This window comes from Streptococcus infantis (assembly GCF_047463655.1).
Lineage (GTDB): Bacteria > Bacillota > Bacilli > Lactobacillales > Streptococcaceae > Streptococcus > Streptococcus infantis_Z.
In genome coordinates this window covers 1-57,671 of record NZ_JASHDM010000008.1, presented here as the reverse complement: position 1 = coordinate 57,671, position 57,671 = coordinate 1, and the positions used below count along the sequence as shown (strand labels likewise).

Here is a 57,671-nt window from a genome sequence, read left to right as displayed (position 1 = left end):
ACCGCTGCTTCAGAACCATTTACACCACCTGTAAATTCTGGTGCTTGGCTCACAGCTGCTTCTGCTGCGTTAACTCCACCCTTGAATTCTGGAACTTCGTTTACAGCTACTTCTTTTCCTGCCGTTCCAACTACTCCTGTATACTCTGGAAGTTCTACAACTGGCGCTAGTTCATCGCCTGCTGTGCCAAGAACTCCAGTGTATTCTGAAACCTCTACAACTGGTGCTAGTTCATCGCCTGCTGTGCCAAGAACTCCAGTGTATTCTAGAACCTCTACAACTGGTGCTGGTTCATCGCCTGCTGTGCCAAGAACTCCTGTATACTCTGGAAGTTCTACAACTGGCGCTGGTTCATCGCCTGCTGTGTCAAGAACTCCAGTGTATTCTGGAACTTCTACAACTGGTGCTGGTTCATCGCCTGCTGTGCCAAGAACTCCAGTGTATTCCGGAACCTCTACAACTGGGGCTGATTCATCACCTGCTGTACCGATTGGTTCTGTGTACTCTGGAACTTCATGGATTGCGGCTTCAACACCATTTACACCACCTGTGAATTCTGGAAGGTCAACAACTGGTGCTGATTCATCTCCCTTGCTTGATGTTGGAGTTTCAGGTTTAGGTTCTGGAGTTGGTTCTGGATCTGGAGTTGGAGTAGGTGTTTGGTCTTTCAATTGGTCGAGATAATCTGCAAAGAATTCAAGCATTCTATTTGTCAAAAGATGATTATCTGTTGCAAATTTCATGCTGGCAACAACACTTGCTACTTCCTCTTGATTACTCTTATCAGTCAATTTTTGAGCTTTTGCCAAGGCTGCTTCATAAGCTGTAGTATCAAGACCAGTTTCAGCAACTTGTGGACGAGCGAAGATCAATTCTGCAGCAGATTGATATCTATTGCCACCATCTCCGTAAGTTCTTGTTCCTGTTAGGACAATCTTCTTAGCTTTGATAGTCTTGCCAAAGTCGATATCTTTTGGCTTATTGTTATCAGCCCAATTGGTTGCATTGAAGGTATGTTCCTTACCTGTTTCATCCGTTACTACAAGAGTCACATCTCTCAAGTTACCATTTGAACCTGAACCGCGCGGAACATAACGGAAGCCTGTGATTTCAGTTGGTTCCTTCAAGACCATGGTTGCTGGTTTGCCAACATCTCCTCCGCTCCATGATGTATGCCATAGACTTGACACGTTGCCATCAAAGGCATTTTCAAGACCTTCTTGAGCCTGAGCAGGAGCTGTAAGACTTGCAAAGTCATCTGCTACAAGAGCTGTTTTCTTCATCACTAAAGCGTCTTTAAGAGCATTGACCTTAGCAATTTCAGACTTAGCTTCTTCTACACTGATATCATCGTCTGCTTGGCTGAGGTTGAAGACTGCTTCTTTCAAAGCATCCATTGTTTCTTTGGTGTAGTTGGTCATAGCAACAGTTGGAAGATAGTTCTTGACAGCATTTTCTGTCATCATCTTACCAGTCAAGACAATTTCTTCGATTTGCAGTCTGTCCATGATGAAGTCATTGTAGCCACGGAAGTTAGCATTACCACCTGAGTCTCCTCGAGTGTTGCTTGCATTGCCTGTAGAGTAGATACCTACCCATGTATCGCCAGTTTCTGCACCTGTTACTAGGAAGGTTGCACGTTTCGCTTTCTTAGAATCTGTCCAAGTATTTGGCAATTCATGCACTTCCAAATTACCTGCTTGTCCAGATTGGAATTCTCCCTTACCGACTACAAAGGCGTAAGTATTGTCAGATCCAGCTTCATAGTCAAATGTAATACGGTAGGTCTTGCCTGCTTCAAAGCGGAAGTTTTGTGGAATTGTTTGGTAAACCAAGTTACGACGACTTACGAGGCCATTTGTCTTGAGTGACCAATTTCCTTCGATAACATCATCAACTTTCTTGCCGTTCCAATCACGTTGTGTGTATGGTCCATGTTTTTCAGACAAGTGAGTACGGTTATCTTCAACGCCTTCGATACCACCGATAACAAATGGGAAGATACCTTGACCAACATTTTCAAAGTCTTGTTTGAAGATGCCTGTTGCAGTATCGTGACCGTCACCGTACATATTTGATTCATTTTCAAAGGTACGAATTTCATCAAAGTAAGTTGCTTCATCGCCTGCTTCACGACTCAAGGTCAAGGTTACATTTGATACATCTGAACCTGTTGTGAAGAATGCATACATATTTTGGAAGTAACTTGTGTTATCAACTGTTGCATTGCTTCGACGAGTATTGTGAGCATAGGCTTTTACATAGTTAAGTGCTAGTGACTTGTTGGTGTAGTTGGTTACTTCTTTTTCACCAGTATTAACGGTAATACTTGCTTTAGCATTACTACGGTTGTCTACACCGACATACACTGCGTATTTAGTATTTGGTTTCAAGCCAGTCAATTTTTGAGTGAGACTAACTTTTTCTTTATTGCCTTGGATGCGGAGCATTTGGTTTGCACCTTGAGACTTCACGATTTCAGCCTTAGAAGCATCTCCCGAAATCTTCCAATGATCCAAAGATTCACTGTTAAATCCTTGGTCATAGATGTGCATTCCTTCACTCCATGACATTTCTGGATTTGTTTGTTTAGAACGATAGAGAACATATGGCTGATTTGCAGTGAGATCAAGGGTAATCTTACCGTCTTTCACGGCAACTTCTTTTTCCTCAGTCTTACCTTGGTCAGTTAGTTTATAAAGGTAAACCTTACCATTTGCCCAGTCGCTAGGAAGTGTCCAAGTTGTTGCACCTGCTTCAGTATTGAAGTAGTACATTTTTTCCTTGTCACTCTCAAGCTTGTTACCATTTGCATCCCAGTTCCAAGGTGTCAAATAAGCTGAACCATCTTGGATGACACGTCCGTTGAGCGTTACTGTACGTTCACGGTATTGTGGACTGTTGACATCATTGGATTTACGAGTCACCACAACCTTGTTATTTGCAGCATCGACCAACTCGACTTTCATTTCTGGAGTCCATTTATAGGTACTACCATTGTCAGTCATGGTTACTGGTTTACCATTTTCCCATTTGCTAACAGTGAAGTGTTGGAAGTACTTGGTCATAACATCGTGAGCAAATAAGTTAGTTACATAACCATTATAGTCGCTACGACCTTGCCATCCTTCAAAGTCCTTCATGCTGTATCCGCCTAGAAGTGGGTAGTTAGCTGCACCTCCGTAGCTTCTGTAATCACCAACCCAAGCATCTTTTTGGTGGTTACGAATAAAGCGAGTGATGGCACTGTTGATACCTTTATTGGTATAGCCACCATAAGTCAAGTCAGCTGCCCAGTGATGGAAGGTAGAGTCATACTCACCACCATGGCCCCACTCAATTGCAAAGCGCCAACCTTGTTTGTTGATTTCTTTCGCAAGAACGTGAGTTGCCCAAGCACCGTTGTCACCTGATTGGCCGTTACCCCAAACGTCGACATAGATGAAGTCTAGGCCTTCACCCAATTCTTTCTTCAATTCTTCCCAACGTGCTAAACGTCCATGAGCCAAGTCATAAGCTGCATCGATGTTGATACCTTGGTCAAGCCAGTTCCAACCATAGCTATAGCTACCGTCAGCGTTTTTACGAAGAATATTTTCATTGAAGTATTTTGATTCAGGATAAGTTTCTGAAGCGTTGACGTGGATACCGAGATGTGCACCGTATTTCTTAGCTTTCTCAATAAGAGTCTTAAAGTCTTCAACACCACCGATACGTTTACCGATATCTGCGTAGTTCAAGTGACCTGAGTCATGTCCTTCACTTCCGTAACCTTTAAGGAGAACACCCTGACCTAGACCATCTGTATGGAGGTTAATCTTCTTGATACCATCCAAGGTCATAAGGAATGGGTTTTGTGCTTGTGAACCAAAGTTCATGGCGATACGGTAGGCTGTAATATTTTTAACTTTTTCCCAACCTTGAGGGTTGTTCATGATGCTACGGTATGCAATCGCACCATCTTGCCAGTCTACTTTATTATCAGCATTGGCATCTTCTGTGATGACAACTTTAGCACTTGGAAGTTCCTTGGTATATTCTGGGAAGACAATACCATTGTGGGCTTTTTCCCATTGCCATTCAGAGCTATGAATTTCCACATAGTTGGCATTGCCAATCGTATTCTTATAAGCTGTCAAACGTGTCCAGTCATAAGAACCACCACCATAGCTATTTTGCGAGTTACTCCATACACCAGCAGCCAGCTTATCTGTTGAAACAAATCCATACATATAACCTTTAGCTAATTCTTTCATTGGATTTGTTACTTCGATATGGTCATCACCACTGACGTGAGTATTGTTTGACATGGTTGCCCCATCAAACTTCGCTCCTGCTTGATCACTTGAAACAGATACCAAGGCATTTCCTAGGAAGCTGATGGAAGAAAGTAATTTACGTTCGTCATCAATCTTTTGTCCTGGTGTAACTTGGTTATGGTTGACAATCTTAGTCACATCAAAGTGAAGTTGGTTGTCCACCACTTGCAAACGAACGGTCATATCTGCATTGATGAGGTTTTCCTCATCACGGAGTTTCATTTCATACTCGGCAGTCGTTGCATTAATCTTCTTATAAGTAACTTCAGGAGTCACAGCGTGCTTGTTAATCACAACTTGATTAATCGGTTGCACTTGACCTGGAAGCTTGTTGCCATTTAGGACGTACTCTTTAATACGTGGGAAGGCTTGGTCGATGACTGCTTTCAATACTGTAGATTCGATCGTGTCATATTTGACTTTGCTATCGTCTACTGTATCACCTTTTTCTTTTTCAGCAGCCTCTTGGTCGTTTTTCACGCCTTCTTGGTCATCCGTTTTGACATTGACAATGGTTCTCTCACTGCTATAGCTTCCAGCCTTAAGAACGATTTTCTTCTCATCTTTGAGCTTGTCATTTACAGCAGATGGTAAGGTAAGTGTGTCAAAAAGTTTGACATCGTTGTTAGTTGCATTGAGCTGTCCATCTGATTTAAGGCTGATGGTCAAGTGGTTGACAGAACCATTTACTGGAGCTGCAACACGTCCACCTTGGTACCAAAGTCCACTTCCATTTGACTTGTATTCCCAGAACCATCCACCTTGGTCGTAACCTACAAAAACGTTGTTATCAGTGTCTTTGAATTTCATGAAGACACCAAAGCGAGATTTACCTGTTTCAGACTCTTCTTTAAAGGTCAAATCAACTGTGGCATTTCCATTAGCATCGACTGTCAAACCATCTTTTTCAAACAAGGCTGGTTTCTTACCATTGTCATTTTGAGCAGTTGAAGCTAGTTGGTTGTAACGAACTCCATTTTCTTCACGGATTGTTACTGTTCCCTGTTGGTCTTTATTTTCAACCGTTTTCCATTCTGGAGTAACTTCTTTTGATTCAGTCGGTTTATTCTCAGCTAGCTTGTTTTCAACAGGTTTATTTTCTGCTGGCTTGTTCTCAGCAGGTTTATTTTCTGCTGGTGTTTCTTCTTTTGGCTTATCTTCCTTAGGTTTATCCTCTTTTGGTTTTTCTTCCTTGTCCTCAACTTGTTTATCGAGAGCATCTAGACCAGCTGGTTTCGTTGTTTCAATACCCTTGATGTAGTTTTGAATCCACTCTAGCTGAGCAGGTGAGAAGAGAATACCTCCACTACGTTTACCAGATACACCATTTTGGTGAATACCAATCAATTTCCCATTTTCATCGAAAATTCCACCACCGCTGGCACCAGGTTCACTTCCTTGATAGCTAATGCCACGAACACCTTCTCCGTGATTGTTAATAGCTTCAACAGTGGTATTAAGGATTGGATCGAGCTCGCCTTTTGGATAACCAAAAACATGCACCTTATCTCCCACCTTAATTGTAGATGGTTTATCCAAAACTTCAACTGGAGCATTTGCAAGTGGACTGCGAAGTTTGACAATGGCTAAGTCATTTTTATAACCTTTTAGGAAACCTTCACGATCCCAGTGTTTCACATCATTCTTACTGAATTTGACATCCGGTGCCCCTTTGTAAGAAACTGTATAAACATCGTCATCACTTTCAACATTATCAGCTACTTTACGATTATTGCCATCTGGAACATCTTTGATAAAGTTATGAGAAACAGACAAAACGAGATTTTCCCCGATAACGATACCACTACCAAGCCCTGCAGCACTTTTAATTTCGACAGTCGCACCGTAGTTTAATATCCCATTTTTTGTTTTAGCAACATCTTCTGGGACTAGGCTTTTATCTTCTTTTTCTAGTTCTTCTTTTGAGGCAGTGCGGCCATTTTCTTCAGCCTTATCAAGTTTTCCACGTAATTCTTCAGGAAGAGTATCTGAAGCTGCTGAACTTGTTGCAGTTTCTTTTTCTTTTGCCAGCAATTCTTCTTCAGTCTTTGGTCCTTCAGTTACTTCAGGAGAACCCTGATCTTCACCAGGTTTTGGCGCTTCAAAGTCATGCCCATCATCCTCTTTAGCATTGGCAAGAGCTGCCGCCAAATCAGCTGGCATATTCGCTGTTGAACCTGTTTGTCCAGAATCTGCGAGAACAGTGCTAGTTCCAAAGAAAGCTGCACCAATCATAACAGAAGCAACCCCTAATGAAAATTTCCGAATACTATATTTGCAACGTTTTTCAAATAATCCTTTATCCATCGGTTTTTTTGTTCCTTTCAGTTTATCAAGTAAGCGTTTGCATTTTGTTTTAAAAAAATATCCTCCTCAATTTTTAAACACTTCTAGATAAACATATAATTTTTTCTATACCAACTTAATATATCAAAAACAGTTTGAAAAATCAATACTTTAATAGGTAAAACTAGTAAAAGTAAAATCCAATTAGTTGGCAAGTCTGAAACGATTTTCAGATGACCTTATTTCTAAAGAAATCGCTATAAAAAAGGAAACTCTATCTAAAAAGTTAGACCAATTTTGACTAGCTTTTTAATAAAGTTTCCATGCATTTTTATACTATTTTTACGTTTTTTATTGTTGTAAAACCTTTCGTGGCTTCGTTCCCTCTGCAGGTCCGATAACTCCAGCCATCTCTAATTCTTCCATCAAGCGAGTTGCTCGGTTAAAACCAACTGATAAACGACGTTGAATCATGGATGCGCTCGCTTTTTGAGTTTCAATGACCAGAGCCTTAGCTTCTTCAAATAGCGGATCTCCACCTTCGTCTCCTGTGCCAGACTCACCTTCTGTCTCAGAAACCTCACCTGGATCAAAGCTCTCATCGTAGTCTGCATCTGCCTGAGCCTTGATATAGTTTACGATGCGTTCGACATCATCATCCGAGATAAAGGAGCCTTGGAGACGAACTGGGTGGTTTTCATCAATCGGTTTAAAGAGCATGTCACCTCGACCAAGCAGTTTTTCTGCTCCATTTTCATCCAAGATAGTACGAGAATCTGTTCCTGATGAAACTGCGAAAGCGACACGAGATGGGACATTAGCCTTAATCAAACCAGAGATGACGTCAACAGATGGGCGCTGGGTCGCAAGAATCATGTGGATACCAGCAGCACGCGCCTTCTGTCCAAGACGGATAATAGCATCTTCCACTTCCTTACTGGCTACCATCATGAGGTCAGCCAACTCATCGACAATCACAACAATCAAAGGAAGAGGTACTTGTTTGTACTCAGATTGAGCGTTGAATTCCTCCACCTTAGCATTGAAACCAGCAATATTACGAACGCCAATTTTTGCAAAGAGTTCATAGCGATTTTCCATCTCATCCACGACTTTTTGAAGGGCCTTGCTGGCCTTACGAGGATTGGTCACAACTGGAATCAAAAGGTGTGGAATATCATTATAGACTGACAACTCAACCATCTTCGGATCCACCATCATAAACTTGACTTGGTCTGGACGCGCCTTCATGAGAATACTTGCAATGATACCATTGACTGCAACAGATTTACCAGAACCTGTCGAACCAGCCACTAGCAAGTGAGGCATTTTGGCTAGGTCAAAACTACGAGCTGTTCCGTTAACTGCTTTCCCAAGGGGAATTTCTAGCAGATTTTCAGGTTTAGTTTGCGATTGTTCCCAGAGCTCTCGGAAGGAGACTGTCGCAATCTCTGAGTTAGGCACTTCAATCCCGACTAAGGATTTCCCTGGAATTGGAGCTTCGATACGGACATCTTTCGCAGCCAAGGCCAGAGCCAAGTCATCTGCTAGATTAGAAATGCGATTGACCCGCACACCAACGGCTGGCTTGACTTCGTACTTGGTAACGGATGGACCGATTTCAGCACGTTCAACCGTTACCTTGATACCAAAACTTGCAAAGGTTTCTTCCAAAATCTTGATGTTTTCACGAACGATTTTCTTTTCTTTAGACTGATCTTTAGGTTTATCGGGTGCAAAAAGTTGCAAGCTTGGAAGTTTGTACTCTAAAGCTTTTTTAGCAGAAAAATCTACCTCAACATCCTCATCATCTAAGAACTCATCTTCTTCTTGAATGTCAACTTCGCTAGGAACTTCATAGTCTGCTTGAGGGAGAATAATTTCAGGTTCTACCCATTCTTCCTCAGGAAGGGGTGGTAGATCATCAAAATGAACAGGGGGCGCTTCTAAAATCTCGCCAGTTTCCATATCAACAGGAGGTATATCCAACAAGGCTTGCTCTGCTTGTTCTTTTTCTAGTCTTTCCTGTTCCTCCGCTTCCTTACGAGCTTTTTCTTCTTCTCGTTTGATGAAGCGTTCTTGTTTCCTCTGCTCACGTCGCTCCATCCAAAGTGCAAAACGTACTCCAAGAAAATCAGCGACATCATAGACAGACCAGGGACTAACTAGAAGAGCACCGATTAAGATTAAGATGGCTCCAATAAAATAAGTACCAATATTTGAAAAGAGAAAGGCGACTGGAATGTAGAGAGCAACACCTAAAAGTCCTCCTCCAGCAAAGCTAGTCACACGAAAGCCTGTCAAATCTGTCAACACTTGGGCCAAAGTCCCCTTTAAGACAGACTGCTCGATGCCATATTTCCATACTAGATAAGCTTCAAAAATCAGTAATAAACCTGAAAAAATGCAAAGAAAACCTGAGATCAGACCTTCGTGCTTCCGAATCCATTTAAAAAGAAAAAGATAGACCAGAACGACAAAAATGACTAGATAGGCCAGACTTCCTACTAATAGACGAATGAGATTATAAAGGGTGAGTCCCACTGCTCCTAATTTCAGGGCAGCGAACATTAAGCAAAAAGCTATGACTAAGGAAATTAACATCCGTTGGATAGCTTGCTTTCTTTCTAATTCAGCTTTTGACGGTCTCCGTCTTGTTTTACTTGTATTTTTGTTTGCCATTCTTCTATTATACCATATTTCAGAGACATCTAGAGAAATCAAAAAAATGACTGCCCACTTTTGTGTTCAGTCATTTGAATATGTTTGTGATTATTTTTCAGATGGTTTACGAAGATAACCGTATACCACACCACTGACAATTGCTCCTACCAAGACAAAGACAAGGTAAAGAAGAGCATTTGAAGTAAGGGCGATAACGAAGATTCCTCCGTGAGGAGCCATGAGTTTGATATTTGCAAGACCAACGAGTCCACCTGCTACCGCTGAACCAAGGATGAAGCTTGGGATAGCACGAGCTGGGTCTGCTGCACCAAATGGAATCGCACCTTCAGTGATGAATGACAAGCCCATAACGATGTTCGTCAAACCAGAGTTACGTTCTTCTTTAGTAAATTTATCTTTGAAAAGAAGTGTTGCCACAAAGATTGCAAGTGGTGGAACCATTCCTCCAGCCATAACTGCTGCCATGGCTACTGAACCACCTGTTGCCACTGTTGCTGCAAGAGTACCAGTACCAAAGACATAGGCTGCTTTATTGACAGGTCCACCCATATCGACAGCCATCATTCCTCCAAGAACGACTCCAAGAAGGACAGCTGATCCACCTTCAAGACCACCAAGGAAGTTGTTCATACCAGTGTTGATTGCGGCCATTGGGATATTAACAGCTAGCATGACAAAGCCTGTCAAGATTGTTCCAAAAAGTGGCAAGAGAAGGATTGATTTAGCACCTTCAAGTGAGCGAGGAACCTTCACGTATTTCTTAACCAAGAGCACCAAGGCACCTGCGATAAATCCACCAACAAGAGCTCCAAGGAAACCTGATGATACACCTGCAAGAGCTGAAGTTGCTTCACCACCTTGAGCATAAGGGATTTTACCAAAGGCAAAACCTTCTTTGGCAATAGCTCCAGCTACGAAACCTGCTACCAAACCTGGTTTTTCAGCGATTGAGTAAGCAACATATCCTGCAAATACTGGAAGCATCAAACCAAAGGCTGCGCCACCGATTTTCATGAACATAGAAGCGAGTTCATGGTAAGATCCAAGATTTCCAAGACTCTCATTAGGTACACCCATAGCACCATCAATCAAGAAAGCAAGGGCAATCATGATACCACCACCGATAACGAATGGCAACATTTGTGATACACCACTCATCAAGTGTTTGTAGAAGGCACCACCGAGACTTTGTTTTTCATTAGATGCTGTTGAAGCTTGCGCTCCATTAGCAGCACGATATACTTCAGCATTACCAGAAAGAGCCAAGTTGATCAGCTCTTCTGTCTTACGAATACCATCTGCAACTGGACGATTGACCAATGGTTTGCCATCAAAACGATCCATTTCAACTGCTTTATCTGCAGCGATGATAACAGCTTTGGCATTGCGGATATCTTCTGCTGTTAATTTGTTGCCAACACCACTTGCACCGTTGGTTTCAACCTTGATACCAACACCCATTTCCGCAGCCACTTTTTGAAGAGCTTCTTGGGCCATGTATGTGTGGGCAATTCCTGTTGTACAAGCTGTAACTGCTACGATAAAGTCACCAGATTCATTTGCAGGAGCTTGAACTGGTTCTTGAGCTTTTTCTGAAGCTTGGTTAAAGAGTTCAATGACTTGATCAGCTGATGTTACTTGACGAAGTTTATCAGCAAATCCGTCTTTCATCAAATATTGTGACAATTCTGCCAAGGCAGCTAAGTGAGTATCATTGGCACCTTCTGGAGCCGCAATCATAAAGAAGAGGTCAGTTGCTTGTCCATCTAAGCTTTCGTAATCAACACCCTTGTTTGATTTAGCAAAGAGAACAGTCGCTTCTTTGACAGCAGCGTTTTTGCTGTGTGGCATTGCAATACCATCACCCAAACCTGTAGAAGTCAAAGCTTCACGCGCTAAGATTCCTTCTTTAAAAGTTTCAAAATCTGACACATATCCGTGCTCTACCAAGCTATGAACCATTTCTTCGATAGCTGCTGTTTTTTCAGTTGCTTGCAAATCGAGCAACATGACATCTTTTCTCAATAAATCCTGAATTTTCATCTTTTTTCTACCTCAACTTTTTCATAAGTCTCTTTAATAAATGCTGCAGTTGCCAAGTCATCTGAGAATGTCGTTGCTGTTCCACAAGCCACTCCCCATTTGAAGGCTTCTACTGCGTCTTGTGATTTGACAAACTCACCAGTAAATCCAGCAACCATAGAGTCACCAGCACCAACTGAGTTTTTCACTGTTCCCTTGATAGGTTTTGCGAAGTAAGCTCCCTCAGATGTGACAAGAAGTGCACCGTCACCAGCCATAGAGATAATGACGTTTTGAGCACCTTTAGCTAGCAATTCTCGAGCGTATTTCTCTATTTCATCAAGGCTTTCAAGCTTGACTCCAAAGATAGCTCCCAGTTCATGATTATTTGGTTTGACCAAAAGTGGTTGATAATCCAAACTATCAATCAAGGTTTGACCTTCAAAGTCACAGACTACTTGAGCGCCTGTCTGACGCGTCAAAGCAATCAAATCTTTGTAAATAATATTGCCTAGATTTTTAGCACTCGAACCTGCAAAGACAACTGTATCTTCTGCTGTTAAACTTGAAAGAATAGCTTTTAACTCTTCAAGTTGTTCAGCTTCAACAGTAGGACCAGTCCCATTGATTTCTGTTTCTTGATCTGCTTTGATCTTGACATTGATACGCGTATCTTCTGCCACTTGGACAAAGCGTGTTTCAATTTGCTCTTCAGCCAAAGTATCAGTGATAAATTTACCTGTAAAGCCACCGATGAAGCCTGTCGCTGTATTTGGAATATCCAAGCGTTTCAAGACACGGCTAACATTGATACCTTTACCACCAGCAAACTTATCATCACTATCCATACGATTGACACTACCAACTTCCACTTTATCCAGACGGACAATGTAGTCAATAGATGGATTTAGTGTGACTGTATAAATCATACTTCGATAACCTCCGTTTTTTCTTTGATAGCTGGCAAGAGTTCGTGACCCTTGCTTGTAATCACAATAGCTCGTTTTATAGGGGCGACCTTAGCGAAACAAGACTGACCAACCTTAGATGAATCCGCCAAAACATAGGTTTGTTTGGCATTTTCTAGAATAGCACGCTTAACAGCTCCCTCCTCCATATCTGGAGTTGTATAATAACCTTCATCCACACCGTTCATTCCGATAAAGGCACGGTCAAAGTGAAGCTGGTTAATCTGATTAAGCGCGACACCTCCGATACTGGCATCAGTTGTCATCTTGACTCCACCACCGATAATAACTGTCGGGATTTGCTTATCCACTAATTGAACCGCATGGTGAATGGAGTTAGTCACAACAGTAATGTCTTTTCGCTCCAATTCCTTAATGAGAAAGGCTGTTGTACTTCCTGCATCCACAAAGATAACATCTTTTTCTTTGATGAGGGAAGCTGCCTTTTGCGCAATTAATTTTTTCTCTTGAAGGTTTTTGACAGATTTCTCTTGAATGGTTTCTTCTTCTTGCAAGGAGTGAGGCAACTCTGCACCTCCATGCACTCGGCGAAGTTTATTTTCCGATTCCAATTCATCTAAATCGCGTCTAACTGTTGATTCTGAAGTATCTAGCAAGCCTACTAATTTCTCTAAAGTAACGACTTTATGTTTACCCAACTCCTCTAAAATCAACTTTTTTCTCTCAGTTTTTAGCACTTACTCACCTCCTGTTAACGATTACAATAATCATTCTATCACAAAAAATAGCAAAGTCAAGCACTTTTTGTCATTTTCTTTCATTTTCTAACATTTTGCCAATTGTTTGAATTTTATTTGCAAGATACTTGCCTTTATGTTAAACTATCTTAGTAAGTATTGGAAGATTACTCAAGAGGCTTAAGAGGCCGTGTTGGAAACGCGGTAGGCGTGTGAAAGCGTGCGTGGGTTCGAATCCCATGTCTTCCGTTGCTATAGTGTAGCTGCATCTTCATGCAGCTTTTTATAATGGATTTTTCATCTAAGATGAGAATTCCAAAAAATCACCCAAGATTCAACTCTTGGGTGATTTTTTTCTTCAATTTTAATCATCAAAATGATATTTTTTCTACTTCATCTCAGATGCTCTTAAAAAATATCAAATAGCAATTTCACATTGAGAACAGTTAAGATAATGGAAACAATATAACCAAGGATAGTATTCCATTTGGCATTGGTAAATTCTCCCATCAGTGATTTCTTAGAAGTTAGATAAATCAGTGGGAAGATTGAAAATGGAAGAGCAATCGAAAGAAAGACTTGTGAATAAACCAATAACTGATCCAATGTTTTTTCCTGATGACCAAACAAAACTGCTACTATCATGACAGGTAGTAAGGCAAAGAGACGAGTTGCCAAACGAATGAACCATTGAGGTAATCTCATATGCAAGAAACCTTCCATAACGATTTGTCCAGTCAAGGTACCCGTAATTGTCGAATTTTGACCACTGGCTAATAAAGCCAAGGCAAACAAGGTTGATAAGGTCGAGCTAGCTATAGCTCCTGCAATAGTAGAATCCTGCAAGGCATTATACATTTGAGAGAAGGCAGAAATCTCAGATGCATGGCCGAAAAAGAGAGCCGCCCCGAGAATTAATAGAAGGGAGTTAACCACAAAGGCCAAGGATAATTGGAGATTTGAATCCCAGGTCATAAAGCGCACGGCTTTTCGAACATCATTCTTGTCCTTGTGATTGATTTTCCGAGTTTGAGACAAGGAAGAATGCAAATAGAGGTTATGGGGCATCACTGTCGCACCCACGATACCTAACGCCAAGGTTAATTGACTTTCATGCCCTGGCAAAGGACTTTCAAATAAGGTTGCATTCGGTAGATAACCCTCAACGATTCCTTGGAAGCTTGGATGTGACAAAGCTACCAGATAGGTAAAAATTGCTAGAATGGTTAAAATCAGTGTTGTCACAATAGCTTCAATCTTCTTAAAGCCAAATTTCATCAGAAGCAATAAGAGAAAAACATCCAACACGGTCAAGAGAATTGCTATCATAATCGGAATCTTAAAGAGAAGATTGAGAGCAATGGCTGAACCTAGAACTTCTGCCAGATCTGTCGCCATCAAGGCTAATTCTAAAATCACCCATAGACTATAACGAAGCCATTTAGGTGAATGATGAGCCGTTGCTTGAGCCAGGTCCATCTGGGTTACAATACCAAGCTTTCCTGCCATCTGCTGAAGTTGCATGGCAATGAGAGATGAAATCAAGATAACAAACAAGAGACTATACTTATAGGAAGCACCACCGACTACACTGGTAATCCAGTTTCCTGGATCCATATAACCAACTGCGACAAGAGCACCCGGACCTAAAAAGGCCTTTAAATTTTGCCAGAAATGATTGTTATTTGGAGTATCGATAGATTGATTAATCTCAGAGAGTGACACTTTTTTATGAGAAGACATAGATACTTACCTCTTTCTAAACCTACTTTTTCATTATTTTCTATTAGAGAAAAATAAGATTGACTTTAAACTATTAAAACAATGAAAACTATATGAAAAACATTTAGTTTTTTCATTATTTTTCTTAAGGCACCTTAATATTTTTCTTAAGGCACCTTAATTATAACACAAAAAATGAAAACTATATGAAAAACATTTAGTTTTTTCATTATTTTTCTTAAGGCACCTTAATTATAAAAAATATGATAAAAACTTAAGAAAATTCAACAAAATTTTAGGGAAAGTCAGAATAAGTCTACTCATTAACGATAATGATAAATCTATTGATAAACTTTGACATTTAATAGTGAACTGTAACTATTATTTCTAACTCGATTTCTCTATAAAAGAGGAAAAACCAGCGTCTTTTGACGCTGGATAAAAGCTACTTAGATCATTTAACAAGAAACTAAATTGCTTCTGTGACAAAACTTCTACTTTCAAGTACCTTAAGCATAGCATCTGCTGTATCCAAGGCTGTGAAGAGTGGCACACCATGTTCGATAGCTGAACGGCGGATTTGTTCACCATCTTCATCAGCAGTTCGCTTAGTACCAACTGTGTTGATGATAGCTTGGATTTTCCCTTTACGAACATAGCTTGGGATATCATGTTCATCATCACCAATCTTACCAACGAGTTGAGCCTTCAAGCCATGACTTTCAAAGAAAGCTGCTGTTCCTTGAGTCGCAAGGATACCATAACCAATATTTTGGAAACGACGAGCCAAATCCAAAGCTTCTTCCTTGGCATCATCAGCGATAGTAAAGACAACATTTCCAAAGGTTGGCAAGTGAAGATAAGAAGCTTCAAAGGCCTTGTAGAGGGCTTTTTCAAGAGTCGTATCAGAACCCATAACTTCCCCTGTTGACTTCATTTCAGGACCGAGCAAGCTGTCTACTTTCGCTAGCTTGGTAAATGAGAAGACTGGCGCCTTGATATGAACACGACTGCTTTCTGGATAAAGTCCATCCTGATAACCAAGTTCTTCAAGACTTTGACCAAGAATTAACTTAGTTGCTACTTGAGCCATAGGGATATTGGTCACTTTAGAAAGAAATGGAACCGTACGGCTGGCACGTGGATTGACCTCAATAACGTAGACTTTTTCATCCTTGATAACAAACTGGATGTTCATCATTCCAAGGCAGTTAAGACCGATTGCTAGGCGTTTAGTATAGTCTGCGATTGTTTCTTGCACCTTTTGCGACAAGGTTTGTGGTGGGTAAACGGCCATTGAGTCACCTGAGTGGACACCGGCACGTTCGATATGCTCCATGATACCAGGGATAAGGACATTTTCACCGTCTGAAATGGCATCAACTTCACACTCTTTTCCAACGATATAAGAGTCAACAAGGACTGGATGGTCAGGACTAGCCTTAACCGCTGTACGCATGTAAGAACGAAGGTCTTCCTCATTTTCAACAATTTCCATGGCACGTCCACCAAGTACATAAGATGGGCGAACGAGGACTGGGAAGCCAATCTTGCGAGCTGCAAGAACTGCTTCTTCTTCATTTGTAGCCGTTTGTCCTGGTGGTTGTGGAATATCCAAATCTTTGAGGGCTTGTTCAAAGAGGTCACGGTCTTCGGCACGGTCTAGGTCAGCGACCTGTGTACCAAGGATGGTCACACCTGATTTTGCCAATGGCTCCGCAAGGTTGATAGCTGTTTGACCACCGAACTGAACGATAACCCCTTTTGGTTGCTCCAAGTCAATAACATTCATAACATCTTCGAATGTCAATGGTTCAAAGTAAAGCTTGTCAGATACAGAAAAGTCTGTTGAAACGGTCTCTGGGTTTGAGTTCATGATGATGGCCTCATAGCCAGCCGCCTGGATAGCCTTAACAGAGTGAACTGTTGCATAGTCAAACTCAACCCCTTGCCCGATACGGATTGGACCAGAACCTAGAACTAGAACGGATTCCTTATCAGACTTGATAGATTCATTTTCCCAACCATAAGTTGAATAGAAATATGGTGTCTCAGAGTCAAATTCTGCCGCACAAGTATCGACCATCTTATAGACTGGGACAATCTTGTTTTCCAAACGAAGCTGGCGAACTTGGTCAGCTGTCGTTTCCCATAGTTCAGCAACCTTACGATCTGAGAAGCCATTGAGTTTGGCAGTTTTCAAAACTTCTAAATCTTGTGGATGGGCACCCAATTCTTGCTCAATTTCAAAGATATGTAGGAGTTTATCGAGATAAAAGATATCGATTTTTGTAAGCTCTGCAATTTCTTCTGGTGTGTAGCCACGACGAATGGCTTCTGATACATAGAAGAGACGGTCATCTTGAGCCTTGACAACCTTTTCAATCAAGGCATCATCAGAAACTGCTGCAAGCTCAGGCATTTCATTGTGGTGAACGCCAATTTCAAGTGAACGACAAGCTTTCAGAAGTGACTCCTCGATGTTACGACCAATGGCCATAACTTCTCCAGTCGCCTTCATCTGAGTACCAAGACGGCGTTCTCCCTTTTCAAACTTGTCAAATGGGAAACGTGGAATCTTGGCAACGACGTAGTCAAGGGCTGGCTCAAACATGGCATAAGTTGAACCTGTAACTGGGTTGATGACCTCATCTAAGGTCAAACCGACTGCAATCTTAGCAGCCAATTTAGCGATTGGATAACCTGTCGCCTTAGAAGCAAGAGCTGATGAACGAGATACTCGAGGGTTTACTTCGATAACATAGTACTTAAAACTGTGAGGATCGAGAGCCAACTGAACGTTACATCCACCTTCAATCTTGAGTGCGCGGATAATGCTCAAACTAGCATCACGAAGCATTTGGTTTTCATAGTCTGACATGGTTTGCGCAGGGGCAAATACAATGGAATCTCCTGTGTGAATCCCTACAGGGTCAAAGTTTTCCATGTTACAAACAACCAGGGCATTGTCAGCTGAGTCACGCATAACCTCGTACTCGATTTCCTTGAAACCTGCAATAGAACGCTCAATCAAACATTGGGTAACAGGTGACAACTTCAAACCATTTTCAGCAATTTCACGCAATTCTTCCTCGTTGGCACACATACCACCGCCAGTACCACCAAGTGTGAAGGCTGGACGGACGATCACTGGGTAACCAATTGTTGCTGCGAAAGCTACGGCTTCTTCCACTGTATTAACAATTTCTGATTCAGGAATTGGTTGGTTCAGTTCTTCCATCAATTGTTTAAAGAGATCGCGGTCCTCCGCTTGGTCGATGGCAGACAATTTAGTACCGAGAAGTTCTACTCCCAATTCATCAAGAATGCCATTTTTAGACAATTCCATGGCCATGTTAAGCCCTGTTTGCCCACCAAGAGTTGGAAGCAAGGCATCTGGACGTTCTTTACGGAGAATACGAGTTACAAACTCAAGTGTGATTGGCTCAATGTAAACCTTGTCTGCAATTTCCTTATCAGTCATGATAGTCGCAGGGTTTGAGTTCACCAAGACAACCTCATAACCTTCCTCTTTCAAAGACAAGCAAGCCTGAGTCCCAGCATAGTCAAACTCAGCAGCCTGACCAATAATAATCGGACCAGAACCAATCACCATAATTTTTTGAATATCAGTACGTTTAGGCATTTATAAGATATTAAGGGCGTCAAGCGGACAAAGCTAAAATAGGAGTTGTGACGAAGAACTGTCAGTTCTAGGAATAACTATCTTTTTAGCACTGTCCGTAGCCCGTATTCAGTTCAGCAAATACGGCTCACCCTTCTCCTTTCTATTCGTCGCCTCACAGGGCGACATTAAATAAATTCTCCGACGATTTTTTAGCGAAACGATTTTTTTCGATAAAAAATCTAGTGCAGGGAGTTTTTAGTTCGCCTAATAGCGACTAAAAGAAACGACCTGCCTTTCTATTCGTCGCCTCACAGGGCGACATTAAAGAAGATACAAAGGACGAATAGAAAGCGATTAAATTTTAGGAAACCAAGGAAGGATTGACAATCCGAGTTGGGTTCTCTAAATTCCGAGCTTTCCGTCCGTGTTCAGTTGCATAAATTCTCCGACGATTTTTTAGCGAAACGATTTTTTTCGATAAAAAATCTAGTGCAGGGAGTTTTTAGTTCGCCTAATAGCGACTAAAAGAAACGACCTGCCTTTCTATTCGTCGCCTCACTGAGCGACATTAAATAAGATACAAAGGACGAATAGAAAGTGATTGGATTTTAGGAAACCAAGGAAGGATTGACAATCCGAGTTGGGTTCTCTAAATTCCGAGCTTTCCGTCCGTGTTCAGTTACATAAAGTCTCCGACGATTTCACACTCGTCTTTAGTTTGCTTGTTTGAAGGCTTCCATCATCTCGATGAACTCGTCAAATAGATAACTTGCATCGTGCGGACCTGGTGCAGCATCTGGGTGGAATTGCACAGAGAAACCTGGTTGGTATCTGTGACGTACACCTTCAACTGACTTGTCATTGATTTCTTCATGAGTAATCATCAAATGGTCTGGAAAATCTTCACGACTCACTGCATATCCATGGTTTTGACTCGTGAAGTCCACGCGCCCTGTTGCAATTTCACGTACAGCGTGGTTGAATCCACGGTGACCAAATTTCATCTTATAGGTCTTGGCACCATTTGCCATTGCAAAGAGCTGGTGCCCCATACAAATACCAAAGATTGGAATCTTGCCAAGAATACCACGAATCATATCAAGTGCTTCTGGTACATCTTCTGGATTTCCCGGTCCATTTGACAACATAACTCCGTCTGGATTTAAGTGAAGGATTTCCTCTGCTGTTGTAGTATAAGGAACGACCGTTACATTACAATCTCTCTTAGACAACTCTCTTAAGATTGAATGCTTAAGACCAAAGTCAACGAGTACCACGCTCAAACCTACTCCTGGAGCTGGATATGCAGTTTTTGTAGAAACCTGTTTGATATTATCAATTGGTAAAACAGTTGCTTGAAGCTGATCTGTGATGTGATCAATACTATCTCCCACATGTGTCAGAGTCGCTCTCATAGTCCCATGTTTGCGAATGATTTTTGTCAAAGCACGTGTATCAATACCTGAAATACCAGGGATCTTCTTAGACTTCAAAAATTCATCCAGTGTCATCTGGTTTCGCCAGTTGCTGGCTCTACGAGCTTCTTCAAATACTACTACACCTTTACAGGTTGGACTGATAGACTCGTAGTCATCACGGTTAATCCCATAATTTCCAACCAAGGGATAGGTAAAAGTTAGAATTTGCCCATTATAAGACTGATCCGTAATGGATTCTTGATAACCGGTCATCCCAGTATTAAAGACGATTTCACCAGTTACATCAATATCAGCCCCAAAGGCTTTTCCTTCAAAAATTGTTCCATCTTCTAAAACTAGAAGTCGTTTAGTCATAAATTCACCTCTCGTGGATGCTCTCAGGCATCTTTTAACGTTTTGTGTCTTATTTTGCGTTTCTGTAAGTCAATACAGATTCTAAAATTGCCATTCTGACAAAGACACCATTGGTCATTTGTTGAACAATACGTGATTTTGGTGCTTCGACCAAGTGATCAGCAATTTCAACATCGCGATTTACAGGAGCAGGATGCATCAGAATAGCTTTATCTTTCAAGCGATCGTAACGTTCTTGAGTCAAACCATGCTGGGCATGATAACCCTCTTTTGAAAAGACTGTTCCACTTTCATGACGCTCATGCTGAACACGGAGAAACATCATCACATCAACTTGGTCAATGATTTCATCAATGCTTACAAACTGTCCATAGTCTGCAAACTCTTGACTTCTCCATTCCTCAGGTCCAGCAAAGTAGAGTTCTGCTCCTAAGCGTTTTAAGATTTGCATATTGGATTTAGCCACACGCGAATGGTCAAGGTCACCAGCAATGGCTACCTTGAGTCCTTCAAAGTGTCCAAATTCTTCATAAATCGTCATTAAATCAAGCAAGCTCTGGCTAGGATGTTGCCCAGAACCGTCGCCACCATTGATAATCGAAGTCATAATCGTCGGACTATCGATCAACTCTCTGTAGTAATCTACCTCTGGGTGTCGGATGACACAGGCATCTACTCCCAAGGCTGACAAGGTCAAAATTGTATCGTAGAGTGTTTCACCCTTGTTGACTGAACTTGTTTTTACATCGAAGTCCAGTAGGTGAAGGCCCAGTTTAATCTCTGCTACTTCAAAAGATTTGTGGGTACGAGTCGAACTCTCAAAGAAGAGATTAGAGACGATGTGTTGGTCTTCATAAGAAGCCTTTGCTCCATTTTTAAATTCGATCCCTCGTTTAATCAATTTCATGACTTGTTCTACAGTAAGGTCTTCCATTGAGACTACATGTTGAATGGCTTGTTGATTTTCTGACATGGCTAACTCCTTTGGCTATCTAAGCTTCTTCGGTAATAAGAACACGATCTTGTCCATCTAGTTCAGTCATCTCTACGATGATTTCTTCTGAACGACTGGTTGGGATATTTTTCCCTACATAGTCTGGACGAATCGGTAATTCTCTATGCCCGCGGTCAACTAGAACAGCTAAACTCACACGAGAAGGACGACCATGGCTTACGATGTTGTCAATAGCTGCTCGGATAGTCCGACCTGTGTAAAGCACATCGTCCACCAAGATGACCTCACGTTCTGTCACATCAACAGAGATTATAGAAGTATCTTCACCGCTTTTGACATCGTCACGGAATGGTTTGGTGTCTAACTCAACGACTGGCACTGAGATAGATTCCAACTGTTCCAATCGCTCTTGGATACGGTGGGCAATAAAGACACCGCGTGTTTTTATCCCAGCCAGTACAATCTTGTTCAAATCTTTATTTCGCTCGATAATTTCATAGGTAATTCGAGTAATCGCTCGCTTGACGGTCAATTCGTCTACAACTTCTTTTGTCTTCATGACAAACCTCCAAAAAGAAAAGTCTCCTTAAACAAGGAGACTTCAGAATGTATAGTTAAGCTAGCCCTACCAAAACAGCAGAGACTCCACCCTTCTACTTGATTCAGCTCCTTGCCTGCCTCACGGGACAGGATTAAAGGAATATTTGATTGGTACTACTATAACACAAACCAGGAATCGATGCAAGAAAAAACACAAGAAATCAATTTTATAACGAACTAAAATCGTACAACTGTGGATAGTGATCGCATTCTGGATTTTTCGGATGACAGATAGCACGACCAAAGTAAATCATAGCCTGATGGGCTGCAAGCCATTCTTCTGGTGGCAAAACATCCATGACACGTTTTTCGACCTCAAGGGGTGTAGCTGATTTTTTAACAATATCGTGGTGTTTACAGATTCGCTCTACGTGAGTATCTACTGCAAAAGCTGGAATACCGAATCCCACGCTCAAAACTACGTTAGCTGTTTTTCGGCCAACTCCTGCCAAACTCTCTAATTCTTCCCTAGTCTGAGGGACATGACCGTCAAAATCATCCAGTAGTTGCTGAGCACACTTCTTAAGGAACTTAGCTTTATTTCGATAAAGCCCAAGGCGAGAAATATACGAGGCAATCTCACTCTCACTTGCATCTGCCATGGTTTGTGGGGTTGGAAAAGCTGCAAAAAGGCCAGGAGTAGCCTTGTTGACTGCCGCATCTGTCGTCTGAGCAGACAACATAACAGCAACCAGAAGTTCAAAATGATTACGAAAATCTAGACTTGGTTTTGCATCTGGAAAAAGAGCAATGATTTCCTCAATGACATGACGGGCACGTTTCTTGGATAAAACCATCTATTCGTCTCCGTCAAACAGTCCTTGCAAACCTGCAAAAGGACTATTTTCTTCTTTCTTGACTGCCTGTTGGGCTTGATACTCTTCCTCAGACATGATTTGCCAGTCATTTCCAGAAACAAATCCCTGACCAGCTTCTTCCTCAGCTGTTAAGACCTTGATTGGAATATTGAGCAAGATATTATCTGAGACACTTTCAGCCAGGTCGATTTCCCCATTTTCAATCGGTAAAACCAAGTCATCATCTAGAGCTTCTTGGTCCAGTTGATTGGTTGCACCTTCCATAAAGACTTCTGTCACTGGATAAGACTCTTTCAATTCTACCGGTTCCATGCTACGGCTAGAAGCTAAAACGATTGTATAAGACAACTGATAATCTAGGAAAAACATAAGGTCTTCGTACTGAACTTTCCCTACAGCAACAATATCTTTTACATCTATAATTTCTTGATTACGTTTACGTAAGTCTGCCACCAAATCTAAAGTTTGCTCAAAGTGCAAGCCTTCCGGCAACTTACGAATTTCTTGAATATTTAATTTCATACTTCCTCCATAAAGATTTACTCACTTGATTATACCATGAAAGAACCGCAAGCAAGGCAACTAAACTTTCAAAAAATCATTCTCTATTTTTTGATATATTTATTATGACAATTTTATTTTTTGTGCTATACTATAGACATCAATACATGGGCAAAGGAGGACGCTCATATGGAAGATAAAGAACTAATCTTAGAAGCTTATCAACTCATTTCCGAGTTAAACAAAGCTTACCAGACTTGCAAACAAGGATTGCCTGATGATCTGCGCTTGCAGCAAAATATCGACGAGCTACTCAATCAACTTAAAAAGACAGAGAAACTCGATAACTCTATCTTAATTGATCTTGAGAAATTTTACCAACATACCAGTCTCTTGATTGGACTTGGCACCCTTAAACTCAATGAAGAAGCTCGCACAGCTTGGAGAAACTATGACAAATTCCACTACGATCAAGTCAAACACGTACTGACTCTCTATGGACCTGTTTTTGGTTTCTAGAAAGACTTGAATTTTTCATTTCTTTTGACAAAGTGTTCCAAAAGGTATAAAATAAACATAGTAATTTTCGGAGGTAAGGGAGACATGAACAACTAAGTCTATCAAATAAAGAACCTTTATTTAGTAGATCTTGTTCTTGTCTCTTTTTGTGTGCTCTTTTTTCTGCTGCTTTTTCAGCCCTTTTAAAAGAGGATTTTTTGACATAGACAATTGGCTCTACTAGGTAAAGTAGAGCTTTTTGTTATGCAATGTGGACATTCTAGAAAGGGCAATAATATGATAAAAATCAATCATCTGACCATCACACAAAACAAAGATTTACGAGACCTTATTTCCAATTTAAACATTACCATACAAGACGGAGAAAAGGTCGCTATTATTGGAGAAGAAGGTAATGGAAAATCAACCTTACTTCGAACTTTAATGGGAGAAAGATTAGCAGATTTCACTATCAGGGGAGAAATCCAATCTGACCTTCAGTCCCTGGCCTACATTCCCCAACATCTCCCTGAAGAACTGAAGAAAAAATCTCTACAGGACTACTTCTTTTTAGAGTCTGCTAATTTGGACTACAGTATTCTCTATCGTTTAGCTGAGGAATTGCACTTTGATAGCAGTCGTTTTGCTAGTGACCAAGAGATTGGTAGCCTCTCGGGTGGCGAAGCTTTGAAAATTCAGCTCATCCATGAATTATCTAAACCCTTTGACATTCTATTTTTAGATGAACCTTCAAATGACCTAGATCTTGAGACGATTGATTGGCTAAAAAGTCAGATTCAGAAGATGAGGCAAACCGTTATTTTCATTTCTCATGATGAAGACTTCCTCTCTCAAACTGCAGACACCATTATCCACTTGCGACTGGTCAAGCATCGAAAGGAGGCTGAAACTCTAGTTGAACATTTAGACTATGATCGCTATAGTGAACAGAGAAAGGCTATTTTTGCCAGACAAAGCCAGCAAGCTGCCAATGACCAGAGAGCCTACAATAAAACCATGGAAAAACACCGCAGAGTCAAGCAAAATGTCGAAACTGCCTTGCGAAATACTAAAAATGATGTTGCTGGGCGCCTATTAGCCAAAAAGATGAAAAATGTTCTCTCCCAAGAAAAACGTTATGAAAAAGCAGCTCAATCGCTGACCCAAAAGCCACTTGAAGAGGAACAAATCCAACTTTTCTTTTCAGATATAGAGCCATTAGCAGCTTCTAAAGTCTTACTTCGACTGGAAAATGAGACTTTGTCCATTGGTGAGCGTGTTTTGGCTCAGGAGTTACAACTAACTGTCCGTGGCCAAGAAAAAATTGGTATCATAGGCCCAAATGGTATTGGGAAATCAACTCTGTTAGCCAAGTTACATCAACTACTAAGCGCCAAAAGAGAGATTTCGCTTGGTTATATGCCACAAGATTACCACAAAAAACTGCAATTAGAGCTATCCCCAATAGCCTATCTTAGCCAAACTGGACAAAAAGAAGAACTACAGAAAATCCAATCCCACCTAGCCAGTCTCAATTTTAGTTATCCAGAGATGCAGCATCATATTCGCTCTTTATCTGGCGGGCAACAGGGTAAACTCCTGCTTTTGGATTTAGTCCTGTGCAAACCAAACTTTCTCCTCTTAGATGAGCCTACACGAAACTTTTCTCCCACTTCTCAACCCGAAATCAGAAAACTCTTTGCCACTTATCCAGGCGGTCTCGTCACTGTTTCGCATGACAGGCGTTTCTTAAAAGAAGTCTGTAGGAGTATCTATCGTTTGACAAAAAATGGGTTAGAAATAGTTGATTTACAAGATTTATAAATGTAGAAAATAGCAAGAGGTTGGGCAAAAACTAAATTTCAGCAGAAAATGAAATAAATCTTCCCACAATAAAACGCATAGTATCAAGTTTTTCAATACCTGATATGATGCGTTTTTTGATTTTAAAGACTTTTTGCCCAGACTCGTTGGATGTGCTTGATTTGTTCTGAGTTTAAGGGTTTAGTATAGAAGAGTTTTTGAGGAGCTTTGCTATAGAAGATTCTGCTACATACTCTACAAGCCACCTCATGACTGGCTATTATTTAGGTTATATAAGATAAAAATACTTTTTAGTTCTGTTTAAAAATCGGAGCATTCTAATTTGTCGATTATATCAAATACATAAAGAAAAATGCAACTAGATTATTGAGGGCATGCAAGAGAATGGAATTCCAAAGATTGTCGGAAGTCTTATACCTTATACCAAATGCAAATCCCATACCTAAATAGGTGATAAAACTAGAAATCGTATAGGGTCCATGTAGATAAGCAAAGAAAACCGATGTGGTAACCAATCCAATATATGTATTCTTAAATACTGTCCCTTGTAACAGTCCTCGCATAAAAATTTCTTCCGAAATGGGTGCTAAAACACATAGATCTAGAAAGAGCACAGGCAATGAAAGTGATAAACTTTGAATTGATTGAGTAGTGTCTGATTGGGTAGGTCCTAAAAAATTGACCAACATATAAAATAAGAAAAGCAAGGCGTAGGAGAGAAGCCATTTCAAGATATCTTTTAGGCAGATTTTTCGAATGTGAAACAGGTCATACTTTCTTCCTACATAAAAAAATATTGAGAGTTCAACAAGTGTAAAAATGATTGAGAGAACTAATGAATTTGTCTGCATAACTTTGTCAGCTATACTCAAGTGTATTGGTATGAAAATCAAAATCAAGAAAAAGGTCATCCAGCGCTTATACATGATTCACCTCACTAATATTTAATTACATATATTATACTACTTTTTTGTGATAGGACAAGTAACAAGTGAGGTGATAGATGCAAAAATCCAGAGGAAAATCTCTGGATGTTTTTACATATGTTTCAAACGCTCAATTCGTTCTGAGATTGGCGGATGGGTATAGAAGAGTTTTTGCAAACCACCTCGTTTTTGAGGATCGTTGATGTAAAGTGCACTGCTAGCATCATCTACATGACGGCTCATTGGCTGACTATTGTCCAACTTACGTAGAGCATTAATCATCCCTTGAGGATTACGAGTCAACTCTACACTTGAAGCATCTGCTAAAAATTCTCGCTGACGAGAGATGGCTAGTTGTACCAAGGTTGCTGCTAGGGGAGCCAAAACAATTGCTAGGAGAGAAACGACTAGCATAATAATTTCAAGTCCACCACTATCACGGTCATCACTTCTACGACCACGACCTGCACCTCCCCACCACATCATGCGTCCAGCCATACTTGATAAAAGTGTAATCGCACTGGCAAGGGCAACCGCAATAGTAGAAATACGAATATCATAGTTACGAATGTGACTGACTTCATGGCCAATAACCGCCTCTAACTCTTCACGATTCATAATCGATAGGAGTCCTGACGTTGCTGCTACCGCTGCATTTTGAGGATTTGAACCCGTTGCAAAGGCATTTAAGCTAGCATCATCGATAATAAAGACACGTGGCATGGGGATTTGCGCCACCATAGCCATATCTTCCACAACATGATAGAGAGTTGGTTCCGTCTGCTCATTCACCTCACGCGCACCATTCATGCTCATGACTATCTCTGTTGATTGAAAAATCATGGACAAGGCATAGATAAAGCCGATAATCAAAGCGATAACTAAGCCACCAAGACCAGACCGCATAAAGAGGTAACCAACTGCATATCCAACCAAAGCCAAAAGTAAAAAGAATACTAGTAGTAAAATCCAAGTTCTTCGCTTATTACTCGCGATTTGATCATACAACATCCTAGTCACCTAAACCACTAAAATCGACTTTAGGTACTGCCTTTTCCTCTTCAGGAGTTTGAAGGAAGTCAGCCACTTTAAAACCAAAGAGTCCAGCAACTAGGTTACTTGGGAAAGTTTCTAATTTGACATTATAATTGCTAACAACACTATTATAAAGTTGGCGAGAGTATGAGATTTTATTTTCAGTATTAGTCAGTTCCTCTTGCAATTTAGCAAAGTTGCCACTCGCTTTTAGGTCTGGATAATTTTCTGCAACAGCAAAAATTCCTGATACCTGGCGTGAAAGGGCATCACTAGCTCTCATAGCTTCTGCCGGTGATGTTGCAGCGGCTACTTGATTGCGAAGCTCTGCAACTCTTTCAAGTGTTGAACCTTCATACTTTGCATATCCCTTTACAGTCTCAATCAAGTTTGGCAAGAGATCGTTACGACGTTTCAACTGAACATCAATCTGACTCCATGCCTCCTTAGTTTGCATGCGATTTTTAACCAATCCATTATAGGTAAGAATCACAAAGATACCAATAAGAGCAAGAACTCCAAGAATAATCCAATTCATCTGATATCTCCTTTCTGTTTTTAGATTAGTACCAGTATATCAAATTTCTATCTTTTTGTGGTAAAATAAGATGATACTAAAGAAGGAAACTACTATGAAACCAGAAACTTTTTACACATTACTTGCTGAACAAAATATTATTCTTTCTGACCAGCAAAAAGTTCAATTTGAGCGTTATTTTGAACTCTTGGTTGAATGGAATGAAAAAATCAACCTGACTGCTATTACAGAAAAAGAAGAAGTCTATCTCAAACACTTCTATGATTCCATAGCTCCTATTTTACAGGGATTGATTGAAAACCAGCCCATTAAACTCTTAGACATCGGTGCTGGAGCAGGTTTTCCTAGCCTTCCCATGAAAATTCTCTATCCTCAGCTAGAGGTAACCATTATTGATTCTCTCAATAAACGTATCAACTTTCTTAATCTATTAGCCCAAGAACTAGGTTTAGAAAATGTTCACTTCTATCATGGACGTGCTGAAGACTTCGCCCAAGATAAGAACTTCCGTGCTCAGTTTGATATTGTTACAGCTCGTGCTGTTGCCCGTATGCAGGTCTTATCCGAGTTGACTATTCCCTACTTAAAAGTCGGCGGAACATTGCTTGCACTCAAGGCTAGCAATGCTCCAGAGGAATTAACTGAAGCTAAAAATGCCCTCAATCTTCTCTTTAGTAAGGTTGAAGAAAACCTCAGTTACACTCTTCCTAACGGAGACCCTCGCTACATTACTATTGTTGAGAAGAAAAAGGAAACTCCAAACAAATTCCCAAGAAAGGCTGGCATGCCTAACAAACGACCACTTTAAAACATTTTTAAAAAAGTTGTTTACAAAAGAATTCCTCACTTTTTTATTTTTAAGCTCGAAAAAAATGATTTACAAAATCATTTTTTTCTGCTATACTATCCTAAGCAAAGGTTTTTAATGTCATCCCGTGAGGTGACGAAGACGCAGATCTATATAAAACTCTTTAAAACTTGATGAAGGAGTCTTGTTTTAGAGAGGTCTTACTCTGGGAGCCTATTGCTATAAAATAATGGGCTCTTTTTTGATGCCCAAAAGTGAGGTTAATATGAAACAGGAATCAACTGTTGATTTGTTATTAGACGTTGACCAACGTCCTTCAGCTGGCAAAGGAATTCTCCTTAGCTTCCAGCACGTATTCGCCATGTTTGGTGCAACCATCTTGGTACCTTTGATCTTGGGAATGCCTGTATCGGTTGCCCTTTTTGCATCAGGTGTCGGGACACTGATTTACATGGTATGTACTGGATTTAAAGTTCCAGTCTATCTCGGTTCTTCTTTTGCCTTCATCACTGCAATGTCTCTTGCTATGAAGGAAATGGGTGGCGATGTATCTGCTGCTCAGACAGGGGTTATCCTGACTGGTTTTGTTTATGTCCTTGTTGCTGCAAGTGTTCGCTTTGCAGGTACAAAATGGATCGACAAACTCTTACCTCCAATCATTATCGGTCCTATGATCATCGTTATCGGTCTTGGACTTGCTAGTTCAGCTGTTACCAACGCTGGTCTTGTAGCTGACGGAAACTGGAAAAACGCTCTTGTAGCCGTTGTTACTTTCTTGATTGCTGCCTTTATCAATACAAAAGGAAAAGGCTTCCTACGAATCATCCCATTCCTTTTTGCCATTATCGGTGGTTACCTCTTCGCTCTAGCTCTCGGTTTAGTTGATTTCACTCCTGTTCTTGAAGCTAACTGGTTTGAAATCCCTGGTTTCTACCTACCATTCAATACAGGTGGTGCCTTCAAACAATACAACCTTTACTTCGGTCCTGAAACAATTGCCATCTTACCAATCGCAATTGTAACGATTTCTGAACATATCGGAGACCATACCGTTTTAGGGCAAATCTGTGGACGCCAATTCTTGAAAGAACCTGGTCTACACCGTACTCTTCTTGGTGATGGTATCGCAACTTCAGTTTCTGCCTTCCTCGGTGGACCAGCAAATACAACTTACGGTGAAAATACAGGAGTTATCGGTATGACTCGTATCGCTTCTGTCTCAGTTATCCGTAACGCTGCCTTTATCGCAATTGCCCTTAGCTTCCTTGGGAAATTTACTGCCTTGATTTCAACAATTCCAAACGCTGTACTTGGTGGTATGTCTATCCTTCTTTACGGGGTTATCGCAAGTAACGGTTTGAAAGTCTTGATCAAAGAACGTGTTGACTTTAGCCAAATGCGTAACCTTATCATCGCTAGTGCTATGTTGGTGCTTGGACTTGGTGGAGCAATCCTTAAACTTGGACCAGTTACCCTTTCAGGTACTGCCCTATCAGCTATGACAGGTATCATCCTAAACTTGATCTTGCCATACGAAAACAAAGACTAATCCATATAGAATCAACAAGAGGTCGGGACCGAAATCCCGACCTCGTTTTTATGAACAAGAAGCCTTTGATACAGTGACTCATTGGACTGTTGTCAAAAAGTTTGATTTCTTAATTTCCCCAAGCAATCAAGAGATACAAGAGACTGGAACCAAACATATCAGCAAGAGCATGCATGAGAAAGAATGGCAGTAAATTCTTGACTACATACTTGTACAAGAAATAATAAAAGAGACCATAAACAAGCCCAATCACCAATGCCCAAAGCAATCCTTGATAGGTATGGAAAGAAATCCGTATAATTACCGAATAGACCAAAGCCAACCACTTGTGCTTTTCTTTTACTGAAGTCAGTAAGCCTAGGAAGAAAAATTCTTCATAAAAACCATTTAGTAAAGCATAGCAAATCGCCATCGGCGTTAAAGCCATGAATTTTCGAATGATTTCCATAGGGTCTATAAAAGGAATTAGTTGAGGATTGAAATAATTATACTCACCACTAAGGGTTGTAATGATATCACCGAATATCCCAACTACAGCAAAGATAAGGGGAACCCAAATTAAAACAGACCAGCTCCAACGTATAGGAAGCTGTTTAAAATCATAATTTCGAATCACAAGATAAAGGAAGGTAATCCCTAACATCATCAATTGAAAATTGAAATTACTAGAATAGGCTGCCCCATCACTTGCTAGATTTGTCGTAGTTTCTGCGACGCTAGTAAGAGTTAAAGGCGATAAACTCCCCATAAATTATTGGGTAGAACGAATGATAAACTCTCCAAACATTAGAACAGTAACGATTAAGATATCAAACTATTTTAAGTATTTTCAAGGTCTAGCAAGATAAATACTTTGTAGAAACTTCATATTCCCTCCTTATCTTTAATAATATGGATTGATTATAAAAAAATTATATGAACCAACTTGCTGAAAGATTAAAAAAAACAGCCTTATCAAAGACTGTTTTAATCCATTAAACGGAGTGATGTTTCTTTTCCAATATTAGATCCTTCAATGAAATAATTGTTACAGCTAATAAAATCATAGCCATTCCAACAAAGTCAATCGGATAGAAAATATCTCCCATAATCATGAAGGCGAAAAATACTGCCGAGATAGGCTCAATCGAAGCCAAAAGGCTAGACTTGACTGGTCCTATCATACTGGCTCCCTTGAGGAAGGCTGTATAGGCAAAGACCGTTCCAATCAGAATGATGCCGGCAAAAGCTAGAATGGTATCAAAAGATATGGGAATACTGGCCCCGATAAGCCCCGTAAAAGGTACTGCTAGTATACCTGAGATGGTCATTCCAACACCAATAACCAAAATGCTCCCCCATTTTTGAATCAATTTTATGGGTAAAATGATATAAAGAGCATAGGTTAGGGCTGAGAACAAGCCCCAGAATAGACCAGCTGGAGTCATCGAGAGTTGATCCAATTGCACATGTGTTGCAATGAGAAAGGTCCCACCTATAGCTAAAAACATAGAGATGATTTCTGAAAGCGTCGGAGCCACCTTATCCTTGATACAAGTGTAAGCAAGGATTCCAACTGGACAGACATACTGAAGTACTGTCGCTGTCCCAGCATTTGTCTCCTGAATAGCTGAAAGATAAGCTAATTGATTTAGAAAAAGACCAAATAAAGAGAATAACAATAGAGAAAACAGGCTTGATTTATCCTTCAGAAAAGCCATAAATTTATCCCTCGATTTAGTATAAGCCAGAAGAACCAAGAGTAATCCAGCGATTATCAAACGGATATTGGTCAGAACGAGGGCTGAAATCCCGTGAACCATCAAGTACTGACCACTGGTTCCCGATAAGCCCCAGGCAATACCTGCAATGACTGTATAAAGAGTTCCTTTTAAAGCTTTTGACATACTTCCTCCCTAGTCTGCCTCTCGAATCAAGTCCATGACTTGATTACGATCCAATATCCACTGAGCACGCTCATCTTTCTCATAGGTTCGGTTAGATAAAAAGATTGCTGCCTCTTGTTTCTGTCGATTCCACATGATAAAAGTTCCAGTATAGCCTGTATGGTCCAACCATTCATCTTCGATATTCCATGCTAATGATCGTTCTTTATCACTCAGATCCGAAAAATTCTGACTTAAGTCTGCAGCAAAATCATCCTGCAAATAATGCTCTAGAAAGATTTTTAAATCATGAACTGTTGAAAATAAGCCTGCACTACCTGCATGCTTTCCAAGCAAACGAGCCTTAGGATCATGGACCACTCCTGCTTTCTGTCCACGGACCGTTGGAACAGCACGGCTAACTGGACCAAACTGAGTTTCCTTCATTCCCCAAGGATCCAAAACTTGCTCTTGTAAAATCTGATCCAAGTCCTTTTCAAAATAGTTTTCCAAGAGAAAACCTAGCAAGAGAAAATGCACATCCGAGTAGAGAAAGGCTCTCTTCTCTCGGCGATTCAAATGATACATGGCATTCCTCAACTGGTCTTCTGAGAGCTGATCCCTATTTGGGATAAAAGGATCCAAATCTGTCGCATGAGTTAGGAGTTGACGAACAGTGATGTCTGGATAATCTACTTCTGGAAGATAGTCTCTTATGGAGTTATCAAGCTCAATCTTACCTTCCTTCCACAAGAAAGATAAGACTGTTCCTACTCCAACAACCTTGCTGATACTTGCCAAATCATAGACCAAGCTCTCACGCGTCTGTTCACCAATTTCTGGGTTTGCTTCTCCTAGATACCAGTCAGACCAAACGCCATCCTGATAATATGCAAAAGAGGCACCAGGATAAATCCCTGCCTCAATTTGTTGCTTTATTTTTTGAATGATTTTTTGTTTCATACTGTTTCAAACCACAATTCGATATTGTTGGTATCCTTAGTGAGGAAAAACTTCTCTGATTTTGGAATAAAGTAACCGGCTTCTTCAAATCTCTGACGCAATACAGGCAAATCTAAATTCTCTACTTGAAATTTCAACATGGACAAGTCCCAAGTTACATTATTTTCAACCAGTAAATCGCTCCCTTGAGCTTGATTAAAAGCTAGTCGATTTTCGATTTCTTCTTTTTCAAGTAGGCTTGATATCTCATCTGGTAAGTTGATTTCCACAGAGATTTCAAAGGCTGTCAAATATCTCAGTTTCTCATCTTTTGAAAAAGTGACTTCTTCCTCAACTTTTTTCAAATCTTTGATATTATCTTCAGCATGAATAAGAATACAATCCCCTTCTGGAGAAAGAAGCTCAAAAGCATATCCCTTAGCCCCCTTATAGAGTTGAGGGATTTCTTCCATTCTAGCTAGTAGTGCTTCAATCTCAGATGGCTTCTCTACCTTTACAAGTAATCTAGCTAATTTTTTAATCCCTTCAACCTTACGGCTCCTCATACTTGGTGACTCTTCTAAAACTAACTTTTCAATGCCTGACTGGTCTCCTAGTGATAAGAAGGCTGACTCTTCAAGCAAAGGTTTCATCCCCAAAGTCTCAATATAAAATGATTCATTTAGATTTCTATTATTTACCTTTAGCGTCGGGATCATACGCTTTATTTGATTTACAATCATAAATTCCTCCAACACTTTTTATTTTAAAGGATTTTATCTTTTTTTACAAGTTATTCAATAAAAAACTTTAACTATATTAACTCCTTAAATAAATCAACCCCTTCTGCTAGTAGAAGGGGGACTGGTTTGTTTTTACTAAAATACCTTATTTAGTCTTTCCAAGCTAATTCTGCTTGGAGACCATAATGGTCGCTCACCTGTGGGCTGTTTTTACCATCAAAGACCACGTGAAGGTTTTCTACCTGCATATCCTTTGTCGTAAAGATATAATCGATTCGAAGAGGTTCGCTATTTCCCTTCCAACCATCAATTTCAGGCGGAACAGTGTAACTACCACTTCTTTCTTTTGCAACTTCAAATGCATCTTGTAAGTTTAGTGGACTAGCTAAAATAGCTTGGTAGCCCTCTTGACCTGCAGGATTATTAAAATCACCTGCTAGCAAGAGTGGCTTGTTCAATTCTTTCAGAACCGCTTCAAAGCGCGCCCATTCCTCTTGGAAGCCTTTATCCCACCAAGAGATATGGACACTGGCAACTGCAAGCTCTTTACCTTCAACCACTGTTTCTGCTAAAGCAACTCGACGAGTGTGATAGTCTGTCGGATCATCGACATCTGAAACCAAAATTTCACGAGCTTCAATTGGTGTTTTAGAAAGAATTGCCACACCCTCATGGTAACGATCATAACCGATATGGTTATAGGCCCAAGTCCAATAATAGTTTTGACCTTGCTCAGCCAACTTCTCTACCAAAAGTCGCACATAGTGGTCTTGATGAATCGGCTCAGCCGATGGTAATGGCTGATAAAGTGGGCCTGTTTCTACTTGAGCTGAGGTGATTTCTTGGTTGATTTCCTGAAAACAAATCAAATCATAACTGTTTTCAAGTATATCTTGAAGTAAAAGTTGGAACTTTTGTTCAGGATCTTTTTCCATCCAACTATGGGTATTCAGTGTTAAAAACTTCATTCTTTTCTCCTATAAACAAGAGGTTGGAAATAGCTTCCAACCTCCTAAATATTACAATTCTACTTTTGCAACTGCTGTTTTAGCAGCAAGAGAACCTGTTTGTTCTAATTTAACTGATTTGATCGCATCACCATTTGTGAAGACAACCACAGTTGTGGTTTCACGTCCTGCTGCACGGATAGCATCCAAGTCAGCTGTAACAAGAAGATCACCTGCCGCAACTTTTTGTCCTTCAGCAACATGAACTGTAAATGGTTTTCCTTCAAGACTTACTGTGTCCAAACCAATGTGAACAAGTACTTCAAGGCCTGCTTCAGTCACAAGACCAAGAGCGTGTTTAGTTGGGAAGATACTTGATACAGTACCTGATACTGGAGATACAATGTTTCCGTTTGCTGGTTCCACCGCAAATCCATCACCCATCATTTTTTGAGCAAATACTGGGTCTTTTACTTGTTCCAAGGCAACCACTTGACCGTCAGCAACTGAATAAACTTCTTCAGTTACACCTTTATATACAACAGCATTTTTAGAAGATGATGCCATTTGACTTGGAAGAGTTTCAGGAATCACTTCACCTGAGTCAAGAAGGTCTTGAATATCTGATTTCAAAACATCAGCTTTAGGTCCATAGATAGCTTGGACACCTTGCCCTTTCATGACAAGTCCCATAGCTCCTTCAGCTTTCCATTGTTCTTCTGTTCCGACTTTTTCAGCGTCTTTTACAGTAACACGAAGACGAGTCATACATGCGTCAACGTCAACGATGTTAGCACGTCCCCCAAGAAGGTTGATGATGTTAACAGCTTGAGAAGCTTCTGCAACTTTTGACTCACCAGAAGCAGCAGATTCTGATGAACCTTCAGCAGTTTCGTAGTTTCCGTTACGTCCTGGAGTAGCATAGTTGAATTTTTGAATCATGAAGTTGGCGATGAAGTACATGATAACTGCAAATAGTGCTGTTACCCAGATAAAGTTGATGATATCCATACCAAGACCCGCATTGATCGCCATTGGTGTACGAGTCAAGAATTCGATAGAACCGAATGAGTGCATACGTAGGTTAACCACGTCAGCCATAGCAAAGGCAGCACCTTGAACTACTGAATAAACAAGATACATAGGTGTTGCAACGAACATGAACATATATTCAATTGGCTCAGTAACACCAGTCAAGAAAGTTGCAAGAGCTGTCGCAATCATCATTCCTTTGTATTGGTGTTTCTTGTCTGCTTCAACATTACGGTAAATAGCAACAGCCACACCCATCAAAATACCGAATGAACCAATCATTTGTCCAACTTTGAAACGAGCTGGATGTACTGTATCTAACAAGTGTTGGTATTGACTAGCATCAGTACCTTTAAGGTTTACAAGGTCTGTTACCCATGCAAGCCAAAGTGGGTCTTGACCAAATACTTGAGTACCTTTAGCTGCACCAGTTAAAATGTCATAAGTACCACCAAGAGCTGTGTAGTTCATTGGGATAGTCAACATGTGGTGAAGACCAAATGGCAAGAGCAAGCGTTCCAAAGTACCATACAAGAATGGTGCAAGGATTGGAGCAGTTTCTTGTGAGTTGGCAATCCAGATACCGAAGTTGTTGATACCTGTCTGAATCAGTGGCCAGAAAGCTGAAAGAAGAATTGCAGCGATTGCTGAGCGAAGAATAACTACAAATGGTACAAAACGTTTCCCGTTAAAGAATGAAAGTGCATCAGGAAGTTTACGGAAGTTGTAGTATTTGTTAAAAGCAGTCGCTCCAACAAAACCTGAGATAATCCCTACAAATACCCCCATGTTAAGGGCTGGAGCCTCAAGTACGCTAATGAAGTAATCAGAAACCTTGATAGATCCACCAAAGATTGTTGAAACCATAGCGTTAGGATCTTTCAACATATCCCCTGATACACCGAAGATTGTACCAGTGATACGGTTAATAAGGATAAATGCAAGACCTGCCGCAAAAGCACCACCAGCACGTTCCTTAGCCCAGCTTCCTCCAATAGCAAGGGCAAACAAAATATGAAGGTTACCGATAACCCCCCAACCAATTTGCTCTAGTACGCCACCAGTAATAACTAGGGGAGCAAGGTTTGGGTCAATCATTGCAAGTGACTTACCGATTGAAATCATCAATCCAGCCGCTGGCATAACAGCGATAACCACCATTAGAGCCTTACCGAATTTCTGCCAAAATTCGAAAGACAAGACATTTTTGAATGTATCTTTCATCATTCAAATCTCCTTTATATTTATTCGGCAAACGTTTTACGAAAACGTTTGCGCGTGTTTATGTTTTAATTTTACCACTTTTTATTTTTTTGTAAAGGCTTTTATAAAAAAAATTTGACTTTTTCTTTCGTTTCACTTTCTAGGCATGCTCTCTCTTGCTGACCTTTTTTGAGTTTGCGGGTCTTTTCTGATATAATAATAGCTATGAAATCCTATAATACCTTGAATGATTATTATCGAAATTTATTCGGAGAAAAAACTTTTAAAGTCCCTATTGATGCTGGCTTTGATTGTCCCAATCGCGATGGAACTGTAGCACATGGGGGCTGTACTTTTTGTACTGTTTCTGGTTCTGGAGATGCAATCGTTGCTCCTGATGCTCCTATTCGCGAGCAATTCTATAAGGAAATTGACTTTATGCACCGTAAGTGGCCTGAAGTTAAAAAATATTTGGTTTACTTCCAAAACTTTACTAATACCCATGAAAAGCTCGAAGTGATTCGCGAACGCTATGAACAAGCTATCAACGAACCAGGTGTAGTTGGCATCAATATTGGAACTCGACCAGATTGTTTACCCGACGAGACTATCCAATATTTGGCCGAATTGTCGGAACGAATGCATGTTACCGTAGAGTTAGGCTTACAAACTACTTACGAAGAAACGTCAGAATTGATTAACCGCGCCCACTCCTATGAACTCTACGTGGATACAGTCAAACGACTTCGGAAGTATCCGAAGATCGAGATTGTTGCCCATTTGATCAATGGTTTGCCCGGTGAAACTCATGAAATGATGGTGGAAAACGTTCGGCGTTGTGTAAGGGACAATAATATCCAAGGGATTAAACTTCACCTACTTCATCTCATGACCAATACTCGGATGCAAAGGGATTATCATGAAGGTCGTTTGCAGCTCATGAGTCAGGATGAATATGTCAAGGTCATCTGTGACCAACTAGAAATTATTCCCAAGCATATTGTCATCCATCGGATTACGGGTGATGCTCCTAGGGATATGTTGATTGGTCCTATGTGGAGTCTCAATAAATGGGAAGTTCTAAATAGCATTGAGGCTGAAATGAGACGACGCGGTAGCGTCCAAGGATGCAAGGCTGTAAAACAGGAGTTTATGAATGAAAAGACCACTTGAAATGGCGCATGATTTTCTTGCCCAAGTCATCACCCAAGAGGATATTGTCGTTGATGCGACCATGGGAAATGGCCATGATACCCTATTTCTAGCTAAGTTAGCTAAACAAGTCTATGCTTTCGATATACAGGAACAAGCTCTAGAAAAGACTAGTCAACGTCTACAAGAAGCTGGTTTGACCAATGCAGAATTAATCCTGCAAGGTCATGAAACCGTAGATCAATTTGTAAGGGAAGTTAAGGCAGCCATCTTTAATCTTGGTTATCTTCCTTCAGCTGATAAAAGTATTATCACCCAACCTCAAACAACCCTTGAGGCACTGGATAAACTTTGCCATATGCTGGTTAAGGGTGGACGAATAGCCATCATGATTTATTACGGACATGATGGTGGTGATATAGAACGCGATGCCGTTCTAAATTATGTCAGTCAGTTACCGCAACAAGAATACACTGCTACAATCTATCGTACTCTCAACCAAATCAACAATCCACCATTTTTAGTTATGATTGAAAAATTAGAAAGGTATCGACATGGATAAACAATACCTACGAGATAAAATAGAAAATCTACGTCACAAATTTGTCGAATCAACTCAACATGAACGGGCAGTTGGTATGTTAGATGAAGCTCATATGAGCAAGAAGATGCTAAAAATCAAGAAGAAAATGATAACACTTGAAATGGAGCGTTGTCAGAAGAAAATCGAGCACAAGGACTGCTCGAAGATTGATCAAAAAATCCAAGAACAAAAAGAACTTTTTGAAGCTTGTCGAAAACAAAAATAAGGAGGTAGAAGATGGATTTACTTTTTTATCTCTTGATATTTTTGCTTGTTCTCATTGTTTCTAGTACGACCAATAAACTTCTTCCCTTCCTACCCATGCCCCTGATTCAGATTTTGCTGGGTATCGGTATTGGTCTTTGCTTACCTAATAACCAATATCACTTAGACACTGAGTTGTTTCTAGCTTTGGTAATCGGCCCGCTCCTCTTTCGAGAAGCTCAAGAAGCAGATGTAACCTCTATCTTAAAACACTGGAAAATCGTTCTCTACCTGATTTTCCCTGTCATCTTTATATCTACTCTAAGTATGGGAGGACTTGCCCATGTTCTTTGGGCTAGCTTACCATTAGCTGCCTGCCTAGCCGTAGGGGCTGCACTTGGTCCTACTGACCTGGTTGCCTTTGCTTCCCTTTCTGAACGATTTACCTTTCCAAAACGAATTTCTAATATCCTAAAAGGGGAAGGACTTCTGAATGATGCTTCTGGTCTAGTAGCCTTTCGTGTTGCTCTCATTGCTTGGACAACAGGGACATTTTCAATCACTCAAGCAGGAATTTCCCTAGCTATTTCCATCGTTGGAGGTTTTGCAGTTGGCCTTATAACAGCCTTCATTAATCGCTCCCTTCACTCCTTCCTCCTCAGCGTACGAGCTACTGATATCGCCAGTGAACTCTTGCTGGATCTCAGTTTACCACTTTTAACATTCTTCATAGCTGAAGAGATTCATGTTTCTGGAATTATTGCGGTCGTTGTCGCTGGTATTTTAAAAGCTAGTCGTTTCAAGAAAATAAATCTGCTTGAAGCCCAAGTTGATACTGTTACAGAGACCGTATGGCACACAGTAACCTTTATGCTTAATGGTTCTGTCTTTGTTATTTTGGGAATGGAACTGGAGATGATTGCGGAGCCAATTCTGAAGAGTGCTTTTTATAACAATGTGCTCCTTCTCATCACTATCTTCCTCTTAACTTTCCTACTCTTTGCCATCCGCTTTCTCATGATTTACGGCTTTTACGCGTTTCGAATAAAGAAACTTCAAAAAAGCCTCCACAAGTATGTCAAAGATATGCTCCTCTTGACATTCTCTGGCGTTAAAGGAACTGTTTCTATTGCCACCATCCTCTTGATACCTTCTAATCTGGAGCAGGAATATCCGCTCCTTCTCTTCCTCGTAGCCAGTGTAACCCTGGTCAGTTTCCTTACTGGATTATTGGTCTTACCACACCTTTCTGAAGAGCAAGAACCATCTAAGAATCATCTCATGCACATCGCTATCCTAAACGATGTTGCCATGGAGTTAGAGAAAGATTTGGAACATACTAAAAACAAGGTTCCCCTCTATGCTGCTATCGATAATTATCACGGACGGATTGAAAATCTCATCCTCAGCCAAGAAAACAAAGAAATCCAAGAAGACTGGGAAGCTCTTAAGCTCTTGATTCTCAGTATCGAGAACGATGGTTTGGAACAGGCCTATGAAGAAGGCAAAATCGGTGAAAGAGGTTATCGTGTTTATCAACGGTACTTGAAGAGCATGGAGAAAAATATTAAGCGAAACTTTACTTCTCGCCTAACCTACTACTTCCTTGTTTCTATCCGGATTGTGCGTTTTCTCCTTCATGAATTGCTCACATTTGGAAAAACCTTCCGTTCTTGGAGAGACAAGGAAAATCAAAGACTACTAGCAATCGATTATGATCAGATTGCTGAACTCTACCTAGCCAACACTGAAATCATCATCGAAAGTTTGGAAAACCTGAAAGGGATTTATAAGAGTTCCTTGATTAGCTTTATGCAGGAATCACGTCTCCGTGAAACCAGTCATATTACCAGTGGTGCCTTTGTGGAACGGGTTATCAATCGTATCAAACCAAATAATATCGACGAAATGTTAAGAGGATACTATCTAGAACGTAAGTCTATCTTTGAATACGAAAAACAAAAACTCATCTCAGCCCAGTATGCCAAAAAATTACGACAAAATGTAAACAACCTAGAAAACTATTCTCTAAAAGAAGCAGCTAACACACTACCTTATGATATGATGGAATTAGTTCGCAGAAATTAAGATTTAGGTTATTATTGTGGAGGATTATGCAATGAAAAAGTTGTGGAAACAACTAACCAATAGGCCTTTATTGAAAGCTTTTTTGCACTACTATCGTGTTTCAGATATTGAATTAACCAGTGTAGCTGTGGCCTATTATTGGTTGATTTCAATCTTCCCCTTACTTATGATAGCTGTCAATATCTTGCCTTATTTTCAAATTCCAATCTCCGATTTCTTGATCACACTAAAGGAATTTTTACCAGATACGATCTATGATGTAGTAGCAAAGATTGCTCGTGAAGTGCTGACACAACCATCTGCTGGACTCTTGAGTTTTGCGGTAATATCAGCTCTTTGGACCTTTTCAAAATCCATGAATTTCCTCCAAAAATCTTTTAATAAAGCTTATGGAATTGCAAAAAATAGAGGAATTATCTCACACCAACTGATGAGTCTCCTAGTTAGTTTGGGACTTCAAATTCTCTTTGCACTTGCCTTATTTCTAAGTATGTTTGGTCATATGTTATTGGATCTGCTAAAAAACTACTGGAAATCCGAAAGTTCTCTATTTGCATATTTACAGGATCTTACAGGACCGCTGATTTATGTCTTTCTGTTTGCGATCTTGATCATGCTCTATTATTTCCTTCCAAACGTGAAAGTCAGTCGTATTCGTTACGTCCTTCCTGGAAGTCTATTCGTGTTTGTCACTCTCATATCTCTATTAACGATCTTTTCAGCTTATTTCAACAATTATGTTAACTATCTAGTCGACGTTCGATTTTTCAGTTCCATCATCGTTGTTGTCATGATGTTCTGGTTTATTATCATTGCCAAGATATTGATTATCGGTGCAGTGATCAATGCCAGTGTTCAAAGCCTAAAGGATCCAGACTTTAAAGCAAGGCAATAATTTTTTATCGATTAATACTCAATGAAAATCAAAGAGCAAACTAGGAAGCGAGCCGCAGGTTGCTCAAAACACCGTTTTGAGGTTGTGGATAGAACTGACGAAGGCAGCTCAAAATACTATTTTGAGGTTGCAGATGGAAGCTGACGTGGTTTGAAGAGATTTTCGAAGAGTATAAACAAATCAATCCCCCAGTCATTTAATACTGGGGGATTTTTGAATTAGTTACTTTATTGTCCATTCGTTAGGGCTTGCAATTCTGTTTTTAGATATTGAGCCAAATGTTGGTGGGCAAAAATATTGGCATTTTTTTCTGCGGTAGGATTGTAGTTAGTGTTGGTATTTACATCATAGACATAAATGTCTCCACTCTCTGATTGAACCCATTCAATCGCCGCAACTTCAATCTGAGCATTCTTAAGGAAGTTTTCATAAGCTTCTCTTCGGTCATCTGGTAGAGGTTCTGTAATCTGGAATTTCTCAGATGTTTCCAGTTGCTCTGGTCTCTTACCGATTTGGCAACCATCTGCTGGGCACAGTTGGAAACCATCTGAAGAATCGATTGAAACAGTATAAAGGAACTTCTGGTTGATAAACTCTGAACGACGGATACGTCCATCACTTGGTTTGATGTAGGCTTGTAACAAGGTGATTCCATCCACTGATGGTTCAAAGAGAGGGCTATTGACATAAGCTTCCAATTCTTCTTCATTTTGGAAGAGTTGAACCCCTAATCCCTTACCTGCTCGATTGTGCTTGGTAATCAAAGGATAGATGTTCAATTTTCTTGCTGCTTCAATGATATGTTCTTGGCCCAAAACTGCAACTGTCGCAGGAGTCTCAATGCCCGACTCATTTAACTTCAAATATTGTTTGACTTTACTGATTTCTAGGTTGATAGCACCAGTTCCATTTACAACCTTGCGTCCATGCGCTTCTAACCAAGTAATGACCTGCTCTGTAAATTCTGGTGCATAGCGATGTCCTCTAGTGTGAGAGGATGCAGACATACGATTGTAAAAGATACCCTGTGGCGGTGGGCTTTGTAGATCCAAAATTCCACTAGACAAATCCCACAGTTCATATGGAACTTCTAACTCTTCCAACCATTTGACCAAATGCTGAGTCCATTCAAGATTCTCATGAATTACATAAACTTTTGCTTCACTCATTACTTATCATCTCCTTAAGAAAAGCTGACTGATAGTTGGCTTTCCTTTTCTTCTAAAATATATCCTTCTGTTTTTTCAATAACGCTGACTGTTAAGATTTGACCCAAAACATTGATCATAGTACGGCCAGCATTGACAAAGAAATCAACTGCAAAGATCAAGGCGACTCCTTCAACTGGTAAGCCCAATTGAGGTGCTGCTGCTAATAGAACCACGATAGCACCTGATGGCACAGTTGCTGCAGTTTTTCCAATCAAGGTCAAAAGCAAAACAGTAAACAAGAGACTTGATAAAGAAAATTGAATGCCGTAGGCATGCGCGATAAAGATTGTCGCAACTGAGAAATAAACTGCTGCCCCTTCTAAGTTAAAAGTATATCCTAAAGGAACAACTAAATCAATCGTATGCTCGTCATGCCCCTGTTTTTTTAAATCTTTAAGAAGGGATGGCAAGACAACACTAGAACTACCGGTAACAAAGGCCAGTGTCAAGAGACTCCAATTTTCACGAAAGGCTGACAAATACGGTACTTTAAAGAATAGAGCAATCAAAGGGAAAATAAGGAGAACCAAAACAGCGTAAGCCAAGTAAGTTCCGATTACAAATTGACCAAGCCCAATCAATTTATCAAGGCCAGTCGTTGCAACATCTTTTGCGATAAATCCAAAAATTCCAATCGGTGAAAGTTTGACAATCACTGTAACAATATTATAGATGGCCTCAATCCAGATTTGGAAACCTTCGATAATTTTCTGAGATTTATCAGACTTAAGATTCCCAATTCCGTAACCAAGAAAGATAGCAAACACGATAATTGGCAAAAGAGCACCTTCTGAAAGAGATTTGACGATATTTGATGGAATAAAACCAAGCGAAAATTCGCTAAATTTTACATTGTTGGCGATTCCATCAAGGTTTCCACCAGTTTGACCAATGTTCACACCTTGTCCAAATCCCAAATAATAACTAGCAAATACAAACAATAGGGTAATAGCAGTTGTTATGGCAAAAAAGTAAACCAAGCTCTTGGTCAAGATTTTCCCAAAAGATTTTTTCCCGATAACGCCAGCTACAGCAACAACAATAGTTGGGAAGATTAGTGGGATGATGACCATGTTGATCAATTTAATAAAGGCTTGTCCTAAAAATTGATAAAAGCCTGCAAATTGTGGCCAGATGACTGCAGCGATAACACCCAAGACCAAAGCCACTAATAATTGGATTCCTAGTGAGAGTTTTGACCATAATGTAACTAATTTCATAAGAAACTCCTTTGTTTTATTTGCTACTCATTCTACTACTATTCTTCACTTCTGACTAATATATATTTTCTATGTTGAACATAAAAAAGATTTATATTGAGAGTTCAAACTATCATCGTACCGAACACATGATTCATTCTGTTCAAGCAGGAATTATAAAATCTGTTTCTTACCAATGATTTTTTGCTAAAACAGTGATAAATCACGGAATTTACTTTTCTATTCTCAAAATTTTATGATACAATAATGGTATGATTTTAATGAAACTTGCTTCCATCTTGCTTTTGGTACTAACCTTAGCTCTGGCGATTATTTTAAGCAGACTCTTTAAGTTAAAGAAAAGGGGCATCAATGCTGCTGATTTAGCTTTTCCTTTTCTAATTTTTGAATATTATTTGATTACGGCTAAGATGTTTACACACAATCAACTTCCAGTATTGGGAACGGCCTTATCAATACTAGCAATTGTGTTGGTCTTTTTCTTCTTAAACAAAAGACGTAGTTTTTATTATCCAAAATTTATTAAATTCTTTTGGCGAGCTGGATTTTTACTAACACTGCTCATCTATATCATCATGATTGTTCAAATTTTCGTGATGAAATAGTCAACTATTACAATATAGCCCACCAGCACCTCGATCTTGGCCACTAAATGTTCCATCTGAGGCACTTTTCTGATAAAATTATAAAAAAGTAAAAATAGGAGATAAATCAAGTGAAAAAAACGCTCTTGGCAAGTGCCATTACGCTTTCAGTTTTTGGTCTAACCACCAATCTTAGCTATGCTGAGGAAAACCAAGCACAGTCTACCCCAGTAGAAACAACACACAGTGAAACCTCTACTGACAAAGTGGAGAAAAACAGTCTCCCAGCCAAGGAAACTGAACCTTCAACTGAGGCAAATGCCAATCAAACAACAAATCCAGCTAAGAAAGAAGAAGACAAGGCTCCTGAAGTCCAAAAAGATGGTTGGGTATTCGAGGAAAATATCTGGCGCTTCTATGAAAACAATGCCCCTGTTCTAAACTGGAAAAAAATCCACGGGAAATGGTACTACTTCAACAAAGATGGCATCATGTTGAGCGATACTATTTTTGACGGATATATCCTGACTAGTAGCGGGGCTATGGTCGATTCTGGCTGGAGTAAACTCCAAGATAAATGGTATTACGCTAACACTTATGGAAAAATTTCTCAACAGAAATGGGAAAAGATTGGTGGTGTCTGGTACTATTTTGACCAAGACGGTATCATGCTCAGCAACACAATTTTTGACGGCTATCTATTAACGAATAGCGGCGCCATGGCTGAGAGTGCTTGGGTAAAACAAGATGGACAATGGTACTATGCACTTGCTTCTGGTAAAGTCATCAAAAACAAGTGGGAAAAAATTGGTGGTTCTTGGTACTACTTTGACAAAGATGGTATCATGCTAAGTAAGACAATTTTTAACGGATACCTTCTCTCCAATAGTGGAGCTATGGCTGAAAGGTCCTGGGTTTATTTAGAAGGAAAATGGTACTTCGCCCAAACATCTGGTCGTCCAACTCAAGAGAAATGGGAAAAAGTCGGTAGCTCGTGGTACTATTTTAACAAAGAAGGTATTATGGCCAATAACCAATGGATAGGTAGCTACTATCTAAAAGCTAGCGGAGCTATGGCCGAAAAAGAATGGATTTTCGATAAAAACTATAATAGCTGGTTCTACTTAAAATCTGGTGGTGCATATGCAGCGCGTGAATGGATCGGCTCTTACTACCTCAAGTCAGGTGGTTACATGGCTAAGAGCGAATGGATTGACGACAGCTACTACAATGCCCGTTACTATGTGGATGAAAATGGTGTCTATGTCACGGGAACTCGAAAAATCGATGGAACAGCACATCAGTTCCAAAGTAATGGAAAATGGATTGGTGAAGTACCTATAAGTCGTGGATTTGAAAAAGGGAAATACACGAAAACTGTTTTCTTAGATCCAGGACATGGTGGAAAAGATCCTGGTGCTGTTTATTATAACACTCAGGAAAAAGACCTAACCATGCAAATTTATCAAAAACTACGTAAGGAACTCCAGGGTCTTGGTTATACCGTTCTTTCTTCGAGAGATAGTGATGTCTATGTCGACTTTGTCACTGAACGTTCAAAAATGGTTAACAAAACGGACTCAGACATGTTCATCAGTATTCACTTCAATGCAAGCGGGAATCCTGCTTCAGGGAGATCTGGTATTCAAACTTACTCTTACGAAGAAGACAGTGGCTATCGTGCTAAGATCAATCCATACTGGCATAACCACCCTGACCGTATCAGTGAAAGCAATCGCCTTGCTGCAGATATCCACTCTTCACTACTAGCTGAAACTGGTGCTAAGGATGCAGGACTCCTACAAAGTAGTTTTGCTGTCCTTCGAGAAACTGATAAACCAGCGGTTCTATTGGAATTGGGCTATATTGACAATTTCAATGAGAATCAACAAGTCCGCAGTGACGCCTACCAAAACAGATTAGTTGCAGGTATCGTTAAGGGAATTCAAAAATATTACGCAGGTCAATAAAGAAAAAGTCTCGAGAAAATCTCGAGATTTTTTGTATTATTCTTCTAACTTGTTGGCTTCAGGAAAGAGAAAACCAATTCCTACACAAGCCAAGACTCCTACACCGATAACTACACCACTTAAAAGTGGCACAATATAGTCTTGTTCTTATTTCAATTGACTATAATATTTTTACCCCCCTTTTGCTTACTACTAAAGTTTGATATACTCCCCTTATAGTGGACAGTGAAAAAAACAAAATTTCACTAGAAACTACAGGGGGAGTTTTCGTATGTCAAAAAGAGGTCCGAAATCAGTGGAGGAGAAGTTAGAAGTTGTTCATCTTTACCTTGAACAAGGGAAGTCAATATCTATTTTGACCAAAGCATTTGGAGTAAATGGTGACACAATCAGAAATTGGATTCGTAAGTATCAAACAGAGGGTGTAGAAGGCCTCAAGGAGCGTCATAGCTGGAAGAAATATAGTTCAGAGTTAAAAGAAAAGGCTGTAACAGATTATCTTGCAGGTAAAGGTGGTTTATCTTGAATCAAATTTTCATGATTTTCGCTTTACCCCTTAAAGGTTACAATGGTTGCGCCAGATCCACCTGCATTTTGTGGTGCATAGCCAAAGCTCTTGACCTGTTTATTTCTTTGTAGGTACTTAGTCACCCCTTCACGGATGACTCCTGTACCGATACCATGGATGATATCTACTTGAGCCATATTGTTGAGTAGGGCTTGGTCTATAAAGGCATCCAAGGCTTCCATAGCTTCCTCGTAGCGTTTGCCACGAAGGTCTAGTCGAGCTTGTGGACCTTTGCCTACTGCACGTTTAACGACGTTAACTTGTTTCTTCTTGACTGGCGCTTCTTTCTGGACTTGAACCAAGTCAAACTCTTTTTCCTCAAGCGTCATCTTAATCAAGCCAACCTGTGCTTCCCAACGTCCATCCTTGAGTTGATTGGTCAAGGTACCTCGTTGACCATAGCTTAAAACGATGATATCGTCTCCAACTTTTGGAGCTCGTTTCTTCTTAGCTTTTTGGAGGACCTTGTTTTTAGAAAGGTCAACTTTTTCAGGGGCTAATTTTTTGAGCTTAGCCTTGGCTTCAATAATCTCATGTGGTTTTAGTTGAGATTTACTGTGAAGATTTTTAAGTATATCATCACTCTCAGCTAGAGCCAAATCAACAATCTCAGCAGCTTGTTCACGCGCTTTATTGAGTTCAGTTTCCTTTTCACGATTGAGCTCGTTATAAAGTTTTTTAAGGGCACGATTCATCTTGAGGTTTTCTTGCTCGACTTGACGAATATTCTCAAGACGTTTCCGGCTTTCAAGTGTCTGCTCTTCCAATTGTTCAATGATGCGATTGACATCGTTGTCTTGGTCAATTTGCTTACTAGCGTCACCTACAATGACATCTGACAAACCTAGACGTTTAGCAATCTCAAAAGCATTACTTCGACCAGGTACACCCTGCATAAAGCGATAAGTTGGACGCAGGCTAGCTGTATCAAACTCCATGCTGGCATTCTGAACATAGGCCGTTTCAATCCCATAGGCTTTGAGTTCAGGATAGTGAGTGGTTGCCATAGTCTTGACCTGACGCAAACGCAAGTCTTCTAGGATAGACATGGCTAGGGCAGCACCTTCTTGGGGATCTGTTCCTGCTCCAAGCTCATCTAGTAACAAGAGCGAGTTTTGATTGACCTTACCAAGAATATCTACGATATTGGTCATATGACTAGAGAAGGTTGAGAGACTTTGTTCGATGGACTGTTCGTCTCCAATATCCGCAAAGACCTCCTCGAAAATCCCTACACGACTACCCTTATCAGCTAAAATTGGTAGACCAGACTGGGCCATCAACTGAGTCAAACCTAAGGTCTTGAGCATAATGGTCTTACCACCTGTATTAGGACCCGTGATGACGATAGCTGTTAATTCTTTTCCAAAGTGCACATCATTTGCGACTGCATTTTTTACAAGAGGATGACGAACGTGAAGAAGTTGAATCTCCTGTCCCTCAGACACTTGAGGTACTACTGCCTCCGTCTCTTGGATAAAGCGAACCTTAGCCCGAATCAGGTCCAAATGTCCGATAATCCAAGCATCATTAGCAATTTCAGCTGCGTGTGGTCTTACTCGTTCAGAGAGTTCTTGGAGGATACGCATCATCTCATAGCGTTCATCTGCACGAAGACTGGCTATTTCCTCACTCAACTTGACCACTTCACGAGGTTCGATATAAACAGTGTTCCCACTGGCAGAAATATCATGTACTACACCAGCAATCTTGTTACGATAGGTATTCTTAACTGGAAGAACTTGGCGACCATTTCTACTTGCGATGATACCTTCTGTCAGCATCTGAGCTTTTTGTTTGAGAAGGTCTTGCAAGACATCACGGACTTGACTTTCACTATCATGGATTTTTCGACGGATTCGTGCCAAATCCTCGCTAGCAAAGTTCTCAATAAATCCAGCTTCGTTGATGGCTTGTAGATTTCCCTGTAAATGTGGAAAATCATGAAGTTTCTCAAACCAACTTGCCAGGTGATCCAAACGTACATTTTCAAGATTGTCATAAAAATTCTGCAATTCACGACTGGCAAAGATGACACGTTTGAGTAGAAGAAATTCCTCGATGTTGAGATCAGCACCCATTTCCAAACGTTTGGAGGTCGCTGCAATATCTTTTGTTGCAGAAATGCTGAAATGAGGATGCTCGACAAAGAGTTCTTGCATTTCCTTCATCTCTGCAAAAGCTTGTCTAATCTTGTCTCCTTTATCAGTCGGAGCAAGTTCTTTCAACTGCTCTAATCCTTGCTCCGTCAAAAGATGGGGCTCAAATAAAGCCTTGACCTTATTAAATTCTAATGTTTCTAGTATTTTTTTATTCATTTTCTTTTCCTTCGTAATGAGCGAACGAATTTTTCAAATTCTCACTCTTTTCAAAAAGGCTCCTAAACTATTGATACTCAATGAAAATCAGAGAGCAAACTAGGAAGCTAGCCGTAGGTTGCTCAAAGCACTGCTTTGAGGTTGTAGATAAGACTGACGAAGTCAGTCACATATATAATCCAAGGCGAAGCTGACGTGGTTTGAAGAGATTTCCGAAGAGTATGAGATTGTAAACAAAAGGCTAGGAATAGTTCCCGCCCTTTTTATCCGATTATTTTGGTTACCCAGAGTTGTTTAATCATATGAGTAGTGATGGGAACACTCTGGATAATATGTTTAGCTACAAAACTGTTTTCAAGTGAATTTTGAACGATTGCTAGAGGCACAGTCGCAAGGATGGTCAGCATCATCTGAAGGACAAATAAGGTCACTCCAACTGATAAGACTCCCGCACCGATGCGAAAATATTTCCCACCAAACTTTTTGGTTGGTACTAGGTTAAAAAAGAGTCCAATCAAACGACCGATGCAGTAAAATACGGTAAAGGCTAAGAGATAGCCAATACCTGCGTAAAAGACCTTGTCCAATTGGAAGAGCTGGTCAGATGGGAAGAAAAAGGTACCCTGCCCTTCCTGGGGATTGGCATACGGAATCAACAAGTGAAATGTTTCTCCCAATGACTGATAAAAATTCCCCGCAAAATAAGCTGAGACGATTGTAGCTAGGAGATAATAGACTTGTAGGACCAAGCCTCTGCGATAGCCGATATAAAAACTCCAAGCCAGCACCAATAAAAGAAAGATGGAAATCATAGTGAGTCCTCAATCTTGCTGTGCTCTTGTTTTGCTGCTACAACCTGATGACGAAGGGCGTCTAATTCTTGCTCCTTATCATCAAATTCAATCTCACGGCTGAGTTGGGTTGACAAGCTATTGACTGCTAATAAAATAGCGATTGTCTCATCATCCGCTCCAGGCATTTGCTCTTTAATTGCTTCATATTTTTCTGTTGCGACCTTGGCAATTTCCTCCATAAAGAGGTTGTCATGCTCAGTTGTTAGGGTCAATGTTTTTTTTCCGAATGTAAACTTGTATCGATTTAAATTTGCCATAAAATTCACCTCACGATATTATACCAAATTTCACTAAGTTTGTCAGTTTTTACCAATTCTACAGCTTTTATGGTACAATAAGAACTATGGCAAGTATTACATTAACCCCTAGTGAAAAGGAAATCCAAACCTTTGTTCAGCAATATGAACAAGCACTGACTCCTAGTAAAAATCCTTATATTCGCTACTTTTTGAAGCTTCCGCAGGCAAGTGTTTCCATCTACACTTCTGGAAAAGTCTTGCTTCAGGGAGAAATGGCTGAAAACTATGCCAGTTTTTTTGGTTATCAAGTCAGTCAAGGAACTAGCGGACAAAATTTCCCCTTGATTGGAACAGATGAGGTGGGAAATGGTTCCTACTTCGGTGGTCTAGCTGTAGTAGCATCCTTTGTGACTCCTGACCAGCATGACTTCCTACGAAAACTAGGTGTTGGGGATTCTAAGACTCTGACAGACCAAAAGATTCGTCAGCTTGCTCCCCTGCTTAAGGAGAGAATCCAGCACCAAGCGCTACTTCTTTCTCCCAGTAAGTATAATGAAGTCATTGGGGAGCGCTACAATGCCGTTTCCGTAAAGGTAGCCCTGCACAATCAAGCAATTTTTCTCCTCCTCCAAAAGGGAGTCCAGCCAGAAAAGATTGTGATCGATGCTTTTACGAGTGCTCAAAACTATGAGAAGTACTTAAAAAAGGAAGCCAATCATTTTTCTAATCCAGTCAGTCTGGAGGAAAAAGCCGAAGGTAAGTACTTGGCTGTCGCAGTAAGTTCTATCATTGCGCGTGATCTATTTCTGGAAAATTTAGAAAATCTGGGTGGAGAACTTGGCTACCAACTTCCAAGCGGGGCTGGGACAGCTTCTGATAAGGTAGCTAGCCAAATCCTTCAAGCTTATGGTATGCAGGGACTTAACTTCTGCGCCAAACTTCATTTTAAAAATACTGAAAAAGCAAAAAAACTGCTAGAAAGGTAAATTATGAAATATTTTAAATCGTTTTTAAAAGAGTGGAGTTTTATCCTCATTATCACTCTTATCGCCCTTAGTCGTCTCTTTCTCTGGAGGAATGTCAGTGTAGAAGGACATTCAATGGATCCTACCTTGGCAGATGGAGAAGTCCTCTTTGTGGTTAAACATCTCCCAATCAATCGTTTTGATATTGTGGTTGCTCATGAAGACGATGGGAACAAGGATATCGTTAAACGGGTCATTGGTATGCCAGGAGATACTATCCGTTACGAAAGCGACAAGCTCTATATCAATGGTCAAGAAACTGATGAGCCCTATTTAGCAGAATACCTTAAGCGTTTCAAGGAAGATAAACTCCAAAGCACTTATACTGGAACTGGTTGGGATGGTAAAAAGGGAGAATACTTTAGAACCATTGCCCAAAAGGCTCAAGCCTTTACCCTAGATGTTAATTACAACACTAGCTTCACCTTCACTGTTCCAGAAGGAGAATACCTCCTACTTGGTGATGACCGTCTGGTATCTAGCGACAGTCGACATGTTGGTACCTTTAAGGCAAAAGATATCACTGGTGAAGCCAAATTCCGCTTTTGGCCACTCAAGCGTATCGGAACATTTTAAAAACTAGGAAGAGGCCGAGAATTATCCATCTCAGCCTCTTCTCATTCTATTTTGACTAAATCTGGGATAAATTTTCTCAGACACTATTGTAAGGAATTTTATGGAAGTTTATTTTTCAGGCACCATTGAACGCATTATTTTTGAAAATGTCAGCAATTTTTTCCGTATTTTACTCCTAGATATTGAGGATACCAATGCTGAAGACTTTGATGATTATGAAATCATTGTCACAGGTACCATGGCTGATATCATTGAAGGAGAGGAATACACCTTTTGGGGACAAATTGTCCAACACTCTAAGTATGGGGAACAGCTACAAATGACTCGCTATGAGAGAGCCAAGCCGACTAGTAAGGGCTTGGTCAAGTATTTCTCCAGCAGCCATTTTAAGGGGATTGGACTCAAAACAGCCCAGAAAATTGTGGATATTTACGGAGATAACACTATCGACAAAATCTTAGAAAATCCAGACAAACTCCAGTCTATCTCTGGACTCTCTGCTAAAAACCGTGAAGCCTTCGTCTCAACCCTTCGTCTTAATTACGGAACAGAGATGGTCTTAGCCAAACTGGCTAATTACGGCATCCCAAATAAACTAGCCTTCCAGATTCAAGACTTTTACAAGGAAGAAACGCTAGAGATTGTCGAGAACTATCCCTATCAACTGGTCGAGGATATCAAGGGCTTGGGATTTACCATCGCTGACCAATTGGCCCAAGAATTGGGGATTGAGAGCCAGGCTCCCGAGCGCTTCCGTGCTGGTCTCGTCCATACTCTCTTTCAAGGTTGCATGGAAACGGGAGATACCTATATGGAAGCTAGAGACTTGTTGGAGCAAACCCTCAACCTTCTTGAATCCTCTCGTCCAGTCGAACTAGAGCCGAGTCAAGTTGCCCAAGAACTTGCTTATCTGATTGAAGAAGATAAGGTCCAGCAGATTGATACCAAAATCTTTGATAATAGCCTCTTTTTTGCAGAAGAGGGGATTCGCAGCCATCTCATCAGAATCCTCGAAAAAGGGCAGAGTAAAAAACAGGATCTAGAAACCATTCAAGAACATATCGCAACTGTTGAGGAAGAACTGGGGATTGAGTATGATAGTATTCAAAAACAGGCTATCTGCGATGCTATCCAGAACAAGGTCTTTATCCTTACAGGTGGACCTGGTACAGGTAAGACTACTGTTATCAACGGCATTATCGCTGTCTATGCTCTCTTAGAAGGACTAGATCTCAAGAAAAAGAGCAATCTGCCCATTCTCCTAGCCGCTCCCACCGGTCGCGCAGCCCGTCGTATGAATGAGCTGACAGGACTACCAAGTGCAACTATTCACCGCCACTTGGGTATGACTGGAGACGACGATACCAGCCATCTGGAAGATTATCTGGATGCTGACTTTATCATTGTTGACGAGTTTTCTATGGTAGATACTTGGTTAGCCAACCAGCTCTTCTCCAATATCTCCTCTACCAGTAAAATCCTTATCGTTGGTGATAGCGATCAGTTACCTTCTGTCAGTCCTGGTCAAGTCCTAGCAGATTTACTCCAGATACCAACCATACCTCAAACACGTTTGGAAAGAATCTACCGTCAGAGCGAAGAATCAACCATCGTCACTCTTGCAAGTCAGATTCGTCAGGGAATATTGCCTGCAGATTTTACCCAGAAAAAAGCAGATCGCTCCTACTTTGAAATCGCTAGTAACCATATCCCTGCTAGCATTGAAAAAATCCTAGGTGCTGCTATCAGAAGTGGCATCCCTGCTCGTGATATTCAGGTTCTTGCCCCTATGTACCGTGGAACTGCTGGTATTGATGCGATCAACCAACTCATGCAAGACCTACTCAATCCTCCACAAAAAGACCAGCTTAGCTTTGAAGCTCCTCAGTGTCACTATCGAACAGGAGATAAGGTCATCCACCTAGTCAACGATGCAGAGGTCAATGTCTTTAACGGAGACTTAGGCTATATCACAGACTTGATTCCTGGAAAATACACTGAATCCAAGCAGGATGAAATTATGATTGATTTTGACGGCAATGAGGTCTCCTATCCTCGAAATGAATGGTACAAGATTCGCTTAGCCTATGCCATGAGCATCCATAAATCTCAGGGGAGCGAGTTTCCCGTCGTTATTTTACCAATCACCAGTGCAAGTAAGCGGATGTTAGAACGCAATCTCATCTACACTGCTATCACTCGTGCCAAAAGCAAGCTCATCCTACTAGGCGAATTACAGGCCTTTGACTATGCAACTCAACATATCGGAACAGCTCGTAAGACCTATCTAATTGAACGTTTCGCTGACTTAATAGAATCAACTGATGGAACTAGTAAATCAGCTACTGAAGCTACACCAGTTACAGACACTGAACAATCCTACATCTTAACCGAAGATAACTGGTCTAGTATCCCAGCTATGATTGGGATTACTGAAGAAGACCTGAAGGAGATTTTCGGAAAATAAAGTATAAGAAAACCCACCGAATCGGTGGGCTTTTATCTTATAAAGATTATTTAACTGTTGCAGTGCTTGTGATCAATTCAACAGCTTTCTTCACTGCGATATCGTGTTTCAACATTTCAGCTGAAAGCAAGCTTTGTACTTGTGCAACTTCCATGTTGTAATCTGCAGCCAATTGCTCGATTTCTTTTTGGATTTCTTCTTCTGAAGCGTCAAATCCTTCAGCTTTCGCAACTGCTTCGATAACAAGGTTAGTCTTAGTACGTGACTCAGCTTCTGCTTCGTATTGTTTGTGAAGGTCTTCTTGAGTAGTTCCAGTGATTTGGAAGTACATGTCAGGGTTGATACCTTGACGTTGCAAGTTTCCAAGGAATTCGTTTACTGAACGGTGAACTTCTTCGTGGATCATTTCTTCTGGAAGTTCTACGATTTCAGCGTTTTCTACAGCTTTATCAATTGCTGCACCTTCAACTGCATCTTTGTAAGCTTCTTCTTTAGCAGCAGCCAATTCCTTGCGGTATTTTTCTTTCAATTCAGCAAGTGTTTCAACTTCTTCGTCGATGTCTTTTGCAAGTTCATCGTCAAGAGCTGGAACTTCTTTAGCTTTTACTTCGTGGATAGTTGTCACGAATTTAGCTTCTTTACCGGCAAGGTCTTCAGCTTGGTAGTCTTCTGGGAATGTTACGATAACATCAACAGTTTCACCAGCTGAGTGACCTACCAATTGGTCTTCGAAACCAGGGATGAATTGACCTGAACCAAGTCCAAGTGAGAAGTTTTCACCTTTTCCGCCATCAAATTCAACACCGTCGATTGAACCAACGAAGTCGATAACAACAGTGTCGCCGTCTTCAGCAGCACCATCTTTGATCACCAATTCAGCCAAGTTGTTGCGTTCACGTTCGATACGCTCTTCAACGTCAGCGTCAGTTACTTCTTTTTCTACATCAACTGATACTTCAAGGTTTTTGTAGTCGCCCAATTTAACTTCAGGTTTTGTAACAACTTCAGCAGTGATAACCCAATCTTGACCTTTTTCCATTGAAGTTACGTCAATTTTTGGTTGTGCAACGACTTCAAGACCAGCTTCTTTTACAGCTGCTTCATAAGCGTTTGGCAAAAGAGCGTTCATAACGTCTTGGTAAAGTGACTCTTCACCAAATTTTTGGTCGAAGATAGGACGTGGAAGATGCCCTTTACGGAAACCAGGAACGTTAAGAGATTTCTTTACTGAGTTAAACACACGGTCCAATTCTGGTTTGATTTGGTCTTGAGAGATAGTGAAAGTCAAGACACCACGGTTTGTTTCTTTGTTTTCAAATGATACAGACATTCTGTCATTTCTCCTTAAAATTTTTTTAAATACAGTCTATTATAACATTTTCCATTGATAAAAGCTAGACTAATGCAGACAAATCTGGCTAAAACACATTTTGGGTGATTTGGCGCGTACTATTCTAGGTTCAATCCATTATATAAAAAGAAGACAAACATTCTTAAAATGTTTGCCCTCTTAATGCTATAGACTCGATCATCTAGTCCAAAGTAATTTCAATAGGATTAAATATTTATTCTAATCTTCTTTTTTCTTACGAACTACAAGTCCAAATCCACTCATTACTCCAAGAAGTCCAAGTGCTGCTAAGCTAGTATGATCTTCAGTACCAGTATTTGGCAACTGAGGAGTATTTTCTTTAGCAGAGGTTGGTTTCTCTGGAGCTACTGGTTTCTCTGGAGTTACTGGTACAATTGGAACGTAGATGATTGGTGTGTCATCACCTGGGTTTGTTGGAAGGTTTGGAAGTTCCTTACCTGGTTCTACTGGTTGACCTGGTTTGCTTGGATCTTTTGGATCTGGCAAGTATGGTTTGTAGCCTGGTACGTCTGGAACAACTGGTTTACCTGGTTTTGTTGGATCTGTTGGATCATTTGGATATTTCACATCTGGTGTTGATGGGAATTTAGGATCATCAGATTTTGGAACCAAGCTTCCAAGTGGTTTATAGGTAACAATCTCTACTACTTCAGGATTTTCTGGAGTAACTGTCTTACCACCTGCTTCTGTCTTATCCGCGTAGTAACCTGGAATTACTGGAACAGATACCTTACCGTAAGTATAGCTCTTCTCATTCCATGTTGTAGTTCCAGAAGCTTTGTTTTCTTTACCAGTAAACGTAAAGTCATCTTGGACATTGTCGGCTGGAGTCTTATCGCCTGCTCCTTCAAACTTAACTGTTTGTTTAGTTGGTTTCTTCACATCATTTACGATTGGAACGTAGATGATTGGGGTGTCTTCACCTGGGTTTGTTGGAAGGTTTGGTAGCTCCTTACCTGGTTCTACTGGTTGACCTGGTTTGCTTGGATCTTTTGGATCTGGCAAGTATGGTTTGTAGCCTGGTACGTCTGGAACCACTGGCTTACCTGGTTTACCTGGATCGTTTGGATCATTTGGATACTTCACTTTTGGTGTTGATGGGAAGTTTGGATCGTTTGGTTTCTCTGGTTTTGGAACCAAGTTTCCAAGTGGTTTGTAGGTTACTGTATCTGTTGCTTCAGGATTTTCTGGAGTAACTGTCTTACCACCTGCTTCTGTCTTATCAGCGTAGTAACCTGGAATTACTGGTACAGATACCTTACCATAAGTATGGCTCTTCTCAGTCCATGTTGTAGTTCCAGAAGCTTTGTTTTCTTTACCAGTAAATGTAAAGTCATCTTGGACATTGTCTCCTGGAGTCTTATCGCCTGCTCCTTCAAACTTAACTGTTTGTTTAGTTGGTTTCTTCACATCATTTACGATTGGTACGTAGATAATTGG

At 40.5% G+C, this 57,671-nt stretch carries 42 protein-coding genes, 1 tRNA gene and 2 pseudogenes (1 of these 45 running past the window's edge); 17 read left to right on the top strand and 28 right to left on the bottom strand.

All coding sequences use genetic code 11. The annotated features are described in order from the left end of the window. The 5 genes from QM877_RS07065 to QM877_RS07045 all read right to left on the bottom strand — a co-directional run. Positions 1-6,626: the 5' portion of a SpGH101 family endo-alpha-N-acetylgalactosaminidase gene (locus QM877_RS07065; RefSeq protein ID WP_414317983.1), read on the bottom strand. It extends 298 nt beyond the left edge of the window; only the first 6,626 of its 6,924 coding nucleotides appear in the window; it begins with the start codon at positions 6,624-6,626; its stop codon lies off the left edge, out of view. A gap of 330 nt (positions 6,627-6,956) precedes the next feature. Continuing rightward, entirely contained in the window at positions 6,957-9,287 is a 2,331-nt protein-coding gene (locus QM877_RS07060) for a DNA translocase FtsK (RefSeq protein ID WP_414317982.1), read from the bottom strand. A 90-nt stretch (positions 9,288-9,377) separates the two neighbouring features. Further along, entirely contained in the window at positions 9,378-11,333 is a 1,956-nt protein-coding gene (locus QM877_RS07055; protein WP_414317981.1) for a fructose-specific PTS transporter subunit EIIC, read from the bottom strand. Continuing rightward, positions 11,330-12,241: a 1-phosphofructokinase gene (gene pfkB, locus QM877_RS07050; protein ID WP_414317980.1), complete on the bottom strand. Its 912-nt coding sequence runs from the start codon at positions 12,239-12,241 to the stop codon at positions 11,330-11,332. Before pfkB ends, QM877_RS07055 begins: the two co-directional genes overlap by 4 nt. After that, positions 12,238-12,978 carry a DeoR/GlpR family DNA-binding transcription regulator gene (locus QM877_RS07045; RefSeq protein ID WP_000920622.1) on the bottom strand — a complete coding sequence of 247 codons (741 nt, stop codon included), beginning with the start codon at positions 12,976-12,978 and terminating at the stop codon, positions 12,238-12,240. The genes pfkB and QM877_RS07045 overlap by 4 nt, the downstream gene beginning before the upstream one ends. 161 nt (positions 12,979-13,139) lie before the next feature. On the opposite strand from QM877_RS07045, the gene QM877_RS07040 reads away from it, so the two are divergent. Next, positions 13,140-13,227, top strand: a tRNA-Ser gene (locus QM877_RS07040). Positions 13,228-13,386: 159 nt separating this feature from the next. Here the strand turns inward: QM877_RS07040 and QM877_RS07035 are convergent. The 7 genes from QM877_RS07035 to QM877_RS07005 all read right to left on the bottom strand — a co-directional run bounded on the left by QM877_RS07035 (position 13,387) and on the right by QM877_RS07005 (position 23,016). After that, positions 13,387-14,721, bottom strand: coding sequence for an Nramp family divalent metal transporter (locus tag QM877_RS07035; protein ID WP_000094598.1), 1,335 nt, complete (start codon positions 14,719-14,721; stop codon positions 13,387-13,389). Positions 14,722-15,169: 448 nt separating this feature from the next. Then, positions 15,170-18,346, bottom strand: a complete 3,177-nt coding sequence (gene carB / locus QM877_RS07030; RefSeq protein ID WP_414317979.1) for a carbamoyl-phosphate synthase large subunit — start codon at positions 18,344-18,346, stop codon at positions 15,170-15,172. Positions 18,347-19,041: 695 nt separating this feature from the next. Further along, positions 19,042-20,121, bottom strand: a complete 1,080-nt coding sequence (locus tag QM877_RS07025; RefSeq protein WP_000166838.1) for a carbamoyl phosphate synthase small subunit — start codon at positions 20,119-20,121, stop codon at positions 19,042-19,044. A gap of 49 nt (positions 20,122-20,170) precedes the next feature. Next, entirely contained in the window at positions 20,171-21,094 is a 924-nt protein-coding gene (locus QM877_RS07020) for an aspartate carbamoyltransferase catalytic subunit (RefSeq protein ID WP_414276165.1), read from the bottom strand. A gap of 19 nt (positions 21,095-21,113) precedes the next feature. After that, positions 21,114-21,635: a bifunctional pyr operon transcriptional regulator/uracil phosphoribosyltransferase PyrR gene (gene pyrR / locus QM877_RS07015; RefSeq protein ID WP_049549150.1), complete on the bottom strand. Its 522-nt coding sequence runs from the start codon at positions 21,633-21,635 to the stop codon at positions 21,114-21,116. A gap of 208 nt (positions 21,636-21,843) precedes the next feature. Then, the gene (gene nth / locus QM877_RS07010; protein ID WP_414317978.1) at positions 21,844-22,473 is read right to left on the bottom strand and encodes an endonuclease III; all 630 of its coding nucleotides are present in this window, start codon (positions 22,471-22,473) and stop codon (positions 21,844-21,846) included. After that, positions 22,474-23,016, bottom strand: a complete 543-nt coding sequence (locus QM877_RS07005; protein WP_414317977.1) for a YceD family protein — start codon at positions 23,014-23,016, stop codon at positions 22,474-22,476. Positions 23,017-23,184: 168 nt separating this feature from the next. Here QM877_RS07005 and QM877_RS07000 point away from each other — a divergent pair, with 168 nt between their 5' ends. Next, positions 23,185-23,514, top strand: coding sequence for a helicase BlpT (locus tag QM877_RS07000; RefSeq protein ID WP_311518635.1), 330 nt, complete (start codon positions 23,185-23,187; stop codon positions 23,512-23,514). Between the two features lie 243 nt (positions 23,515-23,757). Beyond that, positions 23,758-25,317 (top strand): ATP-binding cassette domain-containing protein, encoded by a 1,560-nt coding sequence (locus QM877_RS06995; protein WP_414317976.1) that lies wholly within the window; start codon positions 23,758-23,760, stop codon positions 25,315-25,317. A gap of 329 nt (positions 25,318-25,646) precedes the next feature. Here QM877_RS06995 and QM877_RS06990 read toward each other — a convergent pair whose 3' ends face one another. The 3 genes from QM877_RS06990 to QM877_RS06980 all read right to left on the bottom strand — a co-directional run bounded on the left by QM877_RS06990 (position 25,647) and on the right by QM877_RS06980 (position 27,816). After that, complete coding sequence (locus QM877_RS06990) at positions 25,647-26,006, bottom strand: lysostaphin resistance A-like protein (protein WP_414317991.1); 360 nt, start codon at positions 26,004-26,006, stop codon at positions 25,647-25,649. A gap of 348 nt (positions 26,007-26,354) precedes the next feature. Then, positions 26,355-27,254, bottom strand: a complete 900-nt coding sequence (gene htpX, locus QM877_RS06985) for a zinc metalloprotease HtpX (RefSeq protein ID WP_414317975.1) — start codon at positions 27,252-27,254, stop codon at positions 26,355-26,357. Position 27,255: 1 nt separating this feature from the next. Then, on the bottom strand, positions 27,256-27,816 hold the full coding sequence (locus QM877_RS06980) for a LemA family protein (protein WP_075231841.1): 561 nt from the start codon (positions 27,814-27,816) through the stop codon (positions 27,256-27,258). Between the two features lie 94 nt (positions 27,817-27,910). Between QM877_RS06980 and rsmG the strand changes: the two genes are divergently transcribed. Together rsmG and QM877_RS06970 are read left to right on the top strand one after the other, a co-directional pair. Next, positions 27,911-28,624 carry a 16S rRNA (guanine(527)-N(7))-methyltransferase RsmG gene (gene rsmG, locus QM877_RS06975; protein ID WP_414317974.1) on the top strand — a complete coding sequence of 238 codons (714 nt, stop codon included), beginning with the start codon at positions 27,911-27,913 and terminating at the stop codon, positions 28,622-28,624. Between the two features lie 265 nt (positions 28,625-28,889). Continuing rightward, positions 28,890-30,173, top strand: a complete 1,284-nt coding sequence (locus QM877_RS06970; protein ID WP_414317973.1) for a uracil-xanthine permease family protein — start codon at positions 28,890-28,892, stop codon at positions 30,171-30,173. Between the two features lie 109 nt (positions 30,174-30,282). On the opposite strand, the pseudogene QM877_RS06965 reads toward QM877_RS06970, so the two are convergent. The 6 genes and pseudogenes from QM877_RS06965 to QM877_RS06940 form a co-directional block, all read right to left on the bottom strand. After that, positions 30,283-30,981 (bottom strand): annotated as a pseudogene (locus QM877_RS06965) (CPBP family intramembrane glutamic endopeptidase). Between the two features lie 166 nt (positions 30,982-31,147). Further along, a complete protein-coding gene (locus tag QM877_RS06960) occupies positions 31,148-32,059 on the bottom strand; it encodes a DMT family transporter (protein WP_414276156.1) in 912 nt (303 codons plus the stop codon). 9 nt (positions 32,060-32,068) lie between these two features. Further along, the gene (locus QM877_RS06955) at positions 32,069-33,001 is read right to left on the bottom strand and encodes a serine hydrolase domain-containing protein (protein ID WP_414317972.1); all 933 of its coding nucleotides are present in this window, start codon (positions 32,999-33,001) and stop codon (positions 32,069-32,071) included. Beyond that, positions 32,998-33,723, bottom strand: a complete 726-nt coding sequence (locus tag QM877_RS06950) for a CppA N-terminal domain-containing protein (RefSeq protein ID WP_414317971.1) — start codon at positions 33,721-33,723, stop codon at positions 32,998-33,000. Before QM877_RS06950 ends, QM877_RS06955 begins: the two co-directional genes overlap by 4 nt. 149 nt (positions 33,724-33,872) lie before the next feature. Further along, complete coding sequence (locus QM877_RS06945) at positions 33,873-34,691, bottom strand: endonuclease/exonuclease/phosphatase family protein (RefSeq protein ID WP_414317970.1); 819 nt, start codon at positions 34,689-34,691, stop codon at positions 33,873-33,875. Between the two features lie 51 nt (positions 34,692-34,742). Continuing rightward, the gene (locus QM877_RS06940) at positions 34,743-36,929 is read right to left on the bottom strand and encodes a PTS transporter subunit IIBC (RefSeq protein WP_414317969.1); all 2,187 of its coding nucleotides are present in this window, start codon (positions 36,927-36,929) and stop codon (positions 34,743-34,745) included. A gap of 201 nt (positions 36,930-37,130) precedes the next feature. On the opposite strand from QM877_RS06940, the gene QM877_RS06935 reads away from it, so the two are divergent. The 6 genes from QM877_RS06935 to QM877_RS06910 are packed head-to-tail and all read left to right on the top strand — an operon-like array spanning position 37,131 to position 41,971. Continuing rightward, the gene (locus QM877_RS06935; RefSeq protein ID WP_414317968.1) at positions 37,131-38,078 is read left to right on the top strand and encodes a TIGR01212 family radical SAM protein; all 948 of its coding nucleotides are present in this window, start codon (positions 37,131-37,133) and stop codon (positions 38,076-38,078) included. Next, a complete protein-coding gene (locus QM877_RS06930; RefSeq protein WP_414317967.1) occupies positions 38,062-38,619 on the top strand; it encodes a class I SAM-dependent methyltransferase in 558 nt (185 codons plus the stop codon). The genes QM877_RS06935 and QM877_RS06930 overlap by 17 nt, the downstream gene beginning before the upstream one ends. Next, positions 38,612-38,866 carry a hypothetical protein gene (locus QM877_RS06925; RefSeq protein ID WP_223139941.1) on the top strand — a complete coding sequence of 85 codons (255 nt, stop codon included), beginning with the start codon at positions 38,612-38,614 and terminating at the stop codon, positions 38,864-38,866. Before QM877_RS06930 ends, QM877_RS06925 begins: the two co-directional genes overlap by 8 nt. Positions 38,867-38,877: 11 nt before the next feature. Beyond that, positions 38,878-40,932 (top strand): cation:proton antiporter, encoded by a 2,055-nt coding sequence (locus tag QM877_RS06920; protein WP_414317966.1) that lies wholly within the window; start codon positions 38,878-38,880, stop codon positions 40,930-40,932. A 31-nt stretch (positions 40,933-40,963) separates the two neighbouring features. Next, entirely contained in the window at positions 40,964-41,827 is an 864-nt protein-coding gene (locus QM877_RS06915; protein WP_414317965.1) for a YihY/virulence factor BrkB family protein, read from the top strand. A 21-nt stretch (positions 41,828-41,848) separates the two neighbouring features. Then, the gene (locus QM877_RS06910; RefSeq protein WP_007554566.1) at positions 41,849-41,971 is read left to right on the top strand and encodes a hypothetical protein; all 123 of its coding nucleotides are present in this window, start codon (positions 41,849-41,851) and stop codon (positions 41,969-41,971) included. Positions 41,972-42,054: 83 nt separating this feature from the next. Here QM877_RS06910 and QM877_RS06905 read toward each other — a convergent pair whose 3' ends face one another. Both QM877_RS06905 and QM877_RS06900 read right to left on the bottom strand, forming a co-directional pair. Further along, a complete protein-coding gene (locus tag QM877_RS06905; RefSeq protein WP_075231830.1) occupies positions 42,055-42,996 on the bottom strand; it encodes an ATP-grasp domain-containing protein in 942 nt (313 codons plus the stop codon). A gap of 14 nt (positions 42,997-43,010) precedes the next feature. After that, on the bottom strand, positions 43,011-44,258 hold the full coding sequence (locus QM877_RS06900; protein ID WP_414317964.1) for a dicarboxylate/amino acid:cation symporter: 1,248 nt from the start codon (positions 44,256-44,258) through the stop codon (positions 43,011-43,013). 251 nt (positions 44,259-44,509) lie between these two features. Between QM877_RS06900 and QM877_RS06895 the strand changes: the two genes are divergently transcribed. The 3 genes and pseudogenes from QM877_RS06895 to QM877_RS06885 all read left to right on the top strand — a co-directional run. After that, positions 44,510-44,863, top strand: a complete 354-nt coding sequence (locus QM877_RS06895) for a DUF3397 domain-containing protein (RefSeq protein ID WP_083301295.1) — start codon at positions 44,510-44,512, stop codon at positions 44,861-44,863. 110 nt (positions 44,864-44,973) lie between these two features. Further along, positions 44,974-46,812: an N-acetylmuramoyl-L-alanine amidase gene (locus tag QM877_RS06890; protein ID WP_414317963.1), complete on the top strand. Its 1,839-nt coding sequence runs from the start codon at positions 44,974-44,976 to the stop codon at positions 46,810-46,812. Positions 46,813-47,083: 271 nt separating this feature from the next. After that, positions 47,084-47,332, top strand: a pseudogene (locus QM877_RS06885) (transposase); the annotation flags it as partial. A 29-nt stretch (positions 47,333-47,361) separates the two neighbouring features. On the opposite strand, the gene QM877_RS06880 reads toward QM877_RS06885, so the two are convergent. The 3 genes from QM877_RS06880 to zapA form a co-directional block, all read right to left on the bottom strand. Then, positions 47,362-49,698, bottom strand: a complete 2,337-nt coding sequence (locus QM877_RS06880; RefSeq protein WP_414276145.1) for an endonuclease MutS2 — start codon at positions 49,696-49,698, stop codon at positions 47,362-47,364. A gap of 263 nt (positions 49,699-49,961) precedes the next feature. Continuing rightward, positions 49,962-50,510: a CvpA family protein gene (locus tag QM877_RS06875; RefSeq protein WP_414276144.1), complete on the bottom strand. Its 549-nt coding sequence runs from the start codon at positions 50,508-50,510 to the stop codon at positions 49,962-49,964. Further along, positions 50,507-50,809: a cell division protein ZapA gene (gene zapA, locus QM877_RS06870; RefSeq protein WP_414276143.1), complete on the bottom strand. Its 303-nt coding sequence runs from the start codon at positions 50,807-50,809 to the stop codon at positions 50,507-50,509. The genes QM877_RS06875 and zapA overlap by 4 nt, the downstream gene beginning before the upstream one ends. Positions 50,810-50,895: 86 nt before the next feature. Here zapA and rnhC point away from each other — a divergent pair, with 86 nt between their 5' ends. From rnhC to QM877_RS06855, 3 genes are all read left to right on the top strand, one after another. After that, entirely contained in the window at positions 50,896-51,777 is an 882-nt protein-coding gene (gene rnhC, locus QM877_RS06865) for a ribonuclease HIII (RefSeq protein WP_414276142.1), read from the top strand. A 3-nt stretch (positions 51,778-51,780) separates the two neighbouring features. Then, positions 51,781-52,392, top strand: coding sequence for a signal peptidase I (gene lepB / locus QM877_RS06860; protein WP_075231822.1), 612 nt, complete (start codon positions 51,781-51,783; stop codon positions 52,390-52,392). A gap of 100 nt (positions 52,393-52,492) precedes the next feature. After that, positions 52,493-54,859, top strand: a complete 2,367-nt coding sequence (locus tag QM877_RS06855) for an ATP-dependent RecD-like DNA helicase (protein WP_414276141.1) — start codon at positions 52,493-52,495, stop codon at positions 54,857-54,859. Between the two features lie 46 nt (positions 54,860-54,905). Here the strand turns inward: QM877_RS06855 and tig are convergent, their stop codons facing one another. Further along, positions 54,906-56,189, bottom strand: a complete 1,284-nt coding sequence (gene tig, locus QM877_RS06850; protein ID WP_315640887.1) for a trigger factor — start codon at positions 56,187-56,189, stop codon at positions 54,906-54,908. Positions 56,190-56,429: 240 nt separating this feature from the next. Next, a partial coding sequence (locus tag QM877_RS06845) for a mucin-binding protein (RefSeq protein WP_414317962.1) occupies positions 56,430-57,671 on the bottom strand: 1,242 nt, incomplete at its 5' end.

Excerpts from the sequence above, each read along its gene's own strand:
- QM877_RS07060 (WP_414317982.1), bottom strand. The coding sequence starts at position 9,287 with ATGGCAAACAAAAATACAAGTAAAACAAGACGGAGACCGTCAAAAGCT.
- QM877_RS07055 (WP_414317981.1), bottom strand. The coding sequence starts at position 11,333 with ATGAAAATTCAGGATTTATTGAGAAAAGATGTCATGTTGCTCGATTTG.
- pfkB (WP_414317980.1), bottom strand. The coding sequence starts at position 12,241 with ATGATTTATACAGTCACACTAAATCCATCTATTGACTACATTGTCCGT.
- QM877_RS07035 (WP_000094598.1), bottom strand. The coding sequence starts at position 14,721 with ATGTCTTCTCATAAAAAAGTGTCACTCTCTGAGATTAATCAATCTATC.
- carB (WP_414317979.1), bottom strand. The coding sequence starts at position 18,346 with ATGCCTAAACGTACTGATATTCAAAAAATTATGGTGATTGGTTCTGGT.
- QM877_RS07025 (WP_000166838.1), bottom strand. The coding sequence starts at position 20,121 with ATGACTAAACGACTTCTAGTTTTAGAAGATGGAACAATTTTTGAAGGA.
- QM877_RS07020 (WP_414276165.1), bottom strand. The coding sequence starts at position 21,094 with ATGTCAGAAAATCAACAAGCCATTCAACATGTAGTCTCAATGGAAGAC.
- pyrR (WP_049549150.1), bottom strand. The coding sequence starts at position 21,635 with ATGAAGACAAAAGAAGTTGTAGACGAATTGACCGTCAAGCGAGCGATT.
- nth (WP_414317978.1), bottom strand. The coding sequence starts at position 22,473 with ATGGTTTTATCCAAGAAACGTGCCCGTCATGTCATTGAGGAAATCATT.
- QM877_RS07005 (WP_414317977.1), bottom strand. The coding sequence starts at position 23,016 with ATGAAATTAAATATTCAAGAAATTCGTAAGTTGCCGGAAGGCTTGCAC.
- QM877_RS07000 (WP_311518635.1), top strand. The coding sequence starts at position 23,185 with ATGGAAGATAAAGAACTAATCTTAGAAGCTTATCAACTCATTTCCGAG.
- QM877_RS06995 (WP_414317976.1), top strand. The coding sequence starts at position 23,758 with ATGCAATGTGGACATTCTAGAAAGGGCAATAATATGATAAAAATCAAT.
- QM877_RS06990 (WP_414317991.1), bottom strand. The coding sequence starts at position 26,006 with ATGTTGGTCAATTTTTTAGGACCTACCCAATCAGACACTACTCAATCA.
- htpX (WP_414317975.1), bottom strand. The coding sequence starts at position 27,254 with ATGTTGTATGATCAAATCGCGAGTAATAAGCGAAGAACTTGGATTTTA.
- QM877_RS06980 (WP_075231841.1), bottom strand. The coding sequence starts at position 27,816 with ATGAATTGGATTATTCTTGGAGTTCTTGCTCTTATTGGTATCTTTGTG.
- rsmG (WP_414317974.1), top strand. The coding sequence starts at position 27,911 with ATGAAACCAGAAACTTTTTACACATTACTTGCTGAACAAAATATTATT.
- QM877_RS06970 (WP_414317973.1), top strand. The coding sequence starts at position 28,890 with ATGAAACAGGAATCAACTGTTGATTTGTTATTAGACGTTGACCAACGT.
- QM877_RS06960 (WP_414276156.1), bottom strand. The coding sequence starts at position 32,059 with ATGTCAAAAGCTTTAAAAGGAACTCTTTATACAGTCATTGCAGGTATT.
- QM877_RS06955 (WP_414317972.1), bottom strand. The coding sequence starts at position 33,001 with ATGAAACAAAAAATCATTCAAAAAATAAAGCAACAAATTGAGGCAGGG.
- QM877_RS06950 (WP_414317971.1), bottom strand. The coding sequence starts at position 33,723 with ATGATTGTAAATCAAATAAAGCGTATGATCCCGACGCTAAAGGTAAAT.
- QM877_RS06945 (WP_414317970.1), bottom strand. The coding sequence starts at position 34,691 with ATGAAGTTTTTAACACTGAATACCCATAGTTGGATGGAAAAAGATCCT.
- QM877_RS06940 (WP_414317969.1), bottom strand. The coding sequence starts at position 36,929 with ATGATGAAAGATACATTCAAAAATGTCTTGTCTTTCGAATTTTGGCAG.
- QM877_RS06935 (WP_414317968.1), top strand. The coding sequence starts at position 37,131 with ATGAAATCCTATAATACCTTGAATGATTATTATCGAAATTTATTCGGA.
- QM877_RS06930 (WP_414317967.1), top strand. The coding sequence starts at position 38,062 with ATGAAAAGACCACTTGAAATGGCGCATGATTTTCTTGCCCAAGTCATC.
- QM877_RS06925 (WP_223139941.1), top strand. The coding sequence starts at position 38,612 with ATGGATAAACAATACCTACGAGATAAAATAGAAAATCTACGTCACAAA.
- QM877_RS06920 (WP_414317966.1), top strand. The coding sequence starts at position 38,878 with ATGGATTTACTTTTTTATCTCTTGATATTTTTGCTTGTTCTCATTGTT.
- QM877_RS06915 (WP_414317965.1), top strand. The coding sequence starts at position 40,964 with ATGAAAAAGTTGTGGAAACAACTAACCAATAGGCCTTTATTGAAAGCT.
- QM877_RS06910 (WP_007554566.1), top strand. The coding sequence starts at position 41,849 with ATGAAAATCAAAGAGCAAACTAGGAAGCGAGCCGCAGGTTGCTCAAAA.
- QM877_RS06905 (WP_075231830.1), bottom strand. The coding sequence starts at position 42,996 with ATGAGTGAAGCAAAAGTTTATGTAATTCATGAGAATCTTGAATGGACT.
- QM877_RS06900 (WP_414317964.1), bottom strand. The coding sequence starts at position 44,258 with ATGAAATTAGTTACATTATGGTCAAAACTCTCACTAGGAATCCAATTA.
- QM877_RS06895 (WP_083301295.1), top strand. The coding sequence starts at position 44,510 with ATGATTTTAATGAAACTTGCTTCCATCTTGCTTTTGGTACTAACCTTA.
- QM877_RS06880 (WP_414276145.1), bottom strand. The coding sequence starts at position 49,698 with ATGAATAAAAAAATACTAGAAACATTAGAATTTAATAAGGTCAAGGCT.
- QM877_RS06875 (WP_414276144.1), bottom strand. The coding sequence starts at position 50,510 with ATGATTTCCATCTTTCTTTTATTGGTGCTGGCTTGGAGTTTTTATATC.
- zapA (WP_414276143.1), bottom strand. The coding sequence starts at position 50,809 with ATGGCAAATTTAAATCGATACAAGTTTACATTCGGAAAAAAAACATTG.
- rnhC (WP_414276142.1), top strand. The coding sequence starts at position 50,896 with ATGGCAAGTATTACATTAACCCCTAGTGAAAAGGAAATCCAAACCTTT.
- lepB (WP_075231822.1), top strand. The coding sequence starts at position 51,781 with ATGAAATATTTTAAATCGTTTTTAAAAGAGTGGAGTTTTATCCTCATT.
- QM877_RS06855 (WP_414276141.1), top strand. The coding sequence starts at position 52,493 with ATGGAAGTTTATTTTTCAGGCACCATTGAACGCATTATTTTTGAAAAT.
- tig (WP_315640887.1), bottom strand. The coding sequence starts at position 56,189 with ATGTCTGTATCATTTGAAAACAAAGAAACAAACCGTGGTGTCTTGACT.